This window comes from Mycobacterium sp. 29Ha (assembly GCF_032883055.1).
Classification (GTDB): domain Bacteria; phylum Actinomycetota; class Actinomycetes; order Mycobacteriales; family Mycobacteriaceae; genus Mycobacterium; species Mycobacterium gallinarum.
In genome coordinates this window covers 1-56,221 of record NZ_JAMQTI010000025.1, presented here as the reverse complement: position 1 = coordinate 56,221, position 56,221 = coordinate 1, and the positions used below count along the sequence as shown (strand labels likewise).

Sequence of the window (56,221 nt, the reverse complement as noted above, 5' to 3'; positions counted from 1 at the left end):
TCGGCCAGCAGCGTGGTGACGATCGCTGCGTTGACCTTGCCCATCCCGGATCCCGCCAACACGACGTCGTGGCCGTCGAGGACGCCGGTGACGAACCGGGTATGCGCCCTGGCTTCGGAGTGGGTTTCCGACAGATCGCCGAGTAGCGCGTCGAGTTCCTGCGGGATGGCGCAGATCAGTCCGATGGTCACAAGACATTATGCGGCGGCCTAGTCGGGGTCGTCGTCGAGCTGGTGGATCCCGATCACACCGTCGATCCCCGCCAGCACCATGGGTGCATTCACGATGCCTCTGCCTCCGAGCGTCACCAGCACACCGGTCTGACCCGCGCCCGTGGCTTGCTCTGCGGTGTCATTCGCGAGGTCGGTGAGTTGCCACTGGCGGCGCTCGCATGCCTGCAGAATGCGCGTCATCACGCCGCGGCCCTCCAGGTAGCTGATGTGCATGGTGACCGATCCGCTCAGCCGGGAGGTGAGCCAGCGTGCCAGCGGCAGGAAACCGATGACGACGAGGAAGTGCATTGCCGTGACGGTGACGGCCAACAGCAGCAGGCCGGAACCGGCCGCCATGCCGATGGCCGCGGATTCCCACACGGCGGCCGCGGTCGTCAGACCGTGGACCGAGCCGCGGCGAAAGATGATGATGCCCGCGCCGAGGAAGCCGATACCCGAGACGATCTGGGCGGCGACACGGGACGGGTCGACGACGACGAGTCCGTCCTGCAGCACATCCTGGAAGCCGTACTTGCTGACCAGCAGGATCAGCGCCGCCGCGGTGCCGACGATCGTCTGTGTGCGCACCCCGGCGCTCTTGCCCTGGAGTTCCCGTTCGAGGCCGATCAGCGCGGTGAGACCGAACGCGACGAACAACTCGACGATCTGGCGCGTGCCCTGCCCGGGACCGCCGAAGAACGGTGGATCGGCGGCGGCCAACAAGACATCCATCCGCACAAATTAACCCCGGGACCAGCGCGCTGACGGTCGGCGCGCCGTCGGTTCGCCTCACGACGATCGCAACGGTGGGCGTGGGTGCGGCACCGTGGCAACGTCAATGCCGACGCGGGTGTGGCTGAGAGGCAAGGCACCGGCCTGCAAAGCCGTTTACACGGGTTCGAATCCCGTCACTCGCTCCAGGGAATCATGGTTAACATCTGAGCGTGGCCAAACTCGAGCTGTCGCGAGACCTGTCGTTGAGCCCCGATGACGCGTGGGTACACGTATCGGACCTCTCCACGCTCGGCGACTGGCTATCGATGCACGAGGGCTGGCGTGGTGAGCTCCCGTCGGAGCTGGAGGTGGGCACGACGATTGTCGGGGTCGCCGGTGCCAAAGGCATGCGCAACCGCGTCAAGTGGACCATCCGGGAACTGGATCCGCCGCGACTCATCGCCATCACCGGCGACGGCGTCGGCGGGACGAAGTACGCACTGAAGATGACGGTGAAGCAGACGAAGCAGGGGTGCTCATTCACGATGAAGATGGAACTCGGCGGTGCGCCGCTGTTCGGGCCCATTGGAATGGCAGCGGTGCGGGCGGTGAAGGGCGACCTCGAACGGTCGATTCGCAAGTTCGAATCGCTCTACGCCTGAATCTTTGCAGCACAAACTAACGGATGCGTCGATCGCAAACCCTATCGATCAATAGTCCTGCAGCAGAACTGTTTTCAGCGCACACGCTGACACGGCGCCTCACGATTTGCTGAAGGTTTCGGCCCGCGTGGACCGACAGGGGCACCCGAGCGGCAATCCGTGGAGCGGCTAAGATCGTGTCGGGTCGGATAGCTGATAACGCAGAGGTTTGATCGTGAAGATGAAGAAGATCGGCGCCAGTGTGGCGTTCGTCGGGGCAATGGGGTTCACAGCAGTGGGACTGAGTGCCGCCGTCGCCAATGCCGAACCGGCAGTACCGAATTCGCCGGGAATCATGTTGAAGCTCGACAAGCCGCGTTGGCACGACAGGCGCGACGATTATCGCGAATGGCGCGATGCCCGGTGGGACGGTCCTCGCTACTACGGACCCTGCGGATGGGTACCGCCGAACGTGTCGGGCTGGGTGCCGCCTGCCGTCTGCTAGCGACGCAGCGAGTCGAATATCTCCCGGTAGTGCAGGTGTGCGACGAAGTGTCCGCCGTCGCGAATGTTCAAGGTCGCGTTCGGGATTCGTGATGCGAGCCGCTGCGGCCAACTCGGGTTGATCAACTGATCGTCAGTGCCCGCCCAGATGTCAACGGGTACGTCGAGGTCTTCGGGTGCAAACCCCCAGGGCCGCATCCATGCGCGGTACTCCTCGACGGCGCCTGCCGGTTGGCGAATCGCTTCGCGGGACATCCTCGCGAACGTCCGGAATCCCTCGCCGCGGATGACAGCGCCGTCGGCCTTTCCCAGGTCACGCGCGGCGAGGCGTCCGTACAGCACGGGGGCGAGTCGTGGCGCAAGTCCCATGATTCGAAACCACTGTCGCGCCAGCCACGGCGCACGCTCAGCCATGCGGGTGAGGTATCGGTCCATCGCGGGCAGTTGGTCGAACACGCCGGATCCGGTCAGCGGCAGTGCCCCTGCGACGATCGCCACCCGGGTCACCCGGTGACGCAGAGCGTGTCCCACCGCCGCCGCGTACTGTCCGCCCATCGACCAGCCCATCACGGCGAACCGCTCCACCCCGAGTCGGTCGACCAATTCTTCGACATCGGAGGCCCAGCTCAATGTGGTGCGCCCGGGATCGGGATCTGAGTGTCCGACACCGGGCCGGTCCGGTGAGATCAGCCGAATCCCGGCCGCTGCGGCGACGTCGTCAGCCGATTCGACGTCGAGGCGGCAGGCAAGGCCACCGTGTGCGTTGACGACCACAAAGCCATCGGGCGTGCCGTATTCGGCGTAGGCCATCGATCGTCCGTCGCGCAGACAGATGAGGCGCTCCACCGTGGTCTCCATGCACGTGATGATGTCCTAGGAGGCGAGCAGGTCGGCCGCGAATCGCAGATCCGACACCAGGGCGTCGAATGCCTTGCCGCGGTCCTCTGGACGCCCGCGCAGCACCGACGACGGGTGTGCGGTCGCCACGATCTGCGGATCGAACGCGAGATCGTCGGAGTCGGGCAGGTGCACCACTTCGCCGCGATGGGCGGTGAGCCGAAACTCGCGGCCCATCAGCGATTGTGCGGCCGTCGCGCCGAGCAGCACCACCACCTCCGGCTGCACGGCCATCAGCTCGGCGAACAGCCACGGCCGGCAGGCCACCACCTCGGTTCGACTCGGTGTCTTGTGGATGCGCCGCTTGCCCCGCTCGGGGAGCGTGAACTTGAAGTGCTTCACCGCATTCGTGACATACAGCTGCTGTCGCTCGACGCCAGCCGCCGCCAGCGCTTTATCGAGCAGCTTGCCTGCAGGCCCGACGAATGGCTCGCCGGCCCTGTCCTCCTGATCGCCGGGCTGTTCGCCGACCAGCATGAGATCCGCCGTGGCCGACCCGGCGCCGAACACCATCTGGGTTGCGTCCAGGTACAGGTCGCAGCCCTTACAGCTGTGCGCGGCCTCTGCGAGATCCCCTAGGTCGCGGCTGTCCGGAACGAACTCGGCCGCGGTATGCGCTGCCATGGCAAGCGATTACCCGCCCGTCGGTGCCGTAATCCGTGCGGACCGCCGGTATGTAGGCGGGGTCACGTCGGGGCGACATCAGTGATGTTGCTAGCGCGCAAGCGACGAAAGTCCAGGCTGATGCCACTCATGTGTGGTGATTCGCACCCATGTTCGCCGGACGACGGGTTACTGTCTCGGGTGGCGCTGCAACCTACATTGGGAGGGCAACGAATGAGCGGCTACACGACCATCGTGGTCGGCACGGACGGATCGGATTCGTCGCTGCGCGCGGTGGAGAAAGCCGGCCAGATCGCCGCCGGGTCAGGCGCGACAGTGGTCGTGGCGACGGCGTACTTCCCCCAGAGCGAAGACCAGCGCGCGGCCGACGTGCTCAAGGACGAGGGCTACAAGATGTCGGGCAACGCCCCCATCTACGCGATTCTCCGCGAGGCGAAGGAACGTGCGCATCAGGCGGGTGCCAAGAACGTCGAGGAGAAGGCGATCGTCGGCGCACCCGTCGACGCCCTCGTCGATCTCGCCGAAGAGGTCAAGGCCGATCTTCTTGTCGTCGGTAACGTCGGCCTCTCCACGATCGCTGGCCGCCTGCTCGGTTCCGTGCCGGCCAACGTCGCACGTCGATCCAAGACCGACGTGCTGATTGTGCACACCACGCCATAAGGATCAGCACCGCCGCCACCACGATCGGCCAGTCACCGAGCCGATCGTAGGCAGTGGCGCGCGAATCCAGCGGCACATCGACCACCAGTACACCTCGGTCGGACGCGGGCAACCGCCCCAGTTCACGGCCGCGCGCATCGAATGCCGCACTGACACCGGATGTTCCGGCATGCACGGCGGGATGACCGGTCTCGGCGGCGTGGACGGCGGCCATGCTCGCCAATTGCGGTTGTGCCCAGCTGCCTTGATAACTCGACGTCGAACTCTGATACGCCAGGAGCTGCGCGCCAAGGCGCACTACGCGCCGCGGCAGATCCGAAAACGTTGTCTCGAAACTGATCAACGGCCCGACGGCCAGCGTCCCGGCGTGCAGTACCACCGGGCCGTCGCCGCGGCGGCGATCCTCGCCGGCCGCGTCGGTATGACGGGTTGCCCAGCCGAGGAGCTCTCGTAGCGGCACGTATTCGCCGAACGGCACCAGCCGCGTCTTCGCATATGAGCCACGCGGGCCGTCGGACCCGATGAGAACCGACGATTTGTAGATCCCGCCGTCGGGAGCTCGTGCGTCGACGTTCACCAAGACGTCCGCGTCGACCCGGCGGCGCAGTTCGATCAGGCGCGCTGTGGCGTCCGGGTCGCTCGTCAGGTCGACGCCCACACTGCTTTCACCCCAGACCACGAGATCGAGCCGTTCGCCCACCAATCCTTCGGTCAATCGCTCGCTCGCGGCCTGACGTGCCCGTGCGTCGTCGATATCGCCGGGCTGGACGAGCGCAACCCGCACCGTCGGCCCCGGGGCGGGCGCCGGACCCAACCAGAACCACGTCGGGCCGAGGGCGATCAGGGCAACCGGCAGTGCTGCCGCACGCCAGGAGCACAGCAGGATCGCCGCCACAATCGCGGTGTTGACGGCGACCATCAGGAAGCTGACGAGCCATACGCCGCCCACCGAGGCGGGCGCCAGCGTCGCCGGCTGAACCCACTGTGACGCGCCGAGCGGCGCCCACGGCCCGCCGAAGTGATGCCATGACCGCACCGCTTCGGCGAGCACCCAGGCAGAGGGCAGCACGACGACCGCGGCAAGAACCCGTCGCACCGCCGCCTCATCGGAAAGCAGCCGCTGCGCCGCGAAGCCCCACGGAAACCACAGCACGCCGACGACGAGCGCGACCACGACCAGCAGCGGGCCTGCGCTCGGAAACAGCCAATACTGGTTTGTCAAAACGAAACCGGCCATGCCGAACCAGGCACGCGCGCCGCCCTGCAGGGCGGACGGCGCCGCGCGGACAATGAACAGCAGCGGGATCAGCCCGACCCACGCGAGCCACCACCACGACACCGCGGGGAAGGCGAGGGCAGGGATCGCGCCGGCGACCAGCGCCGCCGCGAGCCCGCGAATCAGCTGAGGTGGCCTCAGGTAGCGGACGCCTTGGCGATGCTCGCGATCGCCTGATCCAGGGTTGCGTTGAATTCCTCGTCGCTCTGCTGCGCGGTCAGACCCTCGGTCAGCGCGCGTGAGAAGCTCGCGATGACGCCGGTGTTGCGGGCCAGCTTCTCGCAGGCCTCATCACGGGCGTAGCCGCCGGACAGCGCCACGACACGCAGCACCTTGGGGTGATCGACCAGCTCCTTGTAGAGGTTGTCGGTGTCGGGCAGCGTCAGCTTGAGCATGACCTTCTGGTCGTCACCGAGCGCGTCGACGCCGGCCAACAGGGCGGCCTTGAGCTGCTCCTCTGCCTCGGCCTTCTGCGGGCTCTTGATGTCGACCTCGGGCTCGATGATCGGCACCAGGCCCTTCGCGAGAACCTGCTGTCCCACCTCGAACTGCTGGGCGACCACGGCGTCCAGGCCTGCACCCGGCAGCTTGATGACCGAACGTTCCTTGGTGCCGAAGACCCCGTTGGCGACGGCGCGGTCGAGCAGATCATCGAGGCCGGGCATCGGCTTCATGGTCTGCGCGCCGTCCTGCTCGTCGTTCAGACCCTTGTCGATCTTGAGGAACGGAACGATGTTCTTGACGTCCCACAAATAGGCGGCGGTGGGGGTTCCCTCGATCTGGCGGTCCATGGTCATCTCGAAGAGGATCGCGCCCATGATGCGGTCGCCGTCGAAGGCCGGACTGGTGATGATGCGAGTCCGCATCTCGTGCACCAGGTCGAACATCTGCTCGTCGCCGGAGTAGGCGTCCTCGCTGATGCCGTACAGCTTCAGCGCCTTCGGGGTGCTGCCACCGCTCTGGTCAAGTGCGGCGATGAAACCGGCACCGCTTTGCGCCTTCTTCAACTGATCCTGATTCACCTAAATCTCCTGCAGCTCATCGACGAGTTCTGCGCATCAGACTAGGACAGCGCGTTCACCGCTTGGCGGGGCCCTGACTTGTGCGCCTCACCAACCCCGTTCTCTCCACTCGCCGAGATGCGGGCGTTCGGTGCCGAGCGTGGTGTCGTCGCCGTGGCCGGGATAGACGACCGTCGAATCGTCGTACACGTCGAAGACCTTGCTGGTCACGTCGCCGAGCAGCTTCTCGAAGTCGCCTTCCTGCCAGGTCTTGCCGACGCCGCCGGGGAACAGGCAGTCGCCGGTGAAGAGGTGCGTCTTGTCGTCGGCGTCGACGAGGGCCAGCGCCACCGATCCCGGGGTGTGACCCTGCAGGTGGATGACGTCGAAGGTCAGGTCACCGACCTTCACGGTGTCACCCTGGGCGAGGATCCGATCGGGTGTGACCGGCAGAGCCTCGGCGTCGAGCTGGTGGGCCGCGGTCGGCGCGCCGGTGCTCTTGGCCACCTGCTCGAGCGCCTGCACGTGGTCGAAATGCTGGTGGCTGGTGACGATCAGGGTCAGCTTCGGTGCGAACCGCTCGATGAGTTCGAGCAGGATTTCAGGGTCGTTGGCCGCATCGATGAGTAGCGTCTCGCCGGTCTGGGAACACGTCACCAGGTATGCGTTGTTATCCATCGGGCCCACCGAAACCTTCACGATCGATGCACCCGGGAGGGTGCGTCGAGCTGCGGTCTTTGGGTCGACGTGGCCGGTGTAGTTGTCGTTGACGACAGTCATGTCTTCACGGTATCTGTCTCGGCCCAGCCTCGACCAAAGACTTGTCGGTGGCGGGACCTAGCATGGGTTTCAACTATGTCTTCGGAGGACTTCGTCGTTGAAAGAGAGCGCGTGTGGCTGATCGCCTGATTGTCAAAGGTGCGCGCGAACACAATCTGCAGAGCGTCGATCTTGAGCTGCCCCGCGACGCGCTGATCGTCTTCACGGGCCTGTCCGGTTCGGGTAAGTCGTCGCTGGCGTTCGACACGATCTTCGCGGAGGGCCAACGTCGCTACGTCGAGTCGCTGTCCGCCTACGCGCGCCAGTTCCTCGGCCAGATGGACAAACCCGACGTCGACTTCATCGAAGGTCTCTCGCCGGCTGTGTCCATCGACCAGAAGTCGACCAATCGCAACCCGCGGTCGACCGTGGGCACGATCACCGAGGTGTACGACTACCTGCGTCTGCTCTACGCACGGGCCGGCACCCCGCACTGCCCGGTGTGCGGTGAGCGCATCGCTCGCCAGACGCCGCAGCAGATCGTCGACCAGGTCCTCGCCATGGACGAGGGCCTGCGCTTCCAGGTGCTCGCACCGGTGGTGCGCACCCGCAAAGGCGAGTTCGTCGACCTGTTCGACAAGCTGAACACCCAGGGGTACAGCCGCGTCCGGGTCGACGGTGTGGTGTATCCGCTGACCGAGCCGCCGACGCTGAAGAAGCAGGAAAAGCACGACATCGAGGTCGTCGTCGACCGGTTGACGGTCAAGGCGACCGCCAAACAGCGCCTGACGGATTCGGTGGAGACGGCCTTGAATCTGGCCGACGGCATCGTCGTGCTGGAGTTCGTCGACCGGGAAGACGACCACCCGCACCGTGAGCAGAGGTTCTCCGAGAAACTGGCATGCCCGAACGGGCACCCGCTCGCCGTCGACGACCTCGAGCCGCGATCCTTCTCCTTCAACTCGCCATACGGCGCGTGCCCGGAATGCGTGGGGCTGGGCATCCGCAAGGAGGTCGACCCCGAACTCGTCGTTCCGGATCCCGACCTGACGCTTGCCGAAGGGGCGATCGCGCCATGGTCCATGGGGCAGACGGCCGATTACTTCACCCGGATGCTCAAGGGGCTCGGTGACCAGATCGGGTTCGACGTCGACACCCCGTGGAAGAAGCTGCCCGCCAAGGCGCGCAAGTCGATCCTCGAAGGCTGCGACGAGCAGGTGCACGTGCGGTACAAGAACCGCTACGGCCGAACCCGTTCGTACTACGCCGATTTCGAGGGCGTGATGGCGTTCCTGCACCGTCGCATGGAGCAGACCGACTCCGAGCAGATGAAGGAGCGCTACGAGGGCTTCATGCGTGACGTGCCGTGCCCGGAGTGTGAGGGCACCCGACTGAAGCCGGAGATCCTCGCGGTGACGATGACGGCGGGGGAGTACGGGCCGAAATCGATCGCCGAGGTCGCCGAACTGTCGATCGCCGATTGCTCGGCGTTCCTCAACGCGTTGACACTCGGCTCGCGTGAGCAGGCCATCGCGGGCCAGGTGCTCAAGGAGATCCAGTCGCGGCTCGGGTTCCTGCTCGACGTGGGGCTCGACTATCTGTCGTTGTCGCGGGCGGCGGGCACGCTGTCCGGCGGTGAGGCGCAACGGATTCGGTTGGCCACGCAGATCGGCTCCGGGCTGGTCGGGGTGTTGTACGTCCTCGATGAGCCGTCGATCGGGCTGCATCAGCGTGACAACCGGCGGCTCATCGAAACGCTGATCCGGTTGCGGGACCTGGGCAACACGCTGATCGTCGTCGAGCACGACCTCGACACCATCGCCCACGCCGACTGGGTCGTCGACATCGGGCCTGCTGCGGGTGAACACGGCGGTCAGATCGTGCACAGCGGCACGTACGAAGATCTGCTGACGAACTCCAATTCGATTACCGGCGCTTATCTTTCGGGCAAGGAAGAGATCGAGGTCCCCGCCATGCGGCGGCCCACCGACCGCAAGCGGCAGTTGACCGTCGTCGGTGCGCGCGAGCACAATCTGCGCGAGATCGACGTGTCGTTCCCCCTGGGTGTGCTGACGTCGGTCACCGGCGTCTCCGGTTCGGGCAAGTCGACGTTGGTCAATGACATCCTGGCGTCGGTGCTGGCCAACAAGCTCAACGGCGCCAGGCAGGTGCCGGGGCGGCACACCCGCGTGACGGGGCTGGACAAGCTCGACAAGCTCGTCCGCGTCGACCAGTCACCGATCGGCCGGACACCGCGGTCCAACCCGGCCACCTACACCGGTGTGTTCGACAAGATCCGTACGCTGTTCGCGGCCACCACCGAGGCGAAGGTTCGCGGCTACCAGCCGGGCCGGTTCTCGTTCAACGTCAAAGGTGGCCGCTGCGAAGCATGTTCGGGTGACGGCACCATCAAGATCGAGATGAACTTCCTGCCGGACGTGTACGTGCCGTGCGAGGTGTGCCAGGGCGCCCGCTACAACCGCGAGACCCTCGAGGTGCACTACAAGGGCAAGACCATCGCCGAGGTGCTCGACATGTCGATCGAGGAGGCGGCGGAGTTCTTCAAGCCCATCACGTCGATCCATCGATTCCTGGCGACGCTGGTCGACGTGGGACTCGGCTACGTTCGGTTGGGGCAGCCCGCGCCGACGCTCTCCGGTGGTGAGGCGCAGCGCGTCAAGCTGGCGTCCGAACTGCAGAAACGGTCCACCGGCCGCACCATCTACATCCTCGACGAACCGACCACGGGTCTGCACTTCGAGGACATTCGCAAGCTGCTCGCCGTCATCAACGGCCTTGTCGACAAGGGCAATACGGTCATCGTCATCGAGCACAACCTCGATGTGATCAAGACGTCGGACTGGATCGTCGACATGGGACCCGAGGGCGGAGCGGGCGGCGGATCGGTGGTCGCGTCGGGCACGCCGGAGGACGTCGCGGAGAACCCCGACAGCTACACAGGCCACTTCCTGGCCGAGGCGTTGGGTGTGGCGCGGCCGGCCCCGAAGAAGCGCAAGCGCAGCAAGGTCAGCGCCTAGCTCTGCCGGGCCTTCGACAGCGGTGAGGGAAAGCGCGGGTTGATCCGTACGCCGGCCAGCCAGTCGGTCAGCTCGTCGGCCCGCCGCTGAAGCGCCTGCCGCGCTTTCCGGCCGACATCCTCGAGGAGTCGCACCTCGACCCGCCCTTCGGCATCCTGACCCCACGCGCCGACGATGCGACCGTCACACCATGCCGTCGGACCGCCGTTTCCGTTCGTGTCGAACACCTGCGCGCGGTGCCCGCCGAGATACCAGTCCCGGTCGAACCACCCCATCGTCGTGACGTCGAGCCCGGGCAGCAGCGCACACCACGGTCCGGCGTCCGGTTCGACGTCCAGATCGTCGGGGAGGACGAACCCGGGCGTGCCTTCGAGATCCACCTCGACCGCCTCGAGGTCGACAAGGGCCTGACGCGCCCACGTCAGCGTGTTGCCGAACCACCATTTGATGTCGGTGACGGTCGCCGGGCCGAACGCGCGCAGCCACCGTCGTACCAGTTCGGTGCGCGCGACGTCCGGTGACACCGCGTTCGGCAGCGACGTCAGCCAGCCGGACATCGGCGCCCAACGCGGTCGCGACACCGTCCACGATCCGTCGTTCGGTCCGCGGACGATGTCACCCCGCACCGACAGCAGCGTCAGAATCCTTGGTGCCAGCGGTGTTTCGCCGCCCCACCGCTTGCCGGGTGCGGGATCGTGGTGGCCCGCCAACTCCGGTAGCGCGACACGTAGGTCCTTGGCACTGGTCGGACCGTGCTTGTCGAGGTGTTTCGATACTGCCCTCGACGCGCTGGCCAGCCACGCATCGCCGTCGCCGCAGACGCCGGCCTGTTGCGCGTCGGCGACGAGCTTGCGGCGTTCGTTGTCGGCCACCCGGTCACTGGCGCCCGTTTGGATGTGGGGCAGGTCGTCGGCGCGCACCACCCAAAGCGTTCGCCGCATCGCCAGGTGCTTCACCAGCGTCCGTCGGTCGTAGAGCTCGGAATCCAGGTCGGCGATGGTGAAGCCGGGCACCCGCGCCCACAGGGAGAGATAGGGAGTGGCGGGATCGGTCGCGTGCAGGCCGACGACATCGCCCGCGACCTGAGTCGGGGACTGTGCGTGCGCGTTGAGAAAGTGCCTGCGCGCGAGCCGGGCCCGCCGCTCTTCGACCGTGAATGACCGCATCGCCTGCGAACGCTACCTGCGGCGACCGACAAAACTTTGGGATCGGTAGCCGAGTCCGCCGCCTTGACTGAGCGCACGACGACGCCACCGGGGCGGCGTATGACGAAGGAGAGATCGATGAATCGAGTTGTCGCGGGTGTGGTTGCACTGGGTCTGGGCGCGGCCGTCCTGGTCGGCTGTTCGGACGACAAGCCGTCGGCCGCACCAAGCAGCGAGGCATCCGGAAACACGCAGGTGAGCACGAGCGGCTCGACCGAGGTCAAGGTCGGCGGCAGTGACCTGTCCGGTCTGGACCTGAACTCGGTGACCTGCGTCAAGCAGGGCGGAAAGATCAACGTCGCCAGCGCGGCGATCAACGGCCAGTCCGGCCTCGCCGTCGTGATGACCGACGAGGCCACCCCGACCGTGGAGTCGCTGGCCATGTCGGTGGACGGCAACGCGCTCGGCGTCACCAACACGATGGGCGCGAAGACCGGCTCGGCCGAGGTGAAGGTCGACGGCAGCACCTACACGATCACCGGTGAAGCCACCGGCGCCGACATGGCGAATCCGATGGCCGGCATGGTCACCAAGCCCTTCACCATCAAGGTGAACTGCACCTGATCGGGCGCCTACCGGAAGCGGCGGACGTACCGTCGGCGTCCGCCGCTTCCTATGATTCAGAAATGACGATCGTGGCCGACCTCGAGCGGGCACGCCAGTTGTCGTTGGCCGCCAAAGAGGAGGCGGCCAAAGACCTGCTGCTGTCACTGGTCCCCGCGATCGAGGCGGCCGACCGCGACGATTGGCTGCTCGAGGTCTACGCACAGCTGGGCGAGCTCTATCTCGTTCGCACCGCGTACGAGGGGACGGACGAGTCTGTGCGCCGCATCCGCGAATGCCTCGCGACCTACCAGGAGGTCCGGGCGGGCAACCGGCCGGATCTGGCTGCACAGGTGACGATGTCGAACGCCGACGTCGACCACATGATCTGCCGGTACTCGCGCCGCGCCCAGTTCCTCCAGACGGGTCTGGCGGCCGCGCACGGTGACCACGAAGCCGCCGAGGCGGCGTTGCTGGTGTTGACCGAGGACACGACCGACTACCCGGATCTCGCCGACGAACACCGCCGCTACATCACGTTCGCACAGATCCTGTGCGCCAACGCGCTCTGCGATGACGATCTGCATGTGGAGTCGGTTCACCTGTGGGAGAAGGTGATCGACGCGATCGACGGTGCTGACGGCAGCGATGAGTTCGACGATTACCTCTTCGTCAACGGTGCGACCTCATACGGCAGGTTCTGCATCGAGACAGGTCGGCTGCCGCAGGCCGAGCCATGGCTACGACGGGCAGGTGCCCGCGCGGAAGCGCGCAATTGGGCATTAGGTACGGCGAGGACGCAATTCGAACGTGCGACGGCGGCCTGGGCTTTGGGCGACCGCGCCAAGGCGCAGGACTTGGCGCACGCGTCGTATCCGGCGATCGCCGAAGGCTTGCGGGCCCACGATGTCTCGCGGTGCTGGCTTTACTTCGGCCTGATCGCGCTGTCCATCCATGAGCTCGACGACGCCGACGAGCGGTTCGGCTACGCCGAGCGACACTGGCGCGAAATCGAGAAGCCACTGCACATCCACCGCATTCTGTTGCAGCGCAGCTGGGTTGACATCTTCCGGGGCGACTTCGATGCGGCCCGGGTGCGGACCGAAGAGGCGCGCGAACTCCTGGATTCATGGCCGCGGCACAGCTGGCTGCAGTACGCCCGCCTGCATGACCACATCGGCAGCATCTGGCGCGCGGACGCATTGGCCGACCCGGAGAACGCGGCGGCCAAGCTGGAGAAGGCGGCCGAGCTGAAGGTGCCCGCTGCCCTCGCGGTCGACTCGGTACGCCACCTGATCACCGATGCCGACGCGCGGATGCGCTGGGCCACCCACGTGTCGGCCCGCATGCTTGCCGGGGCGTTCGCCGTCGCCTGGGAGTGGGGCAATACCGACCTCGTCAGCCAGTTGGTCGAATATCACAGTGCGCGAGGGACATTCAGTGCCGAGCCGGACGGGGAGACCGTTGAGTTGACGGGCACCGCCACCGCCATGGTGCCGCTGGAGACCATCGACGAGTACGCGTTGGTTGCGGCGGGCGAGTCGCTGTCTGTTGCGGGTGCGGGGCTGACGCGGCTGGGTCCACTGCCTGCGCTGCAGATGGACCCGACCTCAGGTCAGATATTGACGCGGTATCGCAGCCTGGCGCGCGAAAGGTACGGCCGCGACGTGACCGCCGCCGGCGCGACATGGGCGACGTGGCCGTGACCCCAGGGGAATCCCAGGCCGAAACCGCCACGCTGGTCCTGCGATTCGCCGACGTCGGAATCGCCACATATGTCAGCCTTCGCGTCGTGGGGGAGCCATCGAGGACCGTGACGTGGGTGATCGAGGAGGCCGCGTTACAGGCCGCGCTTGACGAATTGACCGCCGCGTTGCCGGATCCGATCGACACCGAGACCCGGCGCGACGCCCTCGAACGCGCAATCACCGAGGGTGCGTTCGCTTCGCCCGCAACCGAATTGGCGATCGCCCGCACACTCGGCGCCCAGCTGTTCGCGCATGAGGCCTGGCAATTGCTGCTCGACTTCGTCTCCTCGCCCCGGGCCGCGTTGTTCGTGTCACCCAGCGCGCGGCTGGCCCGAGTCCCGTGGGGTCTTGTCGCGATGCCCGGTGATGACGGTCACCGGGTCATCGAGCTGGTCGACGTCCTGATGGCGGCGCCGCCGAACATCGTGCACTCATCGCGCGAACCCGCCGGCTGGGGCGGTAGGCAGGGCAGACCGCCGCTGCTGGTGCTCGATCCCCGGGTGCCCGGTCAGCGGCCGGACTCACCGTTGGGGTCCGTACTCGGGCGTCCATCACCAGATACGCTGTTGGCCAAGCATTTCGGTGAGCTGATGCAAGGCCGGAAGGTCCTCCCCGAGGTGGCGTCATCGGTCGACCTGTTCCGGCGCGCCGATGCGGGCCGTGCCTGGCTCGAGGATCTGCTGGCGCGCGAGCCCAGTCGCCTCCTGTATGTCGGTCATGCGACCGCGGCCGATGGTGACGTCGGACATGCCGACCGGGCCGCGCTTCACCTGGCCGACGAACGACCGCTCACCGCATCGGATCTCATGGCGCTGAGGCTTCCTGTTCCGCCACGCGTCGGCCTGCTGGCCTGTGCGTCCGGCGGTGACTATCGGTTCGACGAGGCGACTGGGCTGGTCGCGGCGATGATCCTCGGCGGCGCGGAGCTGGTGACGGCCACCCTGTGGTCGCTGCCGACGGCCGCGGGATACCGGCTTTTCGCACCGACGAATGACGCCGACCCGATGTCTGACGCGATCCTCGCCGTCGACCGCGCGCACGAGGCTCAGGATGCCGGGCGTGCGGTCAACGGCTGGCAACGGGAACGGATGCGCCGCTGGACCGACGGTGACGTGACCGCGAGCCCGCTGTACTGGGCCGCGTTGGCGACTTTCGCGGTCGACGGTGCCCGGTGATCAGGCCGGCGACACACAGACGGCGACCGCGGACTCGTCGTCGGAGCGGTAGTACGTGTCGACGAAGCTGCCAGGCGAGACCTTCGTGATGGCCGATTCGGGAATGAGTGCCTTCTCGTGAGCAGCGAACTGCCCGCCGCCGGGCCGATGCACCATCACGTCGAGCTCGACTTCGCGGAAATCCTCTCGGGCGCGGCCGGTGGTTCGCATGCCGGTGACCACCGCGCGGGACTTGGTGCCGTGCCGGATCAGATCGATCTGACCATTGGTGACCAGGCCCTTCGCGACCAGCATGCGGTCGAACTCGGCTCGAATGGCCACCATGTCGTCGGCGGTGGCAAGGCGCTCGCCGGCTTCGCCGCTCTCAGGCGCGACGACCTCGTCGCGGTCGGGAATCAGGTAGGCCAAGGCCGTGGCGACGAGCAGGAACATGACTAATGCGATCGAATACGCGCCGGACATGCCACCAGGCTCTGACACCCCATCGGCTACCGAACCCAACTTTGCCGCGTACCCGACTCTTATCCTGTTGCTATGAGCACTGCTGAGACGGCCATCGCCGTCGCCCATCCGCGGCGCGCGGTGATCGACCGCGCGTGGCGCGCGATCGGGCCCGGCGTGGAGGTGCTCAGCGGTGACGACGGTGGCCCGTTGCGGCGCACGGTGAAGCGGATCATCGACCCGTTGGTGCTGCGGTTGCGCTCCAACACCCAGTTCTCGGCGCCGTTCGTGGCCGCCGACGTCGCCGAGGCCATGCACGACGCGATCGTCGGCCAGGCCGCCCAGATGCGTGCGGCGGCAGCATGGTTCGAGCTGCTCAAGCGTGAGCGCCGTCGGCTGCGGATCACCAGTGGGAACGCCCAAGAGTTGTATTTCCCCGTGTGCTTCGAGCTTGCGGTGACGAAAGGTGCTCCCGCCCAAGCTGATTCCGGTGAGGCCGAATCGGTGCTGCGTCAGATCCATGACGACCGCGACCGCACCGCGATCGAAGTGCTGAACACCTATTCGTCGGACCATCTCGTCATCTCGGAACTGTCGGAACAGCTGCGCTCAAGCTGGAAAGACGTTCGGCCCGGGAACCAGATCACCGGGCCCTTCCTGTCCGGGTTGACCACGGTGCTGGGCCCGGCCGATTCGCACGGCGCCTCGGCGGCGCGGCAGCGGGTGTGGCAGGCGCTGATCGCCGATGTCACGCCGTACAACCTCGGTGCCGCCGCGCATGAACGCGGGTCACAGCTGCCGTGGTCGATCGTCGCGCTCGGCCTGAGCTCTGCGGAACCGCAGGGTCCGCCGGAGGTCATCGGTGGGTCCGACGGCGAGCGGCCGCTCAATCGGTCGGTGATCGACCGGGTACGCGCGACCCTTCGCCGTGCGATGGATCGCGAAGAATTGCCAGACGTTCCGATGCTGTGCGAGGAAGAGGTCGACCGGTGCTGCGCGCCATGGGGGCTGATGGCCGAGGACAAGCAGGCGACGCTGGTCGCCGGCATCGAGGTCGCCGTCGACCTGGCGCCGCTGTCGGAAACCGCGGCGACCCGGTATGACCTCGCCCGTCAGATCCAGGCACGGCTGCGCAAGGAGGCGTACGTGCTGCACGCGCGTCGCTATCTCGCCGACAGCGGGCCGATCCACCCTCGCCAGCAACAGGTGATCGACGACCTCGCGGCGTTCGCCCGACCGTATCTGAGCCGGCTGTGGGCGCGCCTGCACGGCCGCGACGTCTGGCAGGAACCCTGTTCCGATGTCGACGACGTCCGCGCACTGTTGGAAGGCGTCGCGCGGTCGGTGAGTCTCGACCACCGGCAGCGCATCAAGACGATGCTGGAATTGCAGGTGGCCGGATGAAGTTGATGTCCGATTCCGGGCTGTGGAGTACGGGACCCTCCGCGGCACCTTCTCCGGTGCACGCCGTACTCGAGGTCAGTGGCGCGGTGCTGTCGTGGACCGTCGACGATCCGTCCGCTGATCCGCAGATCACGTTCACCGATCCCGCCAGGGCGGACTGGTTGTGGCGCGTGGTGGGCGAGGACGGGCATCGCGCCGTCGCGTCCACAGTCGATCACGCTCCACCCGACGATGCGCGGGCGGTGGACCTGGCGGGGGTGAATGTGTTGCCGGGCTCGCTGGACCTGTTGCGGCGGTTGGCGTTCGGCCATTGGTTGCGACGGTGGTGGCCGGCGAGCCAGCGTGATGGGATCGCGGCGCTCGATGCGGCGTTGCTGGATGCGGAGATCGCGATACTCACGGTCGCCGCGGAGGACTTCTTCTCCGACGACACCTTCGACTCGGATGTTGCCGAGGTGTTGCGGCCGCACGTCGCCGCGCTCAACGCCCATGTCCAAGAAGGTGATCCGCGCGTCGTCGAGCTGGTGGAGAAGTGCACCGACCTCGCCGACGAGGTGGGCATCGTCTTCGACACGTCTGTGCGATCCGGTCGCAGGGACGATTACGCACTGGCTGCGGGCGGGGATGGTGGACGGACAACGACGGCGACTGTTGCAACGGGTGCCGGCTCAGTGCACTGGTCAGCTGTTCCCGCCGGTGTGTTCGACGCGGCCGAGAACACCGTTAGTTGGAGCGTCGAGTCTGCCGACGACGCTGTAACGGCAACTGTCCGCGTGGAGTTGTCGGGACTGGGCTCGCCCAACGGCGTGCCGGTCCGACTGCGCTCCGGTGCTTTCGGAGGTGACGGAGCGCTCGGGGCCGACGGGCGTGCGTCGTTCCCCGTCGTGGGCCCCGATCAGCAGTCGATAGCGGAATCGTCGGCGTGGGACCATGATTGGCGCGTTACCACGCTGACGGTCGGCGCCGGCGGCGGGGAGTCGGCGCAGACGCGCGAGCGGATTCGGGACTTCGCGCGGTCGCGGTTGGCCTCACCGGCCGACGACGCCTACCTCGCCGAGGTCCTGGCCGCCGAATCCGACTACTGAGACTCGGGTTTGCGCATGGATTCACGGATCTGCGCGAGCCGTTCGGCCGCAGCACGCTGGCGCGCTTCGTACTGCTCCTCGACAGTGCGGCCCTCCGGAGTTTCGGCATCGAGTTCCGCGGCGCCGATCGCCGTGCCGTAGCGGGTCTCGATCTTCTCGCGCACCGAATCGAACGTCGGGACACCGCCCGCGGTATAGCCCGTGTCCTCGGGTTCGGCGGGGGCCGGCGGGGTGCTCGTCGCGGGGGTGGCCGCGGGCGCCGGATCGGGCTCGACAGTGGGCTCGATGACGGGATCGACGATCACTTCCGGCTCTCGGGCTGGTTCGTCCGGCATGCGGTCCACGCTACCCGCTACCTCGCGGCCACCTGAACGATCGGCGGAGGTGGGGGTGGTGCGGGCAACGGCACATGGGGAGCGGCGGGGGTGAGGAGTTGACCGGCCATCCAGGGCAGTGCGGTCGCGAAGGCCTGTGATGCGAAGGGCCAGTCGTGCTTACCGGGTTGCACGACGACCGCGCAGCTGATCCCGTTGGCGTCGCCTAGTGAGCACAGCGAGTTCGCGGCCGAACTCTGCGCAGGGGCCGCTTCGCTGTTGACGGCGAACCAGCCGGCCACACCGTCGTAGCGGCCGTGTCGCGTGATGACGGTGGTGGGATCGAAGGACGCATAGGCCGCGGCGTTGCCGCCGAACAGCCGTGAGATGGTCTCGTCTTTCGTCCCCGAGTTGGGCGCGATGTCGCCGGCGATGTCCTCGAATGCGCCGAACATGTCGGGATGCATGACAGCCAGGTCGACGGCGCACGTGCCGCCCATCGACCAGCCCACCACGCCCCAGTTGTCCCGGTGGGCGCTCACGCCGAACTTCGAAACCATAAACGGGACAACGTCTTTGGTGAGGTGGTCGGCGACATTGCCACGGCTGCCGTTGACGCACTCGGTGTCGTTGTTGAATGTGCCGCCGGCGTCGACGAATACGAGCACCGGCGCATTCCCGCCGTGGGCCGCTGCAAAGTTGTCCGCGACGGTCACCGCGTTCCCGATTCGTACCCAGTCGGCGGGGGTGTTGAACTCGCCGCCGATCATCATGATCGTCGGCATGGGTGGCGGAGGGTCGGTGGCGTACCAGGCCGGAGGCAGATAGACGAGTTCGTCGCGATGTTTGAACCCTGACGCCCCGTCTCCGATCTGCACCGCTACCACGGTGCCTTTCGCGGGAATCTGGTGGCGGTGCTGCAACGCCAGGACGGTCACCTGATCTGTCTGGTCAGGCAGCGGACCCGCGGTGAGCTGATTCCACGCTGTTTGGACGGTGGGGAAGTACCCGGTCCACAGGTTGAGTGAGAACGCGGCACACAGCAGGCACAGCGGCACCGCGGAGGCCGCCACCGCACGCCGCCACCACTGCGCTCCGCGCCAGCCGGCCACCAGGACGCCCGCCGCGGTTCCCGTCAGCCCGATCCACACCCAGAGCCCGGCGGGTGCGGGATTGCCCGCGAGGCCTTCTGATTCGACATACCAGTAGGCGGCCGCGGTCAGGGCCACCCCGCACAGCACCGCCCACGGCACCCATACGTATCGCCAACGTCGGATACCCCAGTAGATGGCCGCCACCAGCGCGATGCCGGCCAGGACCTGGACCGTGATCGGAATCCAGCCGTGCAGCAGCGACGAATGGTGGCGCAGCAGGTCGCGGAGCGTCACGGCCACAAGAGTGACTGCCAATCCTTGTGCTCCGCTGTGAGCAAGCTGCGGGCATGCACCTAACAGCGACCTAACGCGTCTGACGTGCACCATATTGGTATGCGCGTTCTGGTTGTCGAGGATGAGCAGCTGCTGGCCGACGCCATCGCGGCTGGGCTGCGCCGCCACGCGATCGCCGTGGATGTGGCCTACGACGGAGACGCCGCTCTCGAGCGGGCGGCAGTCAACGATTATGACGTCATCGTGTTGGATCGTGATCTTCCGACCGTCTCCGGCGATTTCGTATGTGCTCAACTGACCGATTCGGGCGCGACGGCCAGAATCCTGATGCTGACGGCGGCCACGGCCGTCGCTGAGCGAGTCAGTGGCCTGCAGCTTGGCGCCGACGACTACCTCACGAAACCCTTCGCGTTCGCCGAACTCGTGGCGCGCGTCCATGCCCTGTGTCGGCGGTCGCGGCCCGCGGTCTCTCCGGTGCTGGAACGTGGCGGTATCCGACTAGATCCTCATCGGCGCACAGTGTCGCGCGGGGAGAGACCGATTTCGTTGACGCCCAAGGAGTTTGCGGTGCTAGCTGAGTTGTTGCGCGCTGAGGGAGGCGTGGTGTCTGCCGAGCATCTGTTGGAAAAAGCGTGGGACGAACACATCGATCCGTTCACCGGCGTCGTCCGCTACACGATCATGATGGTGCGCCGAAAACTTGGCGAGCCGCACGTGATCGAAACCGAGGCCGGCGTGGGGTATCGCATCCCATGACCATCAGGGTGCGCCTCACAGTGCTGTACGCGACGGCTTTCTTCATCGCAGGAGCGGTGCTGATCGCGCTGATGTACTTCTACCTGGACCAGTCGATGGACCGTCGCCCTGGCGCCGGTGCACAGACTTTGGTCAAGCAGTTTCTGGCCGAACGCGGGCTCCGGGAGCGTCCTGTCGCCGAGAATCTGGTGTCCGCCTTCGTTGCGCAGGCGGAACAACAACGCGAGGACATCAAACGCGGAATGCTGACATGGTCCTTCGTGTCGTTGGGTGTCGTCGGCTTGGCTGCGGGCGGATTCGGCTGGCTGCTGGCCGGTCGCGCACTGCAGCCACTGCATCAGATCACCACCACAGCAAGGCGAGTGGCGGATCGCAGCCTGCACGAGCGGATTGGGCTAGACGGGCCCGATGACGAGATCAAAGACCTCGCAGACACGTTCGACGCGATGCTGGAGCGCCTGGATCATGCTTTCGACGGTCAACGCCGCTTCGTCGCCAACGCGTCTCACGAACTGAAGACCCCGCTGACGATCAACCGCACCCTGATCGAGGTTGCCATCGACGACCCCGACGCCCCCGAGTCGACGCGCCGACTGGGAGCTACGTTGCTTGACGTCAATCGCCGTCATGAGCGGCTGATCGACGGCCTGCTGGTGCTGGCGAGCAGTCAGCAACAGCTCGCCCGCCGCGTGCGGGTCGATCTCGCCGACATCGCACGCCGCGCGGTCGCCCTGTCGGAAGCCGCCGCTACGGAGGCGGGCGTCGAGATCACCACGAGGCTCACTCCTTCGTATATCACCGGTGATCCGGATCTGCTGGAGCGCTTGGTGGGGAACCTGATCGACAATGCGATCCGGTACAACCGCGCTGAAGCAGGGTGGGCGGTCGTGTCGGTGTCGAACGGTGACGGAGTATGCCGGCTGTCGGTCGAAAACTCGGGATCGGTGATCCCGCAGTCGGCAGTCAACGGGATATTCGAGCCCTTTCATCGTTTGGGCGTCAATGACCGAACCTCGAACGACGGCCCGACGAGTCGAGGGGCCGGACTGGGCCTGTCGATCGTGCGGTCGATCGCCACCGCGCACGGCGGTGAGGTCCGTGCGGTGGCCCGCCCGGATGGCGGGCTCACCGTCACGTTCGTCGGCTCGAGCGATCAATAGTTGTGACACGTGTCAGCGACGCGCTGCATCTTCATCAGCTTGTCCTGTCCCTCGGGCGTATTGCGCTTCTGCGCAATCATCGACGCCACATCTGGATTGCGGTCCATGAAGGACTTCACCCGCTGCCGTCGTTGGTCGATCGGCAGCGCCAGGAGTTCCTGGATCTTCGCCTGCGCATCGGGGCGTTCGGCAAGCCGTCCCGACGCCTCGGGTGCCTCGACCTGCAGGGCCGCCTCGATCTGCGCGTAGCTACAAGTGGTTTCGATGAGCGGACCGACGGGCTGCGCCGAAGCAGGCGCCGCCGTCATCAGCGATATGGCCCCCGCTAGCCCGAGGACGCCGAGAATCACGCGTGGCATCAGAACACCCCCGGTCCTGGTGCTCCGAAGCCAAGTCCGGGTAGCAGTCCGAGTCCGGAGGCCGGTCCGCCGAAGCCTCCCAGTCCCGGTCCGGGCAGGATGCCGGGGCCTGGTGCACCCCAGCCGATTCCGGGATCTGCGGTGGCGGTAGCCGTGCCGAAAAGAAGAGGCGCACATGCCAGTACGGCCACCGTGGCGAGGCTGCCTGCTGCTCTACGTGGGATCATCTGTTCTCCAATCAGTTTGGCGCGCGGCTGCGCGATTTTCCGACCCGAGAACAGTTGATCAATTCGGCTGTTGGGCTGGCGTTAGGAGCTGAGTCGCGCGCCGACTAACGCGGTTTGGCCAAGGGGAACGGCAGCGTTTCGCGGATGCTGCGGCCGGTGATCAGCATGACGACGCGGTCCACACCCATGCCGAGGCCACCGGTCGGCGGCATCGCGTATTCCATCGCCTGCAGGAAGTCCTCGTCGAGTTCCATGGCCTCGGGGTCACCGCCCGAGGCCAGCAGCGACTGTTCCTGCAGTCGGCGCCGCTGCTCGACGGGATCGGTCAACTCGCTGTACGCAGTGCCCAATTCGACACCCCACGCCACCAGGTCCCACCGTTCTGCCACGCCGGGAATGCTGCGGTGCGGCCTCGTCAGCGGCGACACCGACGTGGGGAAGTCCTTGTAGAACGTGGGCGCTTCGGTGCGGTCCTCGACGAGGTGCTCGTACAGTTCGAGCACCACCGCACCGGAGTCCCAGTGGGTCAAATAGGGGATCCTCGCGCCGTCGCACAGCCTGCGTAGCGTCGTCAGGTCCGTCTCGGGCCCGATCTGTTCGCCCAGCGCCTCCGACACCGCCTCGTGCACGGTCTTGACCGTCCACTCACCTGAAATGTCAACGGGTTCCAGTGTGCCGTCGTCGCGGGGACGCAGGAAGACCTGCGCTCCGTTGGCGGCCTGCGCGGCGTTCTGGATCAACTCTCGGCAGCCGTCGATCCACACGTTGTAGTCGGCGTGCGCCTGATAGGCCTCAAGCAGCGTGAACTCCGGATTGTGGCTGAAGTCGACGCCCTCGTTGCGGAATGCCCGGCCCAACTCGAAGACGCGCTCGACACCGCCCACGCACAGACGCTTGAGGTAGAGCTCGGGAGCGATCCGCAGATACAGATCGAGGTCATAGGCGTTGATGTGCGTCAGGAACGGCCTGGCGTTGGCGCCGCCGTGAATCTGTTGAAGTATCGGTGTCTCGACCTCCAAAAACCCCTTGCTGATGAGGTTTTCGCGGATCGCGTGCAGAACACCGCTGCGCGCCCGAATCAGGTCGCGGGCCTCGGTGTTGATGGCCAGGTCGACGTAGCGGGCGCGCACCCGCGCCTCTTGGTCGGTCAGCCCTTTCCATTTGTCGGGCAGTGGACGTAGGCATTTACCGATCAACCGCCAGTTGAGCACGATCAGCGACCGCGTGCCCTTCTTGCTGTAACCCATCGTGCCCGTCACCTGGATCAGGTCGCCCAGATCGATGGCATGCGTGAAATCGGCCGTCGTTCCGTCATTCAGCTGCGAGTTGTCAAGCAGCAGTTGCACTTCACCCGACCAGTCGCGCAGTTGCGCGAACAGCACGCCGCCGTAGTCGCGGATGCGCAGTACGCGGCCCGCGACGGTCAGTGTGCTCGCACCCTCGGATTCGAGCGCGGCAAGGATCGTGTGGCTGGGTTGCTCGCCGACCGGGTACGCGTCGACGCCGTTGTCCTGCAATGTCTTGAGCTTGGCCATCCGGACCCGGACCTGTTCGGGCAACCGGGACTGTTCCTCCTCGTCCAACCCGACTTCCAGTTCGTCGGCGTCGGGGGCGGTGCCGTCGTGGTGCAACAGACCGCGGTCGATGATGCTCTGCGGCACCGCGATGTGGTGGCCGGTGTGCGGCTGATCGTGGCGTCGGGAGAACGGCAGCACCAGGAAGCCTTCTGCGATCACCGAAGCCACGCCGACGCGGGGGACCAGCCGCGCGTCCTCGTAGCAGGCATACCGCGGCACCCACTCGGGCTGATACTTCATGTTCGAGCGGTACAGCGTCTCCAGCTGCCACCAGCGGGAGAAGAACACCAGCAGCGCCCGCCACAGCCGTGCGACCGGGCCCGCGCCCAGCTGGGCGCCTTGCTCGAATGCCGAGCGGAACATCGCGAAGTTCAGCGAAACACGCGTCACCCCAATGCCTTCGGCCTGCATGCACAGCTCGCTGACCATGAGCTCGATGGTGCCGTTGGGGGATTGCGGAGACCGGCGCATGAGGTCCAGCGAGGCCCCATTGGCGCCCCACGGCACCAGGGAGAGCATCGCGACGACCTGTTCACCGCCGGCCCCGGGCTGAACCGCCTCCACGAGTAGGCAGTCGCCGTCGGCCGGGTCGCCCAGCCGGCCCAACGCCATGGAGAACCCGCGCTCATCGTCGGTATCGCGCCAGGTGTCGGCCCGCTCGACCACCTCGGCCATCTCGTCGGCGTCGAGATCACGATGTCTGCGGATCCGCACCGAGGCACCGGCGCGCCGCGCGCGGGTCACCGCCTGCCGCACCGCGCGCATGTCGTGGCCCGACAAGCGGAAGCTGTCCGGATGCAGAATCGCCTCGTCGCCCAACTGCAGGGCGTTGAGGCCGGCCGCGCGGAACGCCTCGGCTCCAGTCGAACTCGCGCCCATCACCCCGGGCGCCCAGCCGTAGGCCTGGCACAACCGCAGCCACGCCTCGATCGCCTGGGGCCAGGCTTTGGGGTCGCCGACCGGGTCGCCGCTCGCGAGACAGACGCCGACCTCCACGCGGTAGGTGATGGCGGCGCGGCCAGTCGGCGCGAACACCACGGCCTTGTCGCGGCGCGTCGCGAAGTAACCCAATGAGTCGTTCTTGCCATACAACTCGAGCAGTCCGCGGATCGCGGACTCGTCTTCACCGGTGAGTGCGTTCTCCGCGCGCTGCGACTGGAACAACACGATCGCCGCGACCATCAGCGCCAGTGCACCGAACAGCCCGAGCAGCGCGTTGATGAACACGTGCGGGTGACCGCTGAACGAGTCAGCGCTGGCGCCCGCAAAGGCGCCCACGCGGTTGAGCGCGTAGAAGAAGCGGTCCTCACGGGCCAGGCTTCCGGGGAAGAGCTCGAGCAGGCCCCAGCCGATCAGGGTGCCGACAACCAATCCGGCGACCAGCGTTGCCGCCGCTTTGATCAGCGCACCCCGGCGCACCTTGGCCCAGAACTCCTTGCGCGCCAAGACAAGGAAGGCGATGGCGGCGACGTGGAAGGCGAGACCGATGAACTCGCCGGTCTCCTGCAGCCACGATTCTCCGCCGGAGACGATGTCGCCGATGTTCCAGCCGACCGCGGCGACCATGTAGCCGACGAGGATCCACCACGCGATGCTCTTCCGCGCCGCCAGTGCCGCGGCCAGCAGCGCCAGCACGAACGCCCACGCGAAGCTGGTGTCGGGGAAGTTGAAGATGTAGTCGTTGACGAACTCGCGGGGCACCTTGATGAGCGACCGGAAAAACGGCGAGACGCTCGCGAGAAGCGACAGTGTGGCGATGATGCCGACGGTCCAGCCGGCCGCGGCAGGCACCCACCTGAACGCGGAGGTGCGGCGGGCTTTCGCAATGTTCGCTGAGCCGGCCGGGCTAGTGACGGTCATAAGGCGCGAGGATATTCGCTCGACCGGTCAAATTGGTGTGAGTAGCTACCAGACAGGGCCGGTGTATTTCTCCCCGGGACCGTGACCCGGTTCCTCCGGCGCGGCGCTCGCTTCGCGGAATGCGAGCTGCAGGCTCTTCAGGCCGTCGCGCACCGGTCCGGCGTGGGGGCCGAGGTACTCGGCGGACGCCGTCACCAGCCCCGCCAGCGCGGTGATTAGCCGGCGCGCCTCGTCGAGGTCGCGGTGCGGGCTCTCGTCGGGATCCTCGGCCGACAACCCGAGCTTCTCGGCGGCGGCGCTCATCAACATGACGGCGGACCGGGTGATGACCTCGACGGCGGGGATATCGGCCAGCTCGCGGGTCGGCAGTTCGGTCGCCGGTTCAGGCGATGCGGGATCCTGGGTCATCCCTGATAGGATGGCATGCGCGACCGTCCCGGCGTACGCCAGGGACAGCAAGTGGAGTCCCACTCCCACCGCTGACCATACCGGTACAGCGGTCCGGTCACAGGCATCCGATGCCTGTCCTGGTCGGCTTTGGGCCCTGCTTTGAGCAGGGCTTTTCTGTTCGCTGAACAGATGCTGATGGGTGGGGCTCCTAGACGACAACATAGGAGGCCCCATCAGCACTGAGACCCGCGTCAACGAGCGCATCCGCGTACCTGAAGTCCGTCTCATCGGACCAGGCGGCGAGCAGGTAGGCATTGTGCGCATCGAAGACGCCCTCCGCGTCGCCGCGGATGCCGATCTCGACCTTGTCGAAGTAGCCCCGGACGCCAAACCACCGGTTTGCAAGATCATGGACTACGGCAAGTTCAAATACGAGACGGCCCAGAAGGCACGCGAGTCTCGCAAGAACCAGCAGCAGACCGTCGTCAAGGAACAGAAGCTGCGTCCCAAGATCGACCCGCACGACTACGAGACCAAAAAGGGCCACGTGGTCCGCTTCCTGCAAGCGGGATCCAAGGTCAAGGTGACCATCATGTTCCGCGGACGCGAGCAGTCGAGGCCCGAGCTGGGCTACCGACTCCTGCAGCGGCTGGGCGCCGACGTCGCCGATTACGGCTTCGTCGAGACGTCGGCCAAGCAGGACGGCCGCAACATGACGATGGTGCTGGCACCGCACCGCGGCGCGAAGACTCGCGCCAAGGCGGCGCACGATGCCGACGCTCCCGCCGCGCAACGCGCACAGCCCGAGAGCGCACCGACCGAAACACCACAGAACTGAACTGAGGACACATGCCAAAGGCGAAGACCCACAGCGGCGCTTCCAAGCGGTTCCGGGCCACCGGAACCGGAAAGATCGTGCGCCAGAAGGCCAACAAGCGGCACTTGCTCGAGCACAAGTCGAGCAAGCGCACCCGCCGGCTCGACGGTCGCACCGAGGTGGCGGCCAATGACGTCAAGCGCGTCAAGAAGCTGCTGAACGGCTGACAGGCCCCCCTGTCCGGACCTGACGAACCTGAACGAAGAGGAAAACCCCCATGGCACGCGTAAAGCGCGCAGTAAACGCGCAGAAGAAGCGCCGCACAATACTCAAGGCATCTAAGGGCTACCGCGGTCAGCGGTCACGGCTGTATCGCAAAGCCAAAGAGCAGCAGCTGCATTCGTTGACCTATGCCTACCGCGACCGGCGTGCCCGCAAGGGCGAGTTCCGCAAGCTGTGGATCTCGCGGATCAACGCGGCGGCCCGCGCCAACGACATCACCTACAACCGGTTGATCCAGGGCCTGAAGGCCGCCGGAGTCGAGGTGGACCGCAAGAACCTGGCCGAGATCGCCGTCAGCGATCCCGCCGCCTTCACCGCGTTGGTGGAGGTCGCCAAGGCTGCGCTGCCCAGCGATGTCAATGCGCCGTCGGGCGAGGCTGCCTGACGCTCACCGAACGCGCAGACCGGGTGGCGGCAGCGATCAAGCTGCATCGCCACGTGGGACGACGCCGCGCCGCACGCTTTCTCGCTGAGGGACCCAACCTCGTCGAGGCCGCGATGCGGCGCGGACTCGTCTCCGAGGTCTTCGTCACCGAAGCTGCGCAGGCCCGCTTCGCATCGCTGCTTGGCGATGCCGATGTACACGTGGTGACGGAGCGAGCCGCGAAAGCGTTGTCGGACACGGTCACTCCGGTCGGCCTGGTCGCGGTGTGCTCGGTACCCGAGACCTCGCTTGACGACGTCCTCGCCGATGCCCCACGGCTGCTGGCCGTCGCGGCGGAGATCTCCGAGCCCGGTAACGCGGGCACTCTGATTCGCATCGCCGACGCGATGGGCGCCGACGCCGTCGTACTTGCCGGCCACAGCGTCGATCCATACAACGGCAAGTGTCTGCGTGCCTCGGCCGGGAGTATCTTCTCGATTCCCGTCGTATCCGAGCCGGATGCCACCACGGCGGTGTCGGCGATAGGTGCCGCCGGGCTTGCGGTGCTGGCCACCACTGTCGACGGCGAAGTATCGCTTGATGATGCGGATTTGACCGCGCCGACGGCATGGCTGTTCGGGCCGGAGGCGCATGGCTTGGCGTCCGAACTGGCCGAGATGGCCACTCAACGGGTGCGAATTCCCATGCCCGGCAACGCCGAAAGCCTCAATGTGGCATCGGCGGCGGCGATCTGTCTGTATCAGAGCGCCAGGGCTCACCGTTTGTAACGGCATGGCGAAGAATGCGCCCGGATCCCGCCGTGGCGTTACATCCGACGCCGCTAGTCGGCTTTCAGCAGCTGCTCGGAGATCTGCACCATAAGCCTGCGCGGTGTGACCCGGTAACCGTTGGCGAGCAGAGTGTTTCGCCAGCCCGAGACCACGGTCGGCGTGGACTTCTCCAGCGCCGCCATCGCGGTGTCGACGACCTGTTTGGCGGTCTGCCTGCCGTCGGTGAGGAATTCCTCTCCCGTCCGTGCGAAGAACTCCGTCTCCGTCGCACCCGGGCAGAGAGCGAAAACGCGCACCCCGGTTCCCTTGCACTCCTGCCAGAGCGCCTCTGAGAACGACAGCACAAAGGCCTTAGTGGCGCCATAGACCGCCATGCCCGGCGTCGGCTGGAACGCGGCGGTCGATGCGACGTTGATGACGACGCCGCGCCCTGCTGCCGTCATGGCCGGGAGATAGGCCGCCGTCAGGTCGACCAAGGTGCCGCAATTCAGCTGGATCTGCGCCGCGTTGGCGGCGGCGTCCTGCCCGACGAATTTGCCGTGCAGACCGACGCCGGCGTTGTTCACCAGGATGTCGATCGTCCTGCCCAGGTCGCTGACCTTCGACGCCAGGTCGGGACCGGAGCCCGGGACGGCGAGATCGGCGGTGATGACGTCTACCGTCAGGCCGGGATGTTGCTCGGTCAGCTTCGTGCGCAGCTCAGCGAGCTTTTCGGCGCGGCGAGCGACCAGGACGAGATTGACCCCGCGCTTCGCGAATTGAACGGCGAATTCCTCGCCGATCCCACCGCTGGATCCGGTGATCAGGGCTGTCTTGTTCTTCAGGTCCACGTGGCCAGGCTAGTCGGCAACAAGACCTGTCGTACCTCCGTGCCAGTCTCTGCGCATGACCGACTCGCTGGAGGTGAGGGGGACCGATCTTCGGTACCTGCTCACGGCGTACTTGTTCGACCATGGTCCCGCGACAATCGACGAACTGGTCGACGCGCTGGCGTATCACGGTTTCCGTCCGGTTGGGCGCGCGTCGAAGTCGGTGTCGGAGGCGCTGCGCTGGGAGGTTTTCCAGGGCCGAGCAGTGCGGTTGCGCCGCGGTCGGTACCGCCCGGGGACGATGCCGCATACGACCGCACAGCGGATCTACCAACGTGTGCGGACTCTGCACGACGAGGTCGCTGCGTCGTCCTTAAGCCACAGCAGACTGCGAACCCCTCCGATTCCGCCGGCCGCCTAAGCGTTGTTCAGCAGACCCCGCGCCACGTGGGTGATCTGAACCTCATTGCTGCCCGCGTAGATCATCAGTGACTTCGCGTCGCGGGCAAGTTGTTCCACCCTGTACTCGGTCATGTACCCGTTGCCGCCGAATACTTGCACGGCCTCCATTGCGACGTCGGTGGCTGCCTGCGAGCAGTACCATTTGATCGCCGACGCCTCGGGCAGCGAGATCGGCTGACCCTTTTCCGCCGACTCGATCACCCGGAACAGGATGTTGCGCACGTTCATTCGCGCCACCTCCATATTCGCGAGCTTCAGCTGAATCAACTGGAACTGCCCGATTTCCTGACCCCACAGCTTTCGCGTCTTCGCGTAGTCGACACACAGCCGCAGACACTCCTCGATGACGCCCAGCGACATCGCTGCGACTCCGATGCGCTCGGCGGAGAAGTTCGACCGCGCACTGGCCCGTCCGTCGCCTGCCGAACTGTCCTCGGTTTCACCGAGCAGCCGGTCCCGGCCAAGCCGCACGTTGTTGAAGAACAGTTCCCCTGTGCGGGAACTGTGAATACCCATCTTGCTGAACGGCTTTGACTGGACGAAACCTTCCATGCCGCGGTCGAGCACGAACGTCAGCACCTTGCGGTCACGCTTGTCGGCGCCGTCACCCTCGTCGAGTTTCGCGTACACCACGACCACGTCGGCGTCGGGCCCGTTGGTGATGAACGTCTTCTGGCCGTTGAGGATGTAGTCGTCGCCGTCACGCACGACGTAGGACTTCATGCCGCCGAACGCATCCGAGCCCGAGTCGGGTTCGGTGATCGCCCACGCGCCGATCTTGTCGTAGGTGACGAGATCCGGCAGCCAGCGCTCCTGTTGGGCGAGCGTGCCCCTGCCCTGGATCGTCGGCACCGTCAGGCCGAGGCTGACCCCCATACCGGTGACGATGCCCATCGACACTTTGCACAACTCGCTGACGACGACGAAGCCCATCCCGCCTGAGCCGCCCCCGAACATGCCGCCGCCCGACGACTTTCCCGACTCGCCGCCGTCGCGAAGCTTCGCCAGCCGCTTGTTCAGCGACTCGCGCGCCATGTCGGCGATGCCGAACGTCGCGAACAGTTTGCGGATGATCGGGTACGGCTCCATGTCACCGCTTTCGAGGTCATCGACATGGGGGCGAATCTCTTTGTCTACGAACTCTCGCACGGCGTCGCGCACGGCAAGGTCAACGTCTGTCCATTCGAGCATGCCCCTAGGCTGCCTTACCCGACTTTCCTCCACGGCCCCGGGCCGGTCGACGCAGCCCCGTCAACGAGAACGTCGTGTGTACCAAAGAGCCCGCTCGATCGAGCAGCGACTTGCGCGGCGGCACGTAATGCATCGGCAGGCCGTGGCGGTCGCGGGGTGGCGCCATGAACGCGGGCGCTTCGACCAATGGCGCGTCCTCGGCCAGCTTGCCCTCGGCGCGACGATAGGCGGCCAGTGCGCGTGGATGAAGCCGTATCTCGTCGGGCACCGCGACGAACGCCAACTCGACGAGCTTGCCGAAGATCCGAAGTAACACCTCGTCGCCCGGCGTCCAGCGCATGCCGGCCTTCTCGCGCACGGCGGGATCGAAGAGGCCCGCGGCGATCCAGCGCTGCGCGCCGACCATCGGCTTGAAGAGCTGGTCCCAGATCGGAGTGGGCATCAGCACGAACCACGGCTTGGGGATGCGGATCGAGAAGATGTCGAGCGTCGCGCGGTTGATCTCCAACTCGTCGCGGCACTTGACGTCCCAGTACTCGCAGAAGTCCTCCCACGTGTCGGGGACCGGCCGCATGCTCATGCCGTACATCCGGTACCACTGCACGTGTTCGTCGAACAGCTGGCGCTTCTCGGCGTCGGTGAGCCCGCCGCAGAAGTACTCGGCGGTCTTGATGATCAACATGAAGAACGTCGCGTGCGCCCAATAGAACGTCTCGGGGTTCAACGCGTGGTAGCGCCGGCCTTCGGCGTCGACGCCCTTGATCGTGTTGTGGTAGCCCTTGATCTGCTGCCCGGTCTGCGCGGCGCGGTCACCGTCGTAGACGACGCCCATGATCGGGTACACCGAGCGCGCGACGCGCTGCAGTGGCTCGCGCAGCAGGATCGAATGGTCTTCGACGCCCGCGCCGAGTTCGGGATACATGTTTTGGATCGCCCCGATCCAGACGCCGAGCATGCCGGTCCGCAAGTCGCCGAAGTACTTCCACGTCAGCGAATCGGGGCCGAGCGGGTCTTTGTCGGCATGCCGTCTAGTGGCGGTCGCCGTCGAAGTCGATTTCAGGGCCATCGGTTTCCTCCGCTGTCAGACCCTCACGATAAACTTGACAACGTACGTTGTCTACGATTTGCCAGGCGTGGCGGCCACAGTGTTATTCACCCTCCACGTGTGCTCCACTAGCCTGTGACCAGCCGCTTTATTCGCTTTTCGGCGCTCAAACTAGGCTTGTGCCCGTGGATGAGGTCGAGTCGATCGACGAACGATCTGGCAGGCAGTCATCCGGGCCCGTCGCCTGGCTGAAGAGCACCAACCAGAGCCCGTCGGTCATCGCCTTCCTGCGCCGCGCCCGGCGTGCCCTTCCCGGGGATCCCGAGTTCGGAGACCCGCTTTCGGCGGCCGGTGAAGGCGGCCCCAGAGCCGCCGCTCGCGCGGCCGATCGGCTGCTGCATCGCGAGGCGGCGTCACGCGAAGTGAGCCTCGGCGCGCTGCAGGTGTGGCAGGCGCTGACCGAGCGGGTGTCGGGCAAGCCTGCCTACCGGGAGGCGACGATCGTCTTCACGGACCTGGTGGGGTTCTCAGCGTGGTCGCTGAGCGCGGGCGACGACGCCACCCTCAAGCTCCTGCGCCGCGTCTCTCAGGTTGTCGAGCCGCCGCTGCTGGAGGCCGGCGGTCAGATCGTCAAGCGCATGGGCGACGGCATCATGGCGGTCTTCCTGCGGCCGACGACGGCGGTCGCCGCCGCGGTCAAGGCGCGGGAGGCGGTGAAATCCCTTGACGTGGACGGCTACACCCCGCGGATGCGCGTCGGGATCCACACCGGCCGGCCGCAGCGAATCGGCTCGGACTGGCTGGGCATCGACGTCAACATCGCTGCGCGGGTGATGGAGCGGGCGACCAGGGGAGAGTTGGTGGTGTCCCAGGCGACGCTGGACGGTCTTTCGGCCGAGGACCTCGACGTGTTGGGGCTCGACGCCAAGCGGCTGCGCAAGCAGGTCTTTGCGCCCAAGCAGGACGGGGTGCCCGCCGATCTCGTCATGTACCGGCTGAAATCGCGCAGGCCGTCACCGGGTGACGCCGACCTGGACGGCTACCCCTCGGGCGAGTAGCCCCACCTGCCACGCATATGATCGCCGGGTGGCTGATCAGCCAATAGACCTGTCTGAAGAAGCGTTGACGAAGGCTGTCAGCGCTGCTCGGCATGCCTTCGACGCGGCGAATGACCTCGACTCGCTTTCCCGCGCCAAGACCGAGCAGCTGGGTGACCGCTCGCCGATTGCGCTCGCGCGCCAGGCGCTCGGCTCGTTGCCCAAGGCCGACCGTGCCGACGCGGGCAAGCGGGTCAATGTGGCGCGTACCGAGGCGCAGCAGGCCTACGACGAGCGCCTCGCGGCTTTGCGGGCCGAGCGCGACGCCGCCGTGTTGATCGCCGAGCGCATCGACGTGACTCTGCCGTCGACCCGGCAGCCGGTCGGGGCCCGCCACCCGATCACGATCCTGGCCGAGCATGTCGCCGACACGTTCGTCGCGATGGGCTGGGAACTCGCCGAGGGGCCCGAGGTCGAGACCGAGCAGTTCAACTTCGACGCGCTGAACTTTCCGCCCGACCACCCGGCCCGCAGCGAGCAGGACACCTTCCACGTCGCGCCCGACGGCTCGCGGCAGGTGCTGCGCACCCACACCTCACCGGTCCAGATCCGGGCGCTGCTCGAGCGCGAGCTGCCGGTCTACATCATCTCGATCGGCCGCACCTTCCGCACCGACGAGCTGGATGCCACCCACACCCCGGTCTTCCATCAGGTGGAGGGGCTCGCCGTCGACAAGGGGCTGACGATGGCCCACCTGCGCGGAACGCTCGACGCGTTCGCCCGTTCCGAATTCGGACCCGAGGGTCGCACGCGATTCCGTCCGCACTTCTTCCCGTTCACCGAACCGTCGGCCGAGGTCGACATCTGGTTCCCGAACAAGAAGGGCGGCCCCGGCTGGGTGGAATGGGGCGGCTGCGGCATGGTGAATCCGAATGTGTTGCGCGCCTGCGGTATCGACCCGGAGGTCTACAGCGGATTCGCGTTCGGCATGGGATTGGAGCGCACCCTGCAGTTCCGCAACGGTATCCCCGACATGCGTGACATGGTCGAGGGCGACGTGCGCTTCTCGCTGCCATTCGGGGTTGGAGCCTGATGCGCCTGCCCTACAGCTGGCTGCGCGACGTCGTCCAAGCCGGAGCTCCCGGCTGGGACGTGTCAGCCGAGGAACTGGAACAGACCCTGATCCGCATCGGTCATGAGGTCGAAGAGGTCCTTCCCGTCGGGCCGGTGACGGGGCCCTTGATCGTCGGGCGGGTCGTCGAGATCGAGGAACTGACCGAGTTCAAGAAGCCCATCCGAGCGGTCAAAGTCGATGTGGGTGAACCAGAGCCACGTGACATCGTCTGCGGGGCAACCAACTTCGCGGTCGGCGACCTTGTCGTGGTGGCACTGCCCGGTTCCGTGCTGCCGGGCGACTTTGCCATCGCCACCCGCAAGACATACGGCCGCACCAGTGACGGCATGATCTGTTCGACCGCTGAACTCAACCTCGGCTCTGATCATTCCGGCATCCTGGTGCTGCCGGAGGGCACGGCAGAGCCCGGCACGCCCGCTGCGGACATCCTCGGCCTCGACGACATCGTGTTCAACCTGGCGATCACCCCGGACCGCGGCTACTGCCTGTCGGTGCGCGGCATGGCCCGCGAGATCGCCAACGCCTACGACCTCGACTACGTCGACCCGGCCGACATCGCGCCCCTGCCCGCCGAAGCTGAGGCACTGCCGCTGACGATCGACGAGGGCACCGGGGTGCTGCGCTTCGGCTTACGTCCGGTCACCGGTATCGACCCAAAAGCGGTGTCGCCGTGGTGGATGCAACGACGATTGCTGCTGTCGGGTATCCGCGCCATCTCGCCGGCCGTCGACGTGACCAACTACGTGATGCTCGAGATCGGGCATCCGATGCACGCACACGATCGCAGCCTGATCACCGGCGGCTTCCGGGTCCGGTTCGCTGAACCGGGGGAGACCGTTGTCACCCTCGACGACATAGAACGTCGCCTCGACCCTGCCGACGTACTCATCGTCGACGATGTCGCCACCGCGGCGATCGGCGGCGTGATGGGCGCGGGCACCACCGAGGTTCGTGACAGCACCACCGACGTGTTGCTCGAGGCCGCGGTATGGGACCCCGCCGCGGTGTCGCGCACGCAGCGGCGCCTACACCTCAACAGCGAGGCGGGCCGTCGCTATGAACGCACCGTCGATCCGGCGATCTCCGTCGCCGCATTGGATCGCTGCAGCACGCTGCTTGCCGAGATCGCCGGTGGCACAGTCGAACCGACATTGACCGATTGGCGTGGCGATCCGCCTCGTGACGACTGGTCGCCTGCGCCGGTCAGCATGGCGGTCGACCTGCCCGACCGCATGGCCGGTGTGGAGTACGCGGCCGGCACCACCCAGAAGCGCCTCACTCAGATCGGCGCCGACGTCGTCGTGAACGACGGTCAGGTGACGGCGACACCACCGAGCTGGCGCCCCGACCTCCGTCAGCCCGCGGATCTCGTCGAGGAGGTCTTGCGGCTGGAGGGCCTCGAGGTCATCCCATCGGTGCTGCCGCTCGCACCACCGGGCCGCGGTCTGAGCCCCGCGCAGAAGCGGCGCCGCGCGATCGGAAAGTCGCTGGCGCTCAGCGGCTACGTCGAGATCCTGCCGACCCCGTTTCTGCCCGCGGGAATCTTTGACCAGTGGGGTTTGCCTGCCGACGACCCGCGCCGATCCACGACGCAGGTGTTGAATCCGTTGGAGGCCGATCGGCCCCAGCTGGCCACCACTCTTCTGCCGGGACTGTTGGAAGCCTTGGGGCGCAACGTGTCCCGCGGAGCTGTCGACGCCGCGTTGTTCGCCATCGCTCAGGTGGTCGAGCCGACGACGGAAACCCGCGCGGTGGAACGTATTCCGACCGACCGTCGGCCCACCTCCGATGAGATCGCGACGCTCGATGCCTCACTGCCGCATCAGCCGCAACACGTCGGCGCGGTCTTGACGGGGCTGCGCGAGCCCGCCGGCCCGTGGGGGCGGGGCAGGCCCGTGCACGCCAGCGATGCGTTCGAGGCGGTGCGCGTCATCGGCCGTGCCGCAGGCGTAGACCTCACACTGCGATCAGCCCAGCACCTGCCCTGGCATCCGGGCCGATGCGCCGAGGTGGTCATCGGCGACGCTGTCGTCGGATATGCGGGCCAGTTGCACCCGGCCGTCATCGAGCGGTCGGGTCTGCCCGCGGGCACCTGCGCCGTCGAACTGAACCTCGACGCCATCCCGCTCACCGAAACGCTTCCCGCGCCTGCCGTATCGCCGTTTCCAGCCGTGTTCCAGGATGTCGCGCTGATCGTCGGCGAGGACGTCGCCGCGCAGAACGTGATCGATGCCGTCCGCGAGGGTGCGGGTGAACTGCTGGAGGACGTCCGGCTGTTCGACGTCTACACCGGGCCTCAGATCGGTGAAGGACGCAAGTCACTGGCGCTGGCGCTGCGGTTCCGGGCCACCGACCGCACGCTCACCGAGGACGAGGCCAGTGCCGCCCGCGACGCCGCCGTTCAGGCGGCGGCCGATCGCGTCGGAGCCGAGCAACGCCGCTGATTTCCGAGTAGTGCCGCCGATTCCGGAGTAGGAACGTAGCCATGATCGAGGTACTGCAGGACATGCCCGCCGGCGTCGTGGGCATTCGCGTTTCGGGCAAGGTGACCGGTGACGAGATGGTCGAGTTCAAGCCCGAACTCGAAAAGCTGCTCGGCGGCGAGGAAGTCCGGATCGTCGAGGTCATCGCGCCCGACTATGAGGGCTTCGGACGGGGAGGTTTGGTCGAGGACCTCAAGCAGGGCTTCGGCACCCTCATCAACCATCGTTCGGCGTTCAAGCGCATCGCGATCGTCACCGACAAAGAGTGGGTCGCGCACACGGTGCATCTGGTGGGCTGGATGGTCCCCGGTGAACTCGAGGTGTTCGGACTCGACGACCTCGAACGAGCCAAGGAATGGGCCGCAGGCTGATTCCGTCGGCGTTCGCGGAGGAAAGGCCGGCATGGGGGAGACGGATGAGCGGCCGCGCACTTCGGTAGACGGCATCGCGATACTCGCGATGTTTCTGATGGTGGTCGCCTTCACCTACAACGACGAAGTCGTCGAGCTCGCCTACGCCGGCGCCGGCGGCTATGTCTCGTATTCGCGGTGGATCGTCTTCCTGATCGATTCCGCGATCGTGCTGTGTGCCGCCGGGCTGAAATGGCGGATGGAGGCCCGGGAGCAACTGGGCGGGACGATGTCGTGGCAGGAGTTCCTGCCGAGGTTGCTGCACGGCCCATGGCCGCTGGGGGCGGCGCTGATGGTGGTGCTTCACATCGCGATGGCGTTCCTCCCGCTCAACCTCGGGGTGGACATCGCGCTGTCGATGTTGTTCACGGTCTCGATGAGCCTCGTGCTGGTGGCCGTCCTGGATGTCGGGTCGTCCGGCGGGCGCGGTTTCGGACACAGAGACTGGATCGTGCCGTTGCTTGTCGGCACGTTGGTGGTTCAGGTCGCATCCGCGCTGTGGTTTCCGGTTCTCAACGTCGCAGGCGAGTGCGCAGATACCGTTTCGACCGACTTCTTCGCGCAGATGGTCCAGGTCATTCCTATGCTGCTGGTGACCCTCGGCATCGAGCTGGGTTTCCTGCGGCGTTCGTCGCCCCTGCGGACCCTGGGCCAGCGAGCGGCGCCGATCCTGACCATCGTGATGCTCTGCGTCGCCGAGATGATGAGCTTTTCCATGCTGGTCGTATCCGATCGCACCGCCTGCGGGGTGGCAGCGACGATGCACGAGTTTGCGGCCTTCGTGCTGAGTGTCCAGGCGACCGCGATCGCCCTGGTGACGCTGGTTTGGCTGCTGCTGACGGACCGCAACCAAATGAATTTGCATGAGGATGCATAACCATGCAGAATCGCATGCATGACTTCCGTCGCAGTGGCCGGTGCCAGCGGATACGCAGGTGGGGAAATTCTGCGATTGCTGCTGGGGCATCCCGCGTATGCCGACGGACGGCTGACGATCGGCGCCCTCACCGCGGCGGCGAGCGCCGGCACCCTGCTCGGTGAGCATCACCCGCACCTGCTGCCGCTGGCTGACCGCGCGCTCGAGGCCACCGACGCCGACACCCTGAAAGGCCACGATGTGGTTTTTCTGGGGCTTCCGCATGGTCATTCCGCAGCCCTGGCCGACGAGCTCGGCAGCGACACCGTCATCGTCGACTGCGGCGCCGACTTCCGCCTCACCGATGCCGGGGCCTGGGAACGGTTCTACGGGTCGTCGCACGCGGGCAGCTGGCCGTACGGCCTGCCCGAGCTGCCCGGCGCCCGGGACCGGTTGCGCGGCGCCACCCGCATCGCCGTTCCGGGTTGTTATCCGACCGCGGCTCTGCTCGCGCTGTGGCCCGCGATCGCCGAGGGACTCGTCGAGCCCGCGGTCACCATCGTCGCCGTCAGCGGTACGTCGGGTGCCGGGCGCGCCGCCAAGACAGACCTGCTCGGCTCCGAGGTCATCGGATCCGCGCGCGCGTACAACATCGGCGGCAAGCACCGACACACCCCGGAGATCGCACAGGGCCTCGAAGCCGTCACCGACAAGGACGTCACGGTGTCGTTCACCCCGGTGCTCATCCCGACGTCACGCGGCATTCTGGCCACTTGCACCGCGAAGACCACGACACCGCTGTCGCAAATCCGTAGCGCCTACGAGAAGGCTTACGACGCCGAGCCTTTCATTCATCTGCTGCCTGAAGGCCAGTTGCCCAAAACCGGCGCGGTGATCGGGAGCAATGCCGCTCAGCTCGCGGTCGCCGTCGACGAGGACGCCTCGACGTTCATCGGCATCGCCGCGATCGACAACCTCGTCAAGGGGACCGGTGGGGCCGCGGTGCAATCGATGAACCTTGCACTGGGCTGGCCGGAGACGGAAGGACTTTCGATCGTGGGCGTGGCGCCATGACCGACATCTCGGACACCGCGCGGCTCATCCGCACGCAGGGTGTGACCGCGCCCGCCGGCTTCCGCGCCACCGGAATCGCCGCGGGCATCAAGGCTTCCGGCGAGCTCGACCTCGCGCTGGTCTTCAACGAGGGACCCGACCACGCCGCCGCGGCCGTGTTCACCCGCAACAAGGTGAAGGCCGCGCCGGTGCTGTGGTCGCAGCAGGTGCTCACCACCGGGCGGCTGCGTGCGGTCGTATTGAATTCCGGCGGCGCGAACGCCTGCACCGGGCCGTTGGGCTTTCAGGACACCCACGCCACCGCAGAGGCCGTCGCCTCGGCGCTTTCCGACTGGGGCACCGAGACCGGGGCGATCGAGGTCGCCGTGTGTTCCACCGGGCTCATCGGCGACCGACTGCCGATGGACAAGGTGCTGGCGGGTGTCACCGAGATCGTCCACGAGATGGCCGGCGGGCTGACCGGTGGCGACGAGGCCGCACGGGCCATCATGACCACCGACACGGTTCCGAAACAGGTTGCGCTGCACCACAGTGACAATTGGACGGTGGGTGGGATGGCGAAGGGTGCAGGGATGCTGGCGCCGTCGCTGGCGACCATGTTGTGCGTCATCACCACCGACGCTGTCGCCAGTTCGGATGCCCTCGATCAGGCGCTACGCAAGGCGACCGCCATGACGTTCGACCGGCTCGATGTCGACGGCAGCTGTTCCACCAACGACACGGTTCTGCTGCTTGCCTCCGGCGCCAGCGAGATCGCCCCCAGCCAAAGCGATCTCGAGGACGCGGTCCTGAGGGTTTGTGACGACCTGTGCGCACAACTGCAGGCCGACGCCGAAGGGGTCACCAAACGCATCGTCGTCACCGTGACAGGAGCCGAGTCCGAAGCGGACGCGCTGACGGCGGCCCGTGTGGTGGCTCGCGACAGCCTCGTCAAGACGGCGCTCTTCGGGTCCGATCCCAACTGGGGCCGCGTACTGGCCGCGGTGGGAATGGCACCGGTCGTGCTGGACGTCGACCGGATCAGCGTGTCGTTCAACGGCTCTGCCGTGTGCGTCGACGGCGCCGGAGCACCGGGTGCGCGTGACGTGGACCTGTCCGGCGACGAGATCGACGTCACCATCGATCTGGGCGTCGGCAATGACCGGGCCTCGATACGGACGACCGACCTGTCCCACGGCTACGTCGAAGAGAACTCGGCCTACAGCTCATGACACTCGCGACGCCCGTCAAGGCGCAGATACTCGCCGCCGCCCTGCCGTGGCTCAAGCAGTTGCACGACAAGATCGTCGTGGTGAAGTACGGCGGCAACGCGATGACCGACGACACCCTCAAGACCGCGTTTGCCGGTGACATGGTGTTTCTGCGCAACTGCGGCATCCACCCCGTCGTCGTCCACGGCGGCGGCCCGCAGATCAGTGCGATGCTCAAAAAGCTGGGCATCGCAGGTGATTTCAAGGGCGGCTTCCGCGTCACCACGCCCGAGGTGCTCGACGTGGCCCGGATGGTGCTGTTCGGACAGGTCGGCCGCGAACTGGTGAACCTGATCAATGCACACGGTCCATATGCCGTGGGTGTGACAGGCGAAGACGCCCACCTTTTCACGGCCGTGCGGCGCGACGTCACCGTCGACGGGGTGGCGACCGACATCGGCCTCGTCGGTGATGTCGAAAAGGTGGACGCGGATTCGCTGCTCGATCTCATCGACGCGGGCCGCATTCCGGTGGTCTCGACTATCGCACCCGACGCCGAAGGCGTGGTGCACAACATCAACGCCGACACCGCGGCGGCCGCGCTGGCGGAGGCGCTGGGAGCTGAGAAGCTGGTGATGCTCACCGACGTGGAGGGTCTCTACACCGACTGGCCCGACCGCGGTTCGCTGGTCAGCGAGATCGACACGGCCGCACTGACTCAGCTGCTACCCAAGCTGGAAACCGGCATGGTGCCCAAGATCGAGGCCTGCCTACGTGCCGTATCGGGAGGCGTGCCGAGCGCACACGTCATCGACGGTCGCGTCGAGCACTGTGTGCTGGCTGAGCTATTCACCGACGAGGGGACGGGGACCAAGGTGGTGAGCGCATGACCCTCCCGCAGCGCTGGGAAGCCGTGATGATGGACAACTACGGGACGCCGCCGCTGGCGTTGGTCAGCGGAGACGGTGCCGTGGTGACCGACGCGGACGGCAAGTCGTATCTCGACCTGGTCGGCGGTATCGCGGTCAACATCCTCGGTCATCGCCATCCCGCTGTCATCGAGGCCGTCACCCGCCAGCTCAACACGCTGGGGCACACGTCGAATCTCTATGCCACCGAGCCCGGCATCGCACTGGCCGAAGCGCTGGTCGGTCTGCTGGGCGTCGACGGTGCGCGGGTGTTCTTCTGCAACTCGGGCGCAGAAGCCAACGAGGTCGCGTTCAAGATCTCGCGGCTCACCGGACGCACGAAACTCGTTGCCGCACAGGGCGCGTTCCATGGCCGGACGATGGGATCACTGGCTTTGACCGGCCAGCCCTCGAAGCAGGAGCCGTTCGCTCCGCTGCCCGGCGACGTCACCCATGTGCCGTACGGCGACGTCGAAGAGCTGGAGGCCGCGGTCGACGACCGGACGGCGGCAGTGTTTCTCGAGCCGATCATGGGTGAGGGTGGCGTCGTGACTCCACCCGCCGGATACCTGGTGGCGGCGCGCGAGATCACCGCCGCGCACGGCGCATTGCTGGTTCTCGACGAGGTGCAAACCGGAATGGGCCGCACCGGAGCATTTTTCGCCCATCAGCACGACGGCATTACGCCCGACGTCGTCACGCTCGCGAAGGGTCTCGGCGGCGGACTGCCGATCGGCGCCTGCATCGCGACCGGTGAGGCCGCCGGGCTGATGACCCCGGGCATGCACGGCAGCACGTTCGGCGGCAATCCGGTCTGCACGGCAGCGGCACTCGCGGTGTTGCGAGTGCTGGCCGACGACGACCTTGTCGGGCGCTCAGGCGTTCTGGGCAAGTCGCTGCACCACGGCATCGAGTCGCTGGGTCATCCGACCGTCGACCACGTGCGCGGTCGCGGGCTCATGCTCGGCGTCGTCCTCACCTCCGATATGGCCAAGCCGGTCGAGGTCGCGGCACGCGAGGCCGGGTTCCTCGTCAACGCCCCCGCCGCGAACGTGATCCGTCTCGTCCCACCGCTGATCCTCTCCGATGCGCAGGTCGACGACTTCCTCGGTGCGCTGCCCGGTGTGCTCGACAAAGCGGCCGCGGGGTGTGCGCAATGATCCGCCACTTCCTCCGCGACGATGACCTCACACCCGACGAGCAGGCCGAGGTGCTGGCGCTGGCCGCGGAGCTGAAGAAGGCACCATTCAGCCGCCGCCCACTCGAGGGCCCGCGCGGCGTCGCGGTGATCTTCGACAAGAACTCGACGCGCACGCGGTTCTCGTTCGAGATGGGCATCGCTCAGCTCGGCGGTCACGCGGTGGTGGTCGACGGCCGCAGCACGCAGCTCGGTCGCGACGAGACACTGGAGGACACCGGGCGGGTCCTGTCACGGTACGTCGAGGCGATCGTCTGGCGCACGTTTGGACAGGATCGCTTGACCGCCATGGCTTCTGGGGCCACGGTGCCGATCGTCAATGCGCTGTCCGACGAGTTCCATCCCTGCCAGGTGCTTGCCGATCTACAGACGCTCGACGAACGCGTGGGCACCCTGAACGGTTTGCGGCTGACCTACCTCGGCGACGGTGCCAACAACATGGCTCACTCGTTGATGCTGGGCGGGGTCACCGCAGGCGTCCATGTCACCGTCGCCGCTCCAGCCGGTTTCGAGCCGGACCCGCGATTTGTCACGGCCGCCAACGAACGGGCCGCCGACACCGGCGCCTCGGTGACGGTGACGGCCGATCCGGAAGCCGCCGCCGACGGTGCCGACGTGCTCGTGACCGACACGTGGACGTCGATGGGCCAGGAAAACGACGGCCTGGACCGGGTAGGACCGTTTCGGCCCTTCCAGATCAACGCCGGTCTCGTCGAACGTGCGAAGCCGAATGTGATTGTTCTGCACTGCCTTCCGGCGCACCGAGGAGACGAGATCACCGATGACGTGATCGACGGCGCGCACAGCGCGGTTTGGGATGAAGCCGAGAACCGGCTGCACGCCCAGAAGGCGCTGCTGGTGTGGTTGATGGAGCGGTCGTGACTTCCGCGGCTACCCGCGCAGGTCGGCAGGCTCGCATCGTGTCGATCCTGTCGTCGCAGTCGATCCACAGCCAGAGTGAGCTGGCGACGATACTCGCCGACGAGGGGATCGACGTCACCCAGGCGACGCTGTCGCGGGACCTGGAGGAACTCGGTGCGGTCAAGCTGCGCGGCGCCGACGGCGGCGTCGGGGTCTACGTCGTGCCCGAGGACGGTAGCCCGGTTCGTGGCGTCTCCGGTGGCACCGAACGGATGTCGCGACTGCTCGCCGATCTGCTGGTTTCCACGGACGCCAGCGCCAACCTCGCGGTGCTTCGAACACCGCCGGGAGCCGCGCACTACCTTGCCAGCGCGATGGATCGCGCTGCGCTGCCGTACGTTGTGGGCACAGTGGCCGGCGACGACACCATCTTGGTGATCGCACGTGAGCCGATGACCGGTGCCGAACTCGCGGCGAAACTCGAGAGCATTCAACACAGAGGAGATTAGGTATGCCAAAACCGGGGTCCGAGCGCGTCATCCTGGCGTATTCCGGTGGTCTGGACACCTCGGTCGCGATCAGCTGGATCGGCAAGGAGACCGGCAAAGAAGTGGTTGCGGTGGCCATCGATCTCGGCCAGGGCGGCGAGGACATGGAGGTGGTCCGGCAGCGGGCCATCGACTGCGGCGCGGTCGAGGCGGTCGTCGTCGACGCCAGGGACGAATTCGCCGAGCAGTACTGTCTTCCCGCGATCCAGTCCAATGCGCTGTACATGGACCGTTACCCGCTGGTGTCGGCACTGAGCCGCCCGCTGATCGTCAAGCATCTCGTGGCGGCCGCACGCGAGCACGGCGGCGGAATCGTCGCGCACGGTTGCACCGGCAAGGGCAACGACCAGGTGCGCTTCGAGGTGGGATTCGCCTCGCTGGCACCGGATCTCGAGGTCCTCGCCCCGGTCCGCGACTACGCCTGGACCCGGGAGAAGGCCATCGCGTTCGCCGAGGAGAATGCCATCCCGATCAACGTCACCAAGCGCTCGCCGTTCTCGATCGACCAGAACGTCTGGGGCCGTGCCGTGGAGACCGGCTTCCTCGAGCATCTGTGGAACGCGCCGACCAAGGATGTCTACGACTACACCGAGGACCCGACGGTCAACTGGAACACCCCGGACGAGGTCATCGTCGGATTCGAACGCGGCGTTCCGGTTTCGATCGACGGCCGCGACGTCAGCGTGCTGCAGGCCATCGAGGAACTGAACCACCGCGCAGGTGAGCAGGGCGTCGGCCGGCTCGACGTCGTCGAGGACCGCCTGGTCGGCATCAAGAGCCGGGAGATCTACGAGGCCCCGGGAGCCATGGTGCTCATCACCGCGCACACCGAACTCGAGCACGTCACGCTGGAGCGCGAACTGGGCCGGTTCAAGCGTGGCACCGACCGCAAGTGGGGGGAGCTGGTGTACGACGGCCTCTGGTACTCGCCGTTGAAGGCGGCGCTCGAGTCGTTCGTCGCCAAGACGCAGGAGCACGTGTCCGGCGAGATCCGGATGGTGCTGCACGGTGGGCACATTGCGGTGAACGGCCGGCGCAGTGCCGAGTCGCTGTACGACTTCAACCTCGCGACCTACGACGAGGGCGACACCTTCGACCAGTCATCGGCCAAGGGCTTCGTGCATGTGCATGGACTCTCGTCGAAGATCTCCGCGCAACGGGACCTGGCAGGCCGGTAGGCATGAGCACCAACGAGGGCTCACTGTGGGGCGGCCGGTTCGCCGACGGCCCGTCGGACGCCCTTGCGGCGCTGAGCAAGTCGACGCATTTCGACTGGGTGCTGGCGCCCTATGACATCGCGGCGTCGAAGGCGCATGCGCGGGTGCTCTTCCGGGCCGGGCTGCTGACCGAGGAGCAGCGCGACGACCTGCTCGTCGGTCTGGACAATCTGGCCTCCGATGTCGCGGATGGCAGCTTCGGGCCGCTGGTGACCGACGAAGACGTTCACGGTGCCCTGGAGCGCGGGCTGATCGACCGGGTCGGCGAGGACCTTGGCGGACGGCTGCGCGCGGGACGGTCGCGAAATGACCAGGTGGCCACCCAGTTCCGGATGTGGCTGCGCGACGCCGTCAGGCGTGTCGCCGACGGGGCACTCGAGGTGGTCTCCGCGCTCGCGACTCAGGCCGCGGCGCATCCGACGGCGATCATGCCGGGAAAGACGCATCTGCAGTCGGCGCAGCCGATCCTGTTGGCGCATCATCTGCTCGCCCACGCGCATCCGTTGCTGCGCGACGTCGACCGCATCGCCGACTTCGATAAGCGAGCCGCAGTGTCGCCGTACGGATCCGGCGCCCTGGCGGGATCGTCGCTCGGACTGGATCCCGACGCGATCGCCGAGGAACTCGGTTTCGACGCGGCGGCCGACAACTCCGTCGACGCCACGGCGTCGCGTGATTTCGCCGCCGAGGCGGCGTTCGTGTTTTCGATGATCGCCGTCGACCTGTCACGCCTCGCTGAAGACATCATCCTCTGGAGCACAACCGAATTCGGTTACGTCACGCTGCACGACTCCTGGTCCACGGGCAGCTCGATCATGCCGCAGAAGAAGAACCCCGACATCGCAGAGCTGGCCCGCGGCAAATCGGGCCGCCTGATCGGCAACCTCACCGGGTTGTTGGCGACGCTGAAGGCGCAGCCGCTGGCGTACAACCGGGACCTGCAGGAGGACAAGGAGCCGGTGTTCGACTCCGTTCTTCAACTCGAACTGCTGTTGCCTGCGATGGCGGGCCTTGTCGCGACGCTGCGGTTCGACGTCGACCGGATGGCCGAACTGGCCCCGCTCGGCTACACGCTGGCCACAGACGTCGCCGAATGGCTGGTGCAGCGGGGAGTTCCGTTCCGCGTGGCGCATGAGGCCGCAGGCGCCGCGGTGCGTGCCGCCGAAGCTCGCGGGGTCGGCCTCGAGGATCTGGAGGACGCCGAGCTGACGGGCATTCACGCGGAGCTGACGCCTCAGGTCCGTGAGGTGCTCACCATCGACGGGTCGGTGAATTCCCGGGACGCCAGGGGAGGCACCGCGCCCATCCAGGTCGCCAAACAGCTCGGTGCCGTCCGCGCGACCAGCGACCGGCTGCGGCTGCGGCTGCGGCGTTAGTCGTCGGCGGCGGCCAGCCAAGCCTCTTCGAGAGATTCCTTGCGCGCCAGCATTTCCTGCAACTCGGCATTGAGTTCACCCGCTCGCACGTGATCGGCGGCCGCCTGGGCCATCGATTCGTGCACCGCGACGATCCGCTCGTCGAGCTTGGCGAGTTGACCCTCGATGCGCGCCATCTCCTTGCCCGCCCGCCGTTCCCGCGCCGACGCCGATTCATTGCGCTGCGGTTCGGTGCGCACCGGTTCGGGGGATGTCGCTGCCGCCCGCTCCGAGAGGTATTGCTCGACACCGCCGGGCAGCAGATCACACCGCCCACCGCCGGTCAGCGCGTACGTGACATCGGAGACCCGCTCGAGAAAGTACCTATCGTGCGTCACGACGATCAGCGTCCCCGGCCAGCCGTCGAGATAGTCCTCGATCACGGTCAGGGTGTCGATGTCCAAATCGTTGGTCGGCTCGTCGAGCAGCAGCACGTTGGGTTCGTCGAGCAGCAGCCGCAGGAACTGGAACCGCCGCCGCTCACCGCCCGACAGGTCCCCCAACCGTGTCGTCAACTTGTCCCCGGTGAACCCGAAGTCCTCTAGCAGTGACGACGCGCTGACCTCGCGTCCACCCGCCAGTTCCGTAGAACGGCGGGACCTTTCGACCGCATCGAGCACGCGGTCGGTGGGGTCCAACTCGATCAGAGCCTGGCTCAGGTGGCCGATCTTGAGTGTCTTTCCCTGCTTGAAGGTTCCGGCGGTGGGTGTGAGCTCGCCCGCCAACAGCTTCAGCACGGTGGTCTTGCCGGTGCCGTTCACACCGACGAGACCGATGCGAGCACCAGGCCCGATGGACCAGTCCAGCTTGTCGAGGATCACTTTGTCGCCGGCCTCGAGGCGCACCCGGTGTAAATCGAAGACGTCCTTGCCCAGTCTGGCCGTCGCGAAGCGTTGCAGGGCAAGGGAATCACGCGGTTCCGGTTCATTCGCGATGAGGTCGTTGGCCGCCTGGATGCGGAACTTCGGCTTCGACGTCCGCGCCGGCGGTCCACGCCGCAGCCACGCCAACTCCTTGCGCATCAGATTCTGGCGGCGCGCCTCGACCCCGGCGGCCAACCGCGCACGCTCCGCGCGGGCCAGGACATACGCCGCGTACCCGCCGTCATAGGCGTCGACGGTGCCGTCGTGCACCTCCCACGTTCTGGTGCACACCGCGTCGAGGAACCACCGGTCGTGGCTCACCACCACCAACGCCTTGGCGCCGCGCACCTTGAGGTGATCCGCCAGCCAACCGATGACCTCGACGTCCAGATGGTTGGTCGGCTCATCGAGCACCAGAACGTCGTGGCCGGCGATGAGTTCGGTCGCCAGCGCGACCCGCCGCCGCTCACCGCCGGACAGCTGGCCGACCTCGCGGTCCAGGTCGACGTCCGATAGCAGATGGGACACGACGTCGCGGGTGCGAGATTCAGCGGCCCACACGTGGTCGGGCCGGCCGCCGACGATCACGTCCCTGATGGTCGCGCCGCTGAAGTCGTCGCTCTGGCGCAGGTACCCCACCGACAGCCCCGAGGTGTGGGTCACCCGGCCGGAGTCGGGCGCACGGGTGCCCGTCAGCACCTGCAGCAGCGTCGACTTGCCGTCGCCGTTGCGCCCCACCACCCCGATCGCGTCGCCCTCGTCGACTCCGAGGCTGACGGCGTCGAGCAGCGTGCGGGTGCCGTACCCGACGCTCGCGCGTTCAACATTGATCAGATTCGCCATCGCGCCCGATGATAGGTGGCCCCGCAGTGCGCCAAAGCCGTCGCGCGAGGGCCACCGTCGATCCAGACGATCACCAACCCGCGCTATGCCATGATCATGGCAGCAGTCGGGGGATTGGCGAGCTAGGGGAGCGTGCGTTGGTGGACCTGTCCGGATTGACCCGACCAGTGGAACGACTGGTCGCGACCGCGCAAAACGGGTTGGAAGTCCTGCGTTACGGCGGCCTGGAGACCGGAGCCGTGCCGTCGCCGTTTCAGATCATCCAGAGCGTGCCCATGTACCGGCTGCGGCGGTATTTCCCACCCGACCCCAGGCCGGGAGCAAAGCAACCCGGACCGCCCGTGTTGATGGTCCATCCCATGATGATGTCGGCCGATATGTGGGACGTCACCCGCGACGAAGGCGCCGTCGGCATCCTGCACAAGGCGGGCATCGACCCATGGGTCATCGACTTCGGGTCGCCCGACAAGGTCGAGGGCGGGATGGACCGCAACCTGGCCGACCACGTCGTCGCGCTGAGCGAGGCCATCGACACCGTCAAAGAGGTGACCGGCCGCGACGTCCACCTGGCCGGCTACTCGCAGGGCGGCATGTTCGCCTACCAGACCGCCGCCTACCGGCGGTCCAAGGACCTCGCCAGCATCGTGGCCTTCGGCTCACCCGTGGACACCCTGGCCGCGCTGCCGATGAACCTGCCGGCCAGCCTGGCGCCCGCCGCCGCGGACTTCATGGCCGACCATGTCTTCAGCCGCATGGACATCCCGGGCTGGCTCGCCCGCACCGGTTTCCAGATGCTCGACCCCATCAAGACCGCGCAGTCCCGTATCGACTTCCTCCGCCAGTTGCACGACCGCGAGGCGTTGCTGCCCCGCGAACAACAGCGGCGATTCCTGCAATCCGAAGGTTGGATCGCCTGGTCGGGCCCCGCCATCGCGGAACTGCTCAAGCAGTTCATCGCCCACAACCGCATGATGAGCGGCGGCTTCTCGATTCATGGCGACCTTGTCACCCTGTCCGACATCGACTGCCCCGTGCTGGCCGTCATCGGTGAGGTCGACGACATCGGTCAGCCGGCGTCGGTGCGCGGGATCAAGCGCGCGGCCCCGAAGGCGGATGTCTACGAATTCCTCATTCGCGCAGGACATTTCGGGCTCGTTGTGGGTTCCAAGGCGTCGACGCAGACCTGGCCCGCGGTCGCTCAGTGGGTCAAGTGGATCGACAGTGCCGGGGATATGCCCGAGGGCGTGACGCCGATGGCGTTGCAGCCTGAGGAGCACAGCGAAACTGGTGTCTCACTGAGCTCGCGGGTGGCGCACGGCGCGAATGCCGCGACGGAAATGGCGTTCAGCCTGGCCCGGTCGGCGGCCGACGCGCTGGTTGCGGCCAACAAATCAGCGCGCGCGATCGCGGTCGAGACGTACCGCACCCTGCCCCGCCTTGCTCGGTTGGGCCAGATCAACGAGTACACCCGAATCTCGTTGGGCCGGATCATGACCGAACAGGCTCGCGACCTCCCCAACGGCGAGGCGTTGCTGTTCGACGGCAGGGTCCACACGTACGAGGCGGTGGATCGACGCATCAACAATGTGGTCCGCGGTCTGATCGGGGTGGGCGTTCGGCAGGGTGTGCACGTCGGTGTGCTGATGGAGACTCGGCCGAGTGCGCTGGTGGCGATCGCCGCGCTCTCGCGCCTGGGCGCGGTGGCGGTGCTGATGCCGCCCGACGCCGACCTGCCGACCGCCGCCCGCCTGGGTTCGGTGTCCGACATCATCACCGATCCCGGCAACCTCGAGGCCGCGCAAAGGCTCGACATGCGCGTGCTGGTGCTGGGCGGCGGTGAGGTGCGCGACCTGGATCTACCCGAGGACGCCGACGTCATCGACATGGAGAAGATCGACCCCGACGCGGTCGATCTGCCCGGCTGGTACCGGCCGAATCCGGGACTCGCGCGGGACCTGGCGTTCATCGGGTTCAGCTCGATCGGCGGTGAGTTCGTCGCGCGGCAGATCACCAATTACCGCTGGGCATTGTCGGCGATCGGCACCGCGTCGGCCGCGAACCTCGGACGGGGCGACACGGTGTACTGCCTGACCCCGCTGCACCACCAATCCGGACTGCTGGTCGCGCTCGGGGGCGCGGTGGTCGGCGGATCCCGCATCGCACTGTCGCGGGGTCTGCGTCCGGACCGATTCCTTCAGGAGATCCGCCAGTACGGCGTCACCGTCGTCTCCTACACCTGGGCGATGCTGCGCGACGTCATCGACGACCCGTCGTTCTCGCTCACCGGCAGCCACCCGGTCCGGTTGTTCATCGGCTCCGGCATGCCGACCGGTCTGTGGAAGCGGGTGACCGACGTATTCGAACCCGCCCAGATCGTCGAGTTCTTCGCGACCTCGGACGGGCAGGCCGTCTTGGCGAACGTGTCCGGCGCCAAGGTCGGCAGCAAGGGTCGGCCGCTGCCGGGCAGTGGTGAGATCGCCCTGGCCGCCTACGACCCCGACGACGACCTGATCCTCGAGGACGAGCGGGGATTCGTCCGCCGCGCAGAGGTCAACGAGGTGGGAGTGCTGCTTGCCCATCCGCGCGGGTCGGTCGACCCGACGGCATCGGTCAAACGCGGGGTGTTCGCACCCGCGGATACCTGGGTGTCCACCGAGTACCTCTTCCGGCGAGACGACGACGGCGACTACTGGCTCGTCGAAAGCCGCGGTCAGCTGATCCACACGCTGCGCGGTGTCGTCTACGCCTCGACGGTGAACGATGCCGTCAGCCGCCTCGATGCCGTGGACCTGGCGGTCACCTACGGGGTGGAGACCGACGGCCACTGCCTCGCCGTGACGGCGCTGGCGCTGCGGCCGGGCGGGACCATTCCGTCCGCGGACCTGTCCGAAGCGCTGGCCGACCTGCCGGTCGGCAATCCGCCCGACGTCGTTCACGTGGTGCCCGAGATGTCGCTCAGCGCGTCGTTCCGGCCACTGTTGAGTCCGCTGCGCGAAGCCGGAATTCCCAAGCCGTCCCGTAACGCCTGGTATCTGGACACCGATACGAATCGGTACAAGCGGTTGACCGTCGCGGTGCGCGCCGAGATCGCTGGTGGGTGACTGCGACGGCCGTGCCATGCGGTCGACTCGCTGTTAGGCTCCCGCTGGCGGCAAATCGCCACCGGGCCGGGGAATCAGTGGTCTATCGCGCTGGAGGATTGATGACATCGCAGGCCGGAAATACCGACGTCAAATGGCGCCGCGCCATCGTTGGCGGGGTGATCGTCGCAGGTCTGATGTCCGGCTTCGGTGTCTCGACCGCGTACGCCCAGCCCGATTCGGGGCCGTCTGACACCCGCGCACCGGGCGAAAGCTGCACGGGCGACGACTGCAAGAAGCCGGTAGAGGGCGAGGCGCAGGCGGCGGGCGAAGAGCAACCGACGATGACCGCCGATCAGGCGCTGATGATCATTCACAACGAGTACAACATGGGTGACGGCGGCGGCCAGCTGTCGAAACTGATCGACGACGTGATGAACATGCGCGCTCAAGGGTTCAAGCCGTCCAACGCGAACAAGTTGGCGATCCAAGACGCGCTGGAGTACCGACCCAACCAGACGCCGCTCGTCGAGGCATTGAAAGCAACGCTCGCCTATCAGCGCAAGCTACAGGCGCAGCAGCAAATAATGGCTCAGCAACAGGGGCCGGTCGCCGGACCCGTGCCGGTCCTCCCGGGCTCGTCCGTGCAAGCGCCGGCCGGACCCGGCACCATGACCATCCCGCTGGGCTGACGCGCGGCTGTGCTCGACGAAAAACTTCTGAACATCCTCGTCTGCCCCGAGGACCGCGGCCCGCTACTCCTGGTGGGCGACGAATTCCTGTACAACCCGCGGTTGCGGCGTGCGTATCGCATCGAGGACGGCGTTCCCGTCCTGCTGATCGACGAAGCCGTCACCATCACCGATGACGCCGAACACAATCGGCTGCTGGAGCGGTCAGGCGAATCCGGGTAGCTCCCCGGTGAGGTAGCGCTGCAGGTTCGGTCCAATGGTCTCGGCGATCTGCTCGACCGGCAGCGTTTTGAACGGATCCAACTCCAGGATGTAGCGCGCCATCACCACGCCGACCAGTTGCGATGCGACGAATTGCACGCGGATGATCCCGCTTCCGGGCGGATCATCTACGCGGGAGCCGACTTCCCTGGCGACAACTTCCTGCAGAAACGATCGAAACAGCGAGATGTCATTGCCGGCCAGAATCGATCTCAAAGTGGCGATGAACCCCTTACCCAACTCGGAGTCCCACAGCGGCAGCAGAAGTCGTGGCAGCGTGTGGCCGATCTCCTCGACGGGTATCTGCTTCAGCGGACCGATGATCTGCATCGGGTCGATGGGGATGTGAATCGCCGCGGCGAACAGCTCGGTCTTGGTGCCGTAGTAGTGATGGACGAGCGCGGGATCCACGTCCGCATCGGCGGCGATTGCGCGGATCGATGTCTTGTCAATCCCGTTGCGGGCGAACAACTCCCGCGCACTGGCCAGAATCCGTTCGCGGGTGTCGGACGTTCCGGGCGGTCGCCCGGGACGCTTGCGTTCAGCGTTTGTGGTCAAAGCCTTTACGGTGTCCTTCGTCGTAACGTCGCCGCGGCCAGGCACAGCGCCACGACGGCGAAGCCGATGACGACGGCGATGTCGCGCACCGCGATGAAGGTCGGCTCGGCGTACGCGCCGACCTGTTGCAGCGCTTCCAGAGCGTAGCTGGCGGGCATCACGTTGCTGATCCATTGCAGCCAATCGGGCAGCACGTCGCGGGGCACGATGATGCCGCACAGCAGTAGCTGCGGAGCGATCACCAGCGGCATGAACTGCACCGCCTGAAACTCGGTGCGGGCGAACGCACTACACAACAGCCCCAGCCCGACCCCGAGAACCGCGTTGATGATCGCGATGGTGAACACCAGGATGGGGCTGCCCGCGGTATCGAGGCCGAGGAACCAGAACGACACGATGCAGGCGAGCGTCGCCTGCGCGGCGGCGGCGATCGAGAAGGCGGTGCCGTAAGCGGCCAGCAGGTCCAATCGGCGCAGGGGAGTCGTCAGGATCCGCTCCAGCGTGCCCGAAACGCGTTCGCGCTGCATGGTGATCGACGTGATCAGGAACATCACGATGAGCGGGAACACCCCCAGCATGATCAGGCAGGCATTGTTGAACGGCGACGGTGCACCGGGCGGATGCGGTGCGTTCTGGAACATGAAGTACATCAGCGTGATGACGAGGCTCGGGACGACGAGGATCATCGCCACGCTGCGGTGATCGGCGGCGAGCTGGCGCAGGATCCGCGTGGTGGTGGCCAGGTAGGCCTGCGGGCTCAGCCGGCTGGGACTCTTCAGGCTGCGGTGCTGTGCCGGATGACGGACAGGAACGCTTCCTCCAGTGACTGGCATCCTGTGTCCTCTCGTAGCTTCGTGGGTGTCGTGTGTGCGAGGAGGTGGCCTTCGCGCATGAGCAGCAGGTCGCCGCAGTGATCGGCTTCGTCCATGACGTGACTGGACACCAGCAGCGTCGTGCCGTGCGCGGCGAATCGCTGGAACTGTTCCCACAGGTCGACCCGCAGCACGGGGTCAAGGCCGACGGTGGGTTCGTCGAGCACCAGCAGATCGGGGTGCGACACCAGTGCGCAGGCGAGTGAGGCGCGAGTGCGCTGACCACCGGACAGATTGCCGCACAACGCAGTTCGATGATCGTCGAGCCCGACGGTGGCGATCGCCTCGTCAACGTTGGCGGCGTCGACGCCCGTCAATGCGGCGAAGTACCGGACGTTGTCGATGACTCTGAGGTCGTCGTAGATCGTCGGATCCTGGGTGACGTATCCGACCCTGTGCCGCAGCTCGGCCGATCCGGCCGGGTGGCCAAGCACCGTCACGGTGCCCTGTTCGATGATCTGCGTGCCGACCACGCTGCGCATCAGCGTGGTCTTGCCGCATCCGGACGGACCGAGCAGTCCGGTGATGGTGCCGCGCGCGATCCGGACCGTGATGTCCTCCAACGCAACGCGCTTACCCCTGATGACCCGCAGGTTTTCGACGTCGATCGCGGCGTCGGCAGCTCCGTCAGGTAATTCACCGTCCGATGAACTCATCATGTGGTGAATAATGCTCCCCGCCGATGGTGGTGTCAAGGATGGCGGGCAGAATCGCAGCGGTGAGCGTGCGCCGGCTGTCCGTGGACCCGCTGACCGCGGCGCGACGCCTACTCGGAGCGACGCTGGTCGGCCGCGGCGTGAGCGCGATGATCGTGGAGGTCGAGGCCTACGGCGGCCCCCCAGACGGACCATGGCCAGACGCGGCTTCGCATTCGTATCGCGGCATGGGAGGGCGCAACACCGTCATGTTCGGTCCGGCCGGGCGGCTCTACACCTACCGCAGCCACGGCATACATGTCTGCGCGAACGTCGTGTGCGCCACCGACCAGGTGGCGGGTGCGGTGCTGCTGCGGGCCACTGCGATCGAATCCGGCGCCGACGTCGCGCAAGGCCGCCGCGGCGAAGCGGTCCGCCCCGCGGCACTCGCTCGCGGCCCCGGCAATTTGTGCTCGGCGTTGGGAATCACGATGGAAGACAACGGGATTGACTTGTTCGACGCGAAGAGCCCGATCCAACTGGTGTTGGGGGAGAAGCGCGACGGAGTCGCCGGTCCGCGTGTCGGTGTCAGCAAGGCGGCCGATCGCCCGTGGCGATTGTGGCTGGCCGGACGTCCCGAGGTGTCGCTATATCGCCGCAGCCCACGGGCACCGGCTCCCGGCGAAAGCGACTAGTGCGAGAAGATCGGTGCTGTGACTTCTACGGGCGCATCCATCCTCGATGAGCTGGAGTGGCGCGAGCTGATCGCGCAGTCCACCGACCGGGACGCACTCGCGGCGGCGTTGGCTGCGGGTCCCGTCACCGTCTACTCCGGATTCGATCCGACGGCGCCGAGCCTGCATGCCGGGCACCTCATACCGCTCCTGACGCTGACCCGCTTCCAGCGGGCCGGACATCGTCCGATCGTGCTGGCGGGCGGCGCCACCGGCATGATCGGCGATCCGCGCGACGTCGGCGAGCGCACGCTCAACAACGCCGACACCGTCGCCGAGTGGGCCGACCGGATACGCGGCCAGCTCGAGCGCTTCGTCGAGTTCGATGATTCGCCCACCGGCGCCGTGGTGGAGAACAACCTCACCTGGACCGCCCAAATGCCCACCATCGAATTCCTGCGCGATGTCGGAAAACATTTCTCCGTCAACGTGATGCTCGACCGTGACACGGTGCGACGACGACTCGACGGTGACGGCATCTCGTACACCGAGTTCAGCTACATGCTCTTGCAAGCCAACGATTACGTCGAGTTGCACCAGCGGTACGGCTGCGGACTGCAGATCGGCGGGTCCGATCAGTGGGGGAACATCATCGCCGGAGTCCGGCTGGTCCGCCAGAAGACAGGGGCTACGGTGCACGCACTGACCACCCCGCTGGTGACGGACTCCGAAGGCCAGAAGTTCGGTAAGTCGACTGGAGGTGGCAGCCTCTGGCTCGACCCGGAGATGACCAGCCCGTACGCCTGGTACCAGTACTTCGTGAACACCGCGGACGCGGACGTCGTCCGCTATCTGCGATGGTTCACGTTCCTGTCGCCCGAAGAGTTGGCGGAGCTGGAGGAGGCAACCGCCGAACGGCCGCATGAACGTGCGGGTCAGCGCCGATTGGCCCGAGAGCTCACCAACCTGGTCCATGGGGAGGCGGCCACTGCGTCGGTCGAGCACGCCAGCCAGGCCCTGTTCGGACGTGGCGAACTCGCGCAGCTCGACGAGTCGACGTTGGCCGCGGCCCTGCGCGAGGCATCGGTCGCCGAGCTGGCGCCGGGCGGACCCGACGCGATCACCGACCTGCTGGTGGCCAGCGGTCTGTCGGCGAGCAAGGGGGCCGCCCGCCGCACCATCGGCGAGGGCGGGGCCTACGTCAACAACGTCCGTATCGAGAGCGAAGAGTGGGTGCCGCAGCCGTCGGACTTCCTGCACGGCCGCTGGTTGGTGCTGCGACGGGGCAAGCGGAATATTGCCGGCGTTCAACGCGTTGACTAGTTCGTCGGGCGATTGCGGCCCGACCAAGATTGGTGTCGTCACTCGGGAACAAACTCCGCGGGTGGCGCGTTGAACCCCATGAACAACGAGTCGACGCACTGATTGTGCGCTCGATGCGGCGGGATCGAAAGACACGCCCCATCAGCCCATTTGACTCAGAGTTATCCCTCACGTAACTTATCGGAGTCGCTGCGACACGGGCCAAAACCCGGCGAGCGCGGCGGCTCCCAGAGGGAAGCCTCAACTTCGGTTGGGTTCCTGATTGTCCGCATACGAGCCCGCGGCTTTTGCCGCGGGTTGGTTGCGCGGTCGAGCGGGTGTGTTGTTTGAGAACTCAATAGTGTGTTTGGTGGTTTTTGTTTGTTGTTG

At 66.6% G+C, this 56,221-nt stretch carries 55 protein-coding genes, 1 tRNA gene and 1 pseudogene (1 of these 57 cut by a window edge); 35 read left to right on the top strand and 22 right to left on the bottom strand.

Going from position 1 to position 56,221, the window contains the following annotated elements; all coding sequences use genetic code 11:
- A protein-coding gene (locus tag M1248_RS26310; RefSeq protein WP_163729019.1) for a 5'-methylthioadenosine/adenosylhomocysteine nucleosidase crosses the window boundary here: on the bottom strand, positions 1–191 show its start. It extends 526 nt beyond the left edge of the window; the window shows 191 of its 717 coding nt (coding positions 1–191); it begins with the start codon at positions 189–191; its stop codon lies beyond the left edge, outside the window.
- Positions 192–209: 18 nt separating this feature from the next.
- On the bottom strand, positions 210–944 hold the full coding sequence (locus M1248_RS26305) for an MgtC/SapB family protein (RefSeq protein ID WP_163729016.1): 735 nt from the start codon (positions 942–944) through the stop codon (positions 210–212).
- A gap of 114 nt (positions 945–1,058) precedes the next feature.
- Here M1248_RS26305 and M1248_RS26300 point away from each other — a divergent pair.
- The 3 genes from M1248_RS26300 (at position 1,059) to M1248_RS26290 (ending at position 2,072) form a co-directional block, all read left to right on the top strand.
- Positions 1,059–1,132: transfer RNA gene (locus tag M1248_RS26300), tRNA-Cys, on the top strand.
- A 24-nt stretch (positions 1,133–1,156) separates the two neighbouring features.
- The gene (locus M1248_RS26295) at positions 1,157–1,588 is read left to right on the top strand and encodes an SRPBCC family protein (protein WP_163729013.1); all 432 of its coding nucleotides are present in this window, start codon (positions 1,157–1,159) and stop codon (positions 1,586–1,588) included.
- A 220-nt stretch (positions 1,589–1,808) separates the two neighbouring features.
- A complete protein-coding gene (locus tag M1248_RS26290; RefSeq protein ID WP_317150204.1) occupies positions 1,809–2,072 on the top strand; it encodes a hypothetical protein in 264 nt (87 codons plus the stop codon).
- Here M1248_RS26290 and M1248_RS26285 read toward each other — a convergent pair.
- The gene (locus M1248_RS26285; RefSeq protein WP_317150182.1) at positions 2,069–2,929 is read right to left on the bottom strand and encodes an alpha/beta fold hydrolase; all 861 of its coding nucleotides are present in this window, start codon (positions 2,927–2,929) and stop codon (positions 2,069–2,071) included. The two genes, M1248_RS26290 and M1248_RS26285, sit on opposite strands and share 4 nt — an antisense overlap.
- Positions 2,930–2,944: 15 nt before the next feature.
- Positions 2,945–3,592, bottom strand: coding sequence for a UdgX family uracil-DNA binding protein (locus M1248_RS26280; RefSeq protein ID WP_163729001.1), 648 nt, complete (start codon positions 3,590–3,592; stop codon positions 2,945–2,947).
- Between the two features lie 213 nt (positions 3,593–3,805).
- Between M1248_RS26280 and M1248_RS26275 the strand changes: the two genes are divergently transcribed.
- Positions 3,806–4,252: a universal stress protein gene (locus M1248_RS26275; protein WP_107529106.1), complete on the top strand. Its 447-nt coding sequence runs from the start codon at positions 3,806–3,808 to the stop codon at positions 4,250–4,252.
- Here the strand turns inward: M1248_RS26275 and lnt are convergent.
- The 3 genes and pseudogenes from lnt to M1248_RS26260 all read right to left on the bottom strand — a co-directional run.
- Positions 4,218–5,630, bottom strand: a pseudogene (gene lnt, locus M1248_RS26270) (apolipoprotein N-acyltransferase); the annotation flags it as partial. The gene M1248_RS26275 and the pseudogene lnt sit on opposite strands and share 35 nt — an antisense overlap.
- A 35-nt stretch (positions 5,631–5,665) precedes the next feature.
- Positions 5,666–6,550: a fructose bisphosphate aldolase gene (locus tag M1248_RS26265; protein WP_317150181.1), complete on the bottom strand. Its 885-nt coding sequence runs from the start codon at positions 6,548–6,550 to the stop codon at positions 5,666–5,668.
- Between the two features lie 87 nt (positions 6,551–6,637).
- Positions 6,638–7,309 carry an MBL fold metallo-hydrolase gene (locus M1248_RS26260; protein WP_163728989.1) on the bottom strand — a complete coding sequence of 224 codons (672 nt, stop codon included), beginning with the start codon at positions 7,307–7,309 and terminating at the stop codon, positions 6,638–6,640.
- 113 nt (positions 7,310–7,422) lie between these two features.
- Between M1248_RS26260 and uvrA the strand changes: the two genes are divergently transcribed.
- On the top strand, positions 7,423–10,326 hold the full coding sequence (gene uvrA / locus M1248_RS26255) for an excinuclease ABC subunit UvrA (RefSeq protein WP_163728986.1): 2,904 nt from the start codon (positions 7,423–7,425) through the stop codon (positions 10,324–10,326).
- Here the strand turns inward: uvrA and M1248_RS26250 are convergent.
- Positions 10,323–11,492, bottom strand: coding sequence for a winged helix DNA-binding domain-containing protein (locus M1248_RS26250; RefSeq protein ID WP_317150180.1), 1,170 nt, complete (start codon positions 11,490–11,492; stop codon positions 10,323–10,325). The genes uvrA and M1248_RS26250 overlap by 4 nt on opposite strands.
- Positions 11,493–11,609: 117 nt before the next feature.
- Between M1248_RS26250 and M1248_RS26245 the strand changes: the two genes are divergently transcribed.
- The 3 genes from M1248_RS26245 to M1248_RS26235 all read left to right on the top strand — a co-directional run bounded on the left by M1248_RS26245 (position 11,610) and on the right by M1248_RS26235 (position 14,997).
- Entirely contained in the window at positions 11,610–12,095 is a 486-nt protein-coding gene (locus M1248_RS26245; RefSeq protein WP_163728979.1) for a lipoprotein LpqH, read from the top strand.
- A 62-nt stretch (positions 12,096–12,157) separates the two neighbouring features.
- Positions 12,158–13,780, top strand: a complete 1,623-nt coding sequence (locus M1248_RS26240; RefSeq protein ID WP_317150179.1) for a hypothetical protein — start codon at positions 12,158–12,160, stop codon at positions 13,778–13,780.
- Positions 13,762–14,997 (top strand): CHAT domain-containing protein, encoded by a 1,236-nt coding sequence (locus tag M1248_RS26235; protein ID WP_317150178.1) that lies wholly within the window; start codon positions 13,762–13,764, stop codon positions 14,995–14,997. The genes M1248_RS26240 and M1248_RS26235 overlap by 19 nt, the downstream gene beginning before the upstream one ends.
- On the opposite strand, the gene M1248_RS26230 is transcribed toward M1248_RS26235, so the two are convergent.
- On the bottom strand, positions 14,998–15,459 hold the full coding sequence (locus M1248_RS26230; protein ID WP_163728970.1) for a hypothetical protein: 462 nt from the start codon (positions 15,457–15,459) through the stop codon (positions 14,998–15,000).
- A 72-nt stretch (positions 15,460–15,531) separates the two neighbouring features.
- Between M1248_RS26230 and M1248_RS26225 the strand changes: the two genes are divergently transcribed.
- Positions 15,532–16,842 (top strand): hypothetical protein, encoded by a 1,311-nt coding sequence (locus M1248_RS26225; RefSeq protein WP_317150177.1) that lies wholly within the window; start codon positions 15,532–15,534, stop codon positions 16,840–16,842.
- Complete coding sequence (locus tag M1248_RS26220; protein WP_174262046.1) at positions 16,839–17,927, top strand: hypothetical protein; 1,089 nt, start codon at positions 16,839–16,841, stop codon at positions 17,925–17,927. Before M1248_RS26225 ends, M1248_RS26220 begins: the two co-directional genes overlap by 4 nt.
- On the opposite strand, the gene M1248_RS26215 is transcribed toward M1248_RS26220, so the two are convergent.
- Both M1248_RS26215 and M1248_RS26210 read right to left on the bottom strand, forming a co-directional pair.
- A complete protein-coding gene (locus M1248_RS26215; RefSeq protein WP_163728963.1) occupies positions 17,921–18,262 on the bottom strand; it encodes a hypothetical protein in 342 nt (113 codons plus the stop codon). The genes M1248_RS26220 and M1248_RS26215 overlap by 7 nt on opposite strands.
- 17 nt (positions 18,263–18,279) lie before the next feature.
- Positions 18,280–19,629: an alpha/beta hydrolase gene (locus tag M1248_RS26210; RefSeq protein ID WP_232076113.1), complete on the bottom strand. Its 1,350-nt coding sequence runs from the start codon at positions 19,627–19,629 to the stop codon at positions 18,280–18,282.
- A gap of 99 nt (positions 19,630–19,728) precedes the next feature.
- On the opposite strand from M1248_RS26210, the gene M1248_RS26205 reads away from it, so the two are divergent.
- A complete protein-coding gene (locus tag M1248_RS26205) occupies positions 19,729–20,385 on the top strand; it encodes a response regulator transcription factor (protein WP_163728957.1) in 657 nt (218 codons plus the stop codon).
- Positions 20,382–21,545 carry a sensor histidine kinase gene (locus tag M1248_RS26200; RefSeq protein ID WP_163728955.1) on the top strand — a complete coding sequence of 388 codons (1,164 nt, stop codon included), beginning with the start codon at positions 20,382–20,384 and terminating at the stop codon, positions 21,543–21,545. Before M1248_RS26205 ends, M1248_RS26200 begins: the two co-directional genes overlap by 4 nt.
- Here the strand turns inward: M1248_RS26200 and M1248_RS26195 are convergent.
- The 4 genes from M1248_RS26195 to M1248_RS26180 all read right to left on the bottom strand — a co-directional run bounded on the left by M1248_RS26195 (position 21,539) and on the right by M1248_RS26180 (position 25,976).
- Positions 21,539–21,904 carry a hemophore-related protein gene (locus M1248_RS26195; RefSeq protein WP_163728952.1) on the bottom strand — a complete coding sequence of 122 codons (366 nt, stop codon included), beginning with the start codon at positions 21,902–21,904 and terminating at the stop codon, positions 21,539–21,541. The genes M1248_RS26200 and M1248_RS26195 overlap by 7 nt on opposite strands.
- Positions 21,904–22,131 carry a hypothetical protein gene (locus M1248_RS26190; protein WP_163724389.1) on the bottom strand — a complete coding sequence of 76 codons (228 nt, stop codon included), beginning with the start codon at positions 22,129–22,131 and terminating at the stop codon, positions 21,904–21,906. The genes M1248_RS26195 and M1248_RS26190 overlap by 1 nt, the downstream gene beginning before the upstream one ends.
- A gap of 104 nt (positions 22,132–22,235) precedes the next feature.
- On the bottom strand, positions 22,236–25,568 hold the full coding sequence (gene lysX, locus M1248_RS26185; protein ID WP_317150176.1) for a bifunctional lysylphosphatidylglycerol synthetase/lysine--tRNA ligase LysX: 3,333 nt from the start codon (positions 25,566–25,568) through the stop codon (positions 22,236–22,238).
- A gap of 45 nt (positions 25,569–25,613) precedes the next feature.
- On the bottom strand, positions 25,614–25,976 hold the full coding sequence (locus tag M1248_RS26180) for a DUF1844 domain-containing protein (protein WP_163728946.1): 363 nt from the start codon (positions 25,974–25,976) through the stop codon (positions 25,614–25,616).
- A gap of 214 nt (positions 25,977–26,190) precedes the next feature.
- Here M1248_RS26180 and infC point away from each other — a divergent pair, with 214 nt between their 5' ends.
- From infC to M1248_RS26160, 4 genes are read left to right on the top strand one after another with little or no spacing between them, the layout of a single operon-like run.
- The gene (gene infC, locus M1248_RS26175) at positions 26,191–26,796 is read left to right on the top strand and encodes a translation initiation factor IF-3 (protein ID WP_163737240.1); all 606 of its coding nucleotides are present in this window, start codon (positions 26,191–26,193) and stop codon (positions 26,794–26,796) included.
- Between the two features lie 11 nt (positions 26,797–26,807).
- Positions 26,808–27,002 (top strand): 50S ribosomal protein L35, encoded by a 195-nt coding sequence (gene rpmI, locus M1248_RS26170; protein WP_006246154.1) that lies wholly within the window; start codon positions 26,808–26,810, stop codon positions 27,000–27,002.
- A gap of 50 nt (positions 27,003–27,052) precedes the next feature.
- Positions 27,053–27,442, top strand: coding sequence for a 50S ribosomal protein L20 (gene rplT, locus M1248_RS26165; protein WP_083128914.1), 390 nt, complete (start codon positions 27,053–27,055; stop codon positions 27,440–27,442).
- 23 nt (positions 27,443–27,465) lie between these two features.
- On the top strand, positions 27,466–28,209 hold the full coding sequence (locus M1248_RS26160; protein ID WP_317150175.1) for an RNA methyltransferase: 744 nt from the start codon (positions 27,466–27,468) through the stop codon (positions 28,207–28,209).
- A 53-nt stretch (positions 28,210–28,262) separates the two neighbouring features.
- Here M1248_RS26160 and M1248_RS26155 read toward each other — a convergent pair whose 3' ends face one another.
- Positions 28,263–29,042 carry an SDR family oxidoreductase gene (locus tag M1248_RS26155; RefSeq protein ID WP_317150174.1) on the bottom strand — a complete coding sequence of 260 codons (780 nt, stop codon included), beginning with the start codon at positions 29,040–29,042 and terminating at the stop codon, positions 28,263–28,265.
- 55 nt (positions 29,043–29,097) lie between these two features.
- Here M1248_RS26155 and M1248_RS26150 point away from each other — a divergent pair, with 55 nt between their 5' ends.
- Positions 29,098–29,442, top strand: a complete 345-nt coding sequence (locus tag M1248_RS26150) for a hypothetical protein (protein ID WP_163728937.1) — start codon at positions 29,098–29,100, stop codon at positions 29,440–29,442.
- Here the strand turns inward: M1248_RS26150 and M1248_RS26145 are convergent.
- Together M1248_RS26145 and M1248_RS26140 are read right to left on the bottom strand one after the other, a co-directional pair.
- Entirely contained in the window at positions 29,439–30,674 is a 1,236-nt protein-coding gene (locus tag M1248_RS26145; protein WP_163728934.1) for an acyl-CoA dehydrogenase family protein, read from the bottom strand. The genes M1248_RS26150 and M1248_RS26145 overlap by 4 nt on opposite strands.
- 4 nt (positions 30,675–30,678) lie before the next feature.
- Positions 30,679–31,740, bottom strand: a complete 1,062-nt coding sequence (locus M1248_RS26140; RefSeq protein WP_163728931.1) for an oxygenase MpaB family protein — start codon at positions 31,738–31,740, stop codon at positions 30,679–30,681.
- Between the two features lie 164 nt (positions 31,741–31,904).
- Here M1248_RS26140 and M1248_RS26135 point away from each other — a divergent pair, with 164 nt between their 5' ends.
- Genes M1248_RS26135 through argH form a run of 13 tightly spaced genes read left to right on the top strand, consistent with a single transcriptional unit; the run spans position 31,905 to position 46,012 of the window.
- Complete coding sequence (locus M1248_RS26135) at positions 31,905–32,777, top strand: adenylate/guanylate cyclase domain-containing protein (RefSeq protein ID WP_317150173.1); 873 nt, start codon at positions 31,905–31,907, stop codon at positions 32,775–32,777.
- Positions 32,778–32,805: 28 nt separating this feature from the next.
- Positions 32,806–33,849, top strand: coding sequence for a phenylalanine--tRNA ligase subunit alpha (pheS, locus tag M1248_RS26130; RefSeq protein ID WP_163728924.1), 1,044 nt, complete (start codon positions 32,806–32,808; stop codon positions 33,847–33,849).
- Positions 33,849–36,335 carry a phenylalanine--tRNA ligase subunit beta gene (gene pheT, locus M1248_RS26125; protein ID WP_317150172.1) on the top strand — a complete coding sequence of 829 codons (2,487 nt, stop codon included), beginning with the start codon at positions 33,849–33,851 and terminating at the stop codon, positions 36,333–36,335. The genes pheS and pheT overlap by 1 nt, the downstream gene beginning before the upstream one ends.
- Positions 36,336–36,376: 41 nt before the next feature.
- Positions 36,377–36,745, top strand: coding sequence for an STAS/SEC14 domain-containing protein (locus M1248_RS26120; protein WP_317150171.1), 369 nt, complete (start codon positions 36,377–36,379; stop codon positions 36,743–36,745).
- A gap of 31 nt (positions 36,746–36,776) precedes the next feature.
- Positions 36,777–37,661 carry a hypothetical protein gene (locus tag M1248_RS26115; RefSeq protein WP_317150170.1) on the top strand — a complete coding sequence of 295 codons (885 nt, stop codon included), beginning with the start codon at positions 36,777–36,779 and terminating at the stop codon, positions 37,659–37,661.
- 18 nt (positions 37,662–37,679) lie between these two features.
- On the top strand, positions 37,680–38,714 hold the full coding sequence (gene argC / locus M1248_RS26110) for an N-acetyl-gamma-glutamyl-phosphate reductase (protein WP_317150169.1): 1,035 nt from the start codon (positions 37,680–37,682) through the stop codon (positions 38,712–38,714).
- Entirely contained in the window at positions 38,711–39,925 is a 1,215-nt protein-coding gene (gene argJ / locus M1248_RS26105; RefSeq protein WP_317150168.1) for a bifunctional glutamate N-acetyltransferase/amino-acid acetyltransferase ArgJ, read from the top strand. The genes argC and argJ overlap by 4 nt, the downstream gene beginning before the upstream one ends.
- On the top strand, positions 39,922–40,794 hold the full coding sequence (gene argB / locus M1248_RS26100) for an acetylglutamate kinase (protein ID WP_163728907.1): 873 nt from the start codon (positions 39,922–39,924) through the stop codon (positions 40,792–40,794). The genes argJ and argB overlap by 4 nt, the downstream gene beginning before the upstream one ends.
- Positions 40,791–41,972 carry an acetylornithine transaminase gene (locus M1248_RS26095; protein ID WP_317150167.1) on the top strand — a complete coding sequence of 394 codons (1,182 nt, stop codon included), beginning with the start codon at positions 40,791–40,793 and terminating at the stop codon, positions 41,970–41,972. Before argB ends, M1248_RS26095 begins: the two co-directional genes overlap by 4 nt.
- Positions 41,969–42,892 (top strand): ornithine carbamoyltransferase, encoded by a 924-nt coding sequence (argF, locus tag M1248_RS26090; protein ID WP_317150166.1) that lies wholly within the window; start codon positions 41,969–41,971, stop codon positions 42,890–42,892. The genes M1248_RS26095 and argF overlap by 4 nt, the downstream gene beginning before the upstream one ends.
- On the top strand, positions 42,889–43,380 hold the full coding sequence (locus tag M1248_RS26085) for an arginine repressor (RefSeq protein WP_083128898.1): 492 nt from the start codon (positions 42,889–42,891) through the stop codon (positions 43,378–43,380). The genes argF and M1248_RS26085 overlap by 4 nt, the downstream gene beginning before the upstream one ends.
- Before the next feature lie 2 nt (positions 43,381–43,382).
- Positions 43,383–44,597 carry an argininosuccinate synthase gene (locus M1248_RS26080; protein WP_163728897.1) on the top strand — a complete coding sequence of 405 codons (1,215 nt, stop codon included), beginning with the start codon at positions 43,383–43,385 and terminating at the stop codon, positions 44,595–44,597.
- A 2-nt stretch (positions 44,598–44,599) separates the two neighbouring features.
- On the top strand, positions 44,600–46,012 hold the full coding sequence (gene argH, locus M1248_RS26075; protein ID WP_163728894.1) for an argininosuccinate lyase: 1,413 nt from the start codon (positions 44,600–44,602) through the stop codon (positions 46,010–46,012).
- On the opposite strand, the gene M1248_RS26070 is transcribed toward argH, so the two are convergent.
- Complete coding sequence (locus M1248_RS26070) at positions 46,009–47,757, bottom strand: ABC-F family ATP-binding cassette domain-containing protein (protein WP_163728891.1); 1,749 nt, start codon at positions 47,755–47,757, stop codon at positions 46,009–46,011. The two genes, argH and M1248_RS26070, sit on opposite strands and share 4 nt — an antisense overlap.
- A 137-nt stretch (positions 47,758–47,894) precedes the next feature.
- On the opposite strand from M1248_RS26070, the gene M1248_RS26065 reads away from it, so the two are divergent.
- The 3 genes from M1248_RS26065 to M1248_RS26055 all read left to right on the top strand — a co-directional run bounded on the left by M1248_RS26065 (position 47,895) and on the right by M1248_RS26055 (position 51,751).
- On the top strand, positions 47,895–50,858 hold the full coding sequence (locus M1248_RS26065) for an acyl-CoA synthetase (protein ID WP_174262044.1): 2,964 nt from the start codon (positions 47,895–47,897) through the stop codon (positions 50,856–50,858).
- 101 nt (positions 50,859–50,959) lie between these two features.
- Positions 50,960–51,529: a hypothetical protein gene (locus tag M1248_RS26060; RefSeq protein WP_163728882.1), complete on the top strand. Its 570-nt coding sequence runs from the start codon at positions 50,960–50,962 to the stop codon at positions 51,527–51,529.
- Positions 51,530–51,538: 9 nt separating this feature from the next.
- Positions 51,539–51,751: a Trm112 family protein gene (locus M1248_RS26055; RefSeq protein WP_163728879.1), complete on the top strand. Its 213-nt coding sequence runs from the start codon at positions 51,539–51,541 to the stop codon at positions 51,749–51,751.
- Here the strand turns inward: M1248_RS26055 and M1248_RS26050 are convergent.
- The 3 genes from M1248_RS26050 to M1248_RS26040 are packed head-to-tail and all read right to left on the bottom strand — an operon-like array spanning position 51,734 to position 53,879.
- Positions 51,734–52,348: a TetR/AcrR family transcriptional regulator gene (locus M1248_RS26050; RefSeq protein WP_163728876.1), complete on the bottom strand. Its 615-nt coding sequence runs from the start codon at positions 52,346–52,348 to the stop codon at positions 51,734–51,736. The genes M1248_RS26055 and M1248_RS26050 overlap by 18 nt on opposite strands.
- A gap of 5 nt (positions 52,349–52,353) precedes the next feature.
- The gene (locus M1248_RS26045) at positions 52,354–53,181 is read right to left on the bottom strand and encodes an ABC transporter permease (RefSeq protein WP_232076112.1); all 828 of its coding nucleotides are present in this window, start codon (positions 53,179–53,181) and stop codon (positions 52,354–52,356) included.
- Entirely contained in the window at positions 53,124–53,879 is a 756-nt protein-coding gene (locus M1248_RS26040; protein WP_317150165.1) for an ABC transporter ATP-binding protein, read from the bottom strand. Before M1248_RS26040 ends, M1248_RS26045 begins: the two co-directional genes overlap by 58 nt.
- Before the next feature lie 38 nt (positions 53,880–53,917).
- On the opposite strand from M1248_RS26040, the gene M1248_RS26035 reads away from it, so the two are divergent.
- Together M1248_RS26035 and tyrS are read left to right on the top strand one after the other, a co-directional pair.
- Complete coding sequence (locus M1248_RS26035; protein WP_317150164.1) at positions 53,918–54,550, top strand: DNA-3-methyladenine glycosylase; 633 nt, start codon at positions 53,918–53,920, stop codon at positions 54,548–54,550.
- 18 nt (positions 54,551–54,568) lie between these two features.
- Positions 54,569–55,852, top strand: a complete 1,284-nt coding sequence (gene tyrS / locus M1248_RS26030; protein ID WP_317150163.1) for a tyrosine--tRNA ligase — start codon at positions 54,569–54,571, stop codon at positions 55,850–55,852.
- The last annotated feature ends 369 nt before the right edge of the window (positions 55,853–56,221 follow it).

What these genes read in the sequence shown, in the direction of transcription:
- M1248_RS26305 (WP_163729016.1), bottom strand. Translation starts at nt 944, where the DNA reads ATGGATGTCTTGTTGGCCGCCGCCGATCCACCGTTCTTCGGCGGTCCC.
- M1248_RS26290 (WP_317150204.1), top strand. Translation starts at nt 1,809, where the DNA reads ATGAAGAAGATCGGCGCCAGTGTGGCGTTCGTCGGGGCAATGGGGTTC.
- M1248_RS26285 (WP_317150182.1), bottom strand. Translation starts at nt 2,929, where the DNA reads ATGGAGACCACGGTGGAGCGCCTCATCTGTCTGCGCGACGGACGATCG.
- M1248_RS26280 (WP_163729001.1), bottom strand. Translation starts at nt 3,592, where the DNA reads ATGGCAGCGCATACCGCGGCCGAGTTCGTTCCGGACAGCCGCGACCTA.
- M1248_RS26275 (WP_107529106.1), top strand. Translation starts at nt 3,806, where the DNA reads ATGAGCGGCTACACGACCATCGTGGTCGGCACGGACGGATCGGATTCG.
- M1248_RS26260 (WP_163728989.1), bottom strand. Translation starts at nt 7,309, where the DNA reads ATGACTGTCGTCAACGACAACTACACCGGCCACGTCGACCCAAAGACC.
- M1248_RS26250 (WP_317150180.1), bottom strand. Translation starts at nt 11,492, where the DNA reads ATGCGGTCATTCACGGTCGAAGAGCGGCGGGCCCGGCTCGCGCGCAGG.
- M1248_RS26245 (WP_163728979.1), top strand. Translation starts at nt 11,610, where the DNA reads ATGAATCGAGTTGTCGCGGGTGTGGTTGCACTGGGTCTGGGCGCGGCC.
- M1248_RS26240 (WP_317150179.1), top strand. Translation starts at nt 12,158, where the DNA reads ATGACGATCGTGGCCGACCTCGAGCGGGCACGCCAGTTGTCGTTGGCC.
- M1248_RS26235 (WP_317150178.1), top strand. Translation starts at nt 13,762, where the DNA reads ATGGGCGACGTGGCCGTGACCCCAGGGGAATCCCAGGCCGAAACCGCC.
- M1248_RS26230 (WP_163728970.1), bottom strand. Translation starts at nt 15,459, where the DNA reads ATGTCCGGCGCGTATTCGATCGCATTAGTCATGTTCCTGCTCGTCGCC.
- M1248_RS26225 (WP_317150177.1), top strand. Translation starts at nt 15,532, where the DNA reads ATGAGCACTGCTGAGACGGCCATCGCCGTCGCCCATCCGCGGCGCGCG.
- M1248_RS26220 (WP_174262046.1), top strand. Translation starts at nt 16,839, where the DNA reads ATGAAGTTGATGTCCGATTCCGGGCTGTGGAGTACGGGACCCTCCGCG.
- M1248_RS26215 (WP_163728963.1), bottom strand. Translation starts at nt 18,262, where the DNA reads ATGCCGGACGAACCAGCCCGAGAGCCGGAAGTGATCGTCGATCCCGTC.
- M1248_RS26205 (WP_163728957.1), top strand. Translation starts at nt 19,729, where the DNA reads ATGCGCGTTCTGGTTGTCGAGGATGAGCAGCTGCTGGCCGACGCCATC.
- M1248_RS26200 (WP_163728955.1), top strand. Translation starts at nt 20,382, where the DNA reads ATGACCATCAGGGTGCGCCTCACAGTGCTGTACGCGACGGCTTTCTTC.
- M1248_RS26195 (WP_163728952.1), bottom strand. Translation starts at nt 21,904, where the DNA reads ATGCCACGCGTGATTCTCGGCGTCCTCGGGCTAGCGGGGGCCATATCG.
- M1248_RS26190 (WP_163724389.1), bottom strand. Translation starts at nt 22,131, where the DNA reads ATGATCCCACGTAGAGCAGCAGGCAGCCTCGCCACGGTGGCCGTACTG.
- lysX (WP_317150176.1), bottom strand. Translation starts at nt 25,568, where the DNA reads ATGACCGTCACTAGCCCGGCCGGCTCAGCGAACATTGCGAAAGCCCGC.
- M1248_RS26180 (WP_163728946.1), bottom strand. Translation starts at nt 25,976, where the DNA reads ATGACCCAGGATCCCGCATCGCCTGAACCGGCGACCGAACTGCCGACC.
- rpmI (WP_006246154.1), top strand. Translation starts at nt 26,808, where the DNA reads ATGCCAAAGGCGAAGACCCACAGCGGCGCTTCCAAGCGGTTCCGGGCC.
- rplT (WP_083128914.1), top strand. Translation starts at nt 27,053, where the DNA reads ATGGCACGCGTAAAGCGCGCAGTAAACGCGCAGAAGAAGCGCCGCACA.
- M1248_RS26150 (WP_163728937.1), top strand. Translation starts at nt 29,098, where the DNA reads ATGACCGACTCGCTGGAGGTGAGGGGGACCGATCTTCGGTACCTGCTC.
- M1248_RS26145 (WP_163728934.1), bottom strand. Translation starts at nt 30,674, where the DNA reads ATGCTCGAATGGACAGACGTTGACCTTGCCGTGCGCGACGCCGTGCGA.
- M1248_RS26140 (WP_163728931.1), bottom strand. Translation starts at nt 31,740, where the DNA reads ATGGCCCTGAAATCGACTTCGACGGCGACCGCCACTAGACGGCATGCC.
- pheT (WP_317150172.1), top strand. Translation starts at nt 33,849, where the DNA reads ATGCGCCTGCCCTACAGCTGGCTGCGCGACGTCGTCCAAGCCGGAGCT.
- M1248_RS26120 (WP_317150171.1), top strand. Translation starts at nt 36,377, where the DNA reads ATGATCGAGGTACTGCAGGACATGCCCGCCGGCGTCGTGGGCATTCGC.
- M1248_RS26115 (WP_317150170.1), top strand. Translation starts at nt 36,777, where the DNA reads ATGGGGGAGACGGATGAGCGGCCGCGCACTTCGGTAGACGGCATCGCG.
- argC (WP_317150169.1), top strand. Translation starts at nt 37,680, where the DNA reads ATGACTTCCGTCGCAGTGGCCGGTGCCAGCGGATACGCAGGTGGGGAA.
- argJ (WP_317150168.1), top strand. Translation starts at nt 38,711, where the DNA reads ATGACCGACATCTCGGACACCGCGCGGCTCATCCGCACGCAGGGTGTG.
- argB (WP_163728907.1), top strand. Translation starts at nt 39,922, where the DNA reads ATGACACTCGCGACGCCCGTCAAGGCGCAGATACTCGCCGCCGCCCTG.
- M1248_RS26095 (WP_317150167.1), top strand. Translation starts at nt 40,791, where the DNA reads ATGACCCTCCCGCAGCGCTGGGAAGCCGTGATGATGGACAACTACGGG.
- argF (WP_317150166.1), top strand. Translation starts at nt 41,969, where the DNA reads ATGATCCGCCACTTCCTCCGCGACGATGACCTCACACCCGACGAGCAG.
- M1248_RS26080 (WP_163728897.1), top strand. Translation starts at nt 43,383, where the DNA reads ATGCCAAAACCGGGGTCCGAGCGCGTCATCCTGGCGTATTCCGGTGGT.
- argH (WP_163728894.1), top strand. Translation starts at nt 44,600, where the DNA reads ATGAGCACCAACGAGGGCTCACTGTGGGGCGGCCGGTTCGCCGACGGC.
- M1248_RS26070 (WP_163728891.1), bottom strand. Translation starts at nt 47,757, where the DNA reads ATGGCGAATCTGATCAATGTTGAACGCGCGAGCGTCGGGTACGGCACC.
- M1248_RS26060 (WP_163728882.1), top strand. Translation starts at nt 50,960, where the DNA reads ATGACATCGCAGGCCGGAAATACCGACGTCAAATGGCGCCGCGCCATC.
- M1248_RS26045 (WP_232076112.1), bottom strand. Translation starts at nt 53,181, where the DNA reads ATGCCAGTCACTGGAGGAAGCGTTCCTGTCCGTCATCCGGCACAGCAC.
- M1248_RS26040 (WP_317150165.1), bottom strand. Translation starts at nt 53,879, where the DNA reads ATGATGAGTTCATCGGACGGTGAATTACCTGACGGAGCTGCCGACGCC.
- M1248_RS26035 (WP_317150164.1), top strand. Translation starts at nt 53,918, where the DNA reads ATGGCGGGCAGAATCGCAGCGGTGAGCGTGCGCCGGCTGTCCGTGGAC.